The following is a 56,769-nucleotide window of genomic DNA, read 5'->3' as shown; positions in this document are numbered from 1 at the left end:
GGTCCCGTGCGGGTGATCCTGGCCGAGGACTCGACGCTGCTGCGCGAGGGCCTGGTGCGGCTGCTGGCCGAGGAGGGCCACGACGTGGTCGCCGCGGTGGGCGACGCGGCGGCGCTGCTGTCCACCACCGCAGCCCACCTGCCCGACGTGGTGGTGACCGACGTGCGGATGCCGCCCACGCACACCGACGAGGGGCTGCGCGCCGCGCTGGAGATCCGCCGCCGCTTCCCCGGCGTCGGCGTGCTGGTGCTGTCGCAGTACGTCGAGCAGCGCTACGCCGTCGACCTGCTCACCGAGCACGCCGACGGCGTCGGCTACCTGCTCAAGGACCGCGTGGCGCAGGTGGAGGAGTTCCTCGACGCGCTGCGCCGGGTCGGCGCGGGCGGCGCGGCGTTCGACCCCGAGGTGGTGCGCAAGCTGCTGGCCCGCAGCGCGCACCCGCTGGGCGGGCTCACCGACCGCGAGCGGGAGGTGCTGGCGCGCATGGCCGAGGGCCACACGAACAACGCGATCGCGACCCGCCTGCACATCTCGCGCAGCGCGGTGGAGAAGCACGTGAACTCGATCTTCGACAAGCTGGAGTTGTCCGGCGTGGACGGCTACAGCCGCCGGGTGCTGGCGATCCTGCGCTACTTGCGGGCGTGAGAGCGCTTCTTCACCCGCGACACCACGAACCACACCACGGCCAGCGCGGCCACGCCGAGCACCACCTTGGACAGCACGCCCGCGTAGTTCTCGACGACGTGCCAGTTCTCGCCCAGGAAGTAGCCCGCCATGATCAGGGCGGTGTTCCAGATGAGGCTGCCCGCCGCGGTCAGCGCCACGAACAGCGGCACCGGCATCCGCTCCACGCCCGCAGGGATCGAGATGAGGCTGCGGAAGACCGGGATCATCCGCCCGAAGAACACGGTCGACTTGCCGTGCTTGGCGAACCACTCCTCGGACTTGTCCACGTCGGAGACGTCCATCAGCGGCATCCGCTGCACGATCCGGCGCAGCCGGTCGCGACCGAGCAGCGCGCCGAGGTAGTACAGCAGCAGCGCGCCCGCGACCGAGCCCACGGTGGTCCACAGGATCGCCGCGAACAGGCTCATGCCGCCCTTGCTCGCGGTGAACCCGGCCAGCGGCAGGAAGACCTCGCTGGGCAGCGGGGGGAACAGGTTCTCCAGCGCGATCGCCAAGCCCGCGCCCGGTGCCCCGAGCGAGTCCATCAGGTCGGTGATCCAGGTGACGTCCATGATTGCCACGTTACGAACGCGCCGAGGGCACCCGCCATGATGCTCGCCTCACGCCGGGGTGCGGAAAACCACACCCGGTGCTCGACGTCGGGCGGCCAACCCCCTGGCGTGCCTGCGGATCACCCGCTGGAGCGCGGGCGGTGGGACCACCCGGTGGTCGCGGATAGCGAGGCCCGGCAGCAGCACGTGGCTGGCCCTGCGGTTCGGCGCTGGCTCGACCACCTCCTCGCCTCCGGGGTTCCCGCCGACGGCGGTCGGGAAAACCTCCCGATCCCCGCCGACGGCGGCTGGTGGACAATCCGGCCCGTGAAGACGCCGGTGATCGTGGTCGCGGGCTTCCTGGGCTCGGGCAAGACCACGCTGCTCAACCACCTGCTCGCCACCGCCCGCGGCACCCGCGTCGGCGTGGTGGTCAACGACTTCGGCAGCATCGGCATCGACGCGATGAGCGTCGCGGGCCAGGTCGGTTCGACGCTGTCGCTGAGCAACGGCTGCCTGTGCTGCGCGGTCGACGTGAGCGGCCTGGACGAGCTGCTGGGCAAGCTCGTCGGCCAGGTCGACGTGATCGTCATCGAGGCCAGCGGCCTGGCCGAGCCGCAGGCCATGGTCCGGCTGGTGCTGGGCAGCGAGCACCCCGGCGTCGGCTACGGCGGCCTGGTGCTGCTGGTGGACGCCGCCGAACCGCCCGCCGACCTGGCCAGGCACCTGCGCGTGGCGGACCTGGTGGTGGTCAACAAGGTCGACCGGGTGCCCGACGCGAGCGGCCTGCTCGCCGAAGTCGACCGGCTCAAGCCCGGCGTGCCCGTGGTCGCCGCGACGCACGGCCGCGTCGACCCGGCGCTGCTGTTCGACCCGCGCCCCCGGCAGCGCTACGGGCAGCTTTCCTTCGACGACCTGGCGGAGGACGACGAACCGCACGCCCACCAGGCGTACGAGAGCGTGTCGTTCACCTCCGCCCAGCCGCTGAACCCCACCCGGCTGATGGCCTTCCTCGACGACCGGCCCGCCGGGCTGTACCGGATCAAGGGGTTCGCCCACTTCGACGTGCCGGGGCACCGGCAGAAGTTCACCCTGCACACCGTGGGCGCCTACCTGCGGTTCGAGCGCTCCGCGTGGGCCGCCGACGAGCCGCGCCTGACGCAGCTGGTGCTGATCGGGGTAGGCCTGGACGCCGAGGCCGTCACCAAGGCCCTGGAGCACTGCGTGGAGCCCGACCCGGCGTCGGTGGACCCGCAGTCGATGCTGGAGGTCCTGCGCTACCTGTAATACCGCGGTGGTCCGAGCGGACTACTCGAGTAGGAGAGGGGGTGCGCGGTGGTCGACGGGTCCGTCGTGGTGATGATCGCGTTCGCGGTGCTGGCGGTGGCGGCGTTGTTGATCGCGGCCGGTGTCGCCGCGGACCGCAAGTACCGCGCGACCGTCTCGGCGTGGGCCGCCGCCCAGGGGTGGCGCTACCGGGAGGGCGGCGGCGGACCGTGGACCGCCTGCCTGCCACGGGGGGACGCCCGCAAGGTGCGGTTGCAGGTCGAGGGCTTCCGGCACTACCCGGTGACCGTGGCGCACTACCAGTACGACACCACCAGCACGTCCTCCAAGACCGACATGAACGGGCAGAGCACCCGGTCGACCTCCACCACGACCCACCACCTGACGGTGCACGTGGTGCACCTGCCCTTCACCTACCCGCCGATCGCGGTGCGGCGGCGCGGCCTGGGCTCGCGGATCGCCCGCGGCGCGGGCTACCGCGACGGCAAGGCCACCGGTGACGAGGAGTTCGACCGGCGGTTCCGGGTGCGGGTCGACGACCCCGCCCTGGTGCCCGCGCTGATCACCCCGGCGCTGGTGCGGGCGCACCTGGACGGCGTCGTGCCGGAGTGGAGCCTGGCCGGGTCGGACCTGGTGAGCACGACCACGGGGCGGATCAGGGTGGAGTCGGTGTTCAGCGGCCTGGACCCGCTGCTGCGGGTGGCCGACCTGCTCGTGCGGCGGTGAGGGGGAACGGCCCCCTCCACCTGGCGGGCGCATCGGATGAGGCGTATCCTGAATCAAGTCTTATGATCATGATTCAGCCTGTGAGGTGCTGATGGAGCCGCAGGTCGGCGCGCTCATCGAACGCGCCCGCATCGTCGCGGGGTTCAGCCAGCGCGCTCTCGCCGATGCCACCGGCATTTCGCAGTCGACCCTGTCGCGGATCATCTCGGGGGATCGTGCGGCGAAGATGCCCGAGGTGGTGGCGATCGCGTGGGCGACCGGCCACACGGTCGCCCAGCTCACCGGGGTCGGCGCGGTGGCCGATCGGGCGCAGTGCGTGGCGCGGGCTACCCGTGACTCCGGCATGGAGCACATGCGTGAGGCCCTGCTGCACTTCCTGGAGTTGAACGACTACCTGGACGATCAAGCTGTCCCGGCGATCGTCCGGGACGGGCGCGGGGCGCTGAGCGCGGAAACCGAGGGGCGTGCCGCTGCCGAGCGGTTCCGCCAGGAGCACCACCTGGGCACGCAGCCGCTGGGTGATCTCGTGGCGCTCATCGAGCAGACGACCGGCATCGACGTCGCGGTGCTGGACGCGGGACCGGACGAGCACGGCTTGACGATGCGCGACCCGACGCGTGGTGCCGTGTTCATCGGCGTCGCGCGCACTCAGAACCCGATGCGACAGCGCAGCACACTGGCCCACGAGCTCGGCCACGTGCTGTTCCAGGACTGGAGGGACAGCACCGCGGGCAACTGGAGTGAGCGGACCCCAGCCGAGGTCCGAGCCGATGATTTCGCCCGGCACCTGCTCGTGCCGATCGACGGCCTCCGCGAGTTCCTCGGGGCGCGGGAGACCATCACGCGATCCGACTTGTCCGCGATTGTCCAGCGCTTCCTGGTCTCACCGGCCATCGCCGCCATCGCGCTGCACCAAGCCGAGTACATCGACACCGCCACCAAGCAGGAGTGGATGGCCCTGTCCGCGCCTCACCTGGCCATCCGGTTCGGGTGGGGGGACCAGTACCGGGCGCTGCAGGTCGAATCCGATCAGCGCAGAGCGCCGCAACGGCTGCTGGCCCGCGCGATCAGGGGCTATGTGGAGGACGTGCTCCCCGTGCAGGCCATAGCCACCTTGCGTGGTGTCGAATCCGCCGTTGTCGAAGCGGACCTGGGGGAGGCGGGCGTGGTGCCCGTCGAGCGGCCGGTGGTGTGGGCCGATCCGGCGGAACTGCCGGACGTGCACGTGGATCTGGAGGCGTTGGACGAGGCCCTCGACGCGCTGGATGGCGATCCTCCCGACGTTCGGGACGCTGGATGAGCCACCGGCCGATCTCGACGCCGGACCCGGCCTGAATTTCTTCTCCATCAACAAAGAACGCCTTCTCATCGGTGTGCTGGGCAGGCTCAGCGCCCCGGAGACCGTGCAGGAGGAGGTTTTCCGCAAATCCCGGCAGGATGAGAGGTTCCGCCCCGCCGCGGCGGTCTGGCGGAAGCTCACGCCCCATTGGGTGGAGGTCCTCTCCGACGACCAGACACCCCGAACTCGCGGCCGTCGTCCACCGGATCACCCGGCAGTCCTTCGCGCAACGGGTGAGGGATCGCAAAGACCTGGGTGAGACCATGGTCATCGCGCACGCGGTGGTCGCCGCCGAGTCGGGTGACAAGGTCACCGTGCTGATCGATGACGGCGCTGGAGCGCGCATCGCCACCTCGGAGATCAGCAGGCTCGAACGGCTCCGGATGAGCGGTTGTGCTGTGGGATCGATCACCTTGGTGAACACGCTGACAGTTCTGGCGCGTGCGGCGGGTGGGCAGCACATCCCGGACAAAGCCGCGATGCGCGCCGTTTATCAGAAGTTGCGGCACCTCGATGACGGACTGCCGCCCCTTGAAGCGACTCCCCTCCTGTCACCTGCCCTCTGGGCTTGACCCGCGCACCGGGCGGCCCGCTCGTGGCGGGCCGCCCGGTGGGGCGATCTCAGCGGAAGTCCGCCGCGTGGTCGGTGGCCCACTCGCGGAAGGTGCGCGCGGGCACCCCGGTGACCTCCTCCACCGTGGACGTGCGCGGACCCGGTTCGGCCACCAGTCGGGCCTGCGCGCCGAGCATGACGTCGACCACCGCCGCAGGCCACTGGTCGAGCATCCGCTGCCGCGCCGCTTCCGGCGTGATCTCCTCCCAGCGCAGCGGGCGGCCGATCGCCTCGCCGATGACGCGCACCTGCTCGGCCTGCGTCAGCGCCTCCGGGCCGGTGAGCACGTACCGCTTGCCGACGTGACCACCCTCGACCAGGGCGCGCACCGCCACGGCCGCGATGTCCGCCTCGTGCAGCAGGGGCATGGCGGCTGCCCCGTAGACGCCGCGCACCACGTCGCCGTCGCGGATCTGCGGCGCCCAGGCGAGGGTGTTGGTGGCGAAGGCGTGCGGCCTCAGGAACGTCCACTCCAGCCCGGACCGCTCGATCGCCCGCTCCACCTCCGCGTGCCACGCGCCGATCGCGTTCTCCTGCTCCTCCAGGTCGTCGCGGACGGCCCCGGAGGACAGGAAGACGACTCGGCGGACGTGGCGGGCGAGGGCGTCCAGCACCGCGGGGACCACGTCGGTGGTGGGGAAGGGCCACATCAGGAAGGCGACGTCCGCGCCCTCCGCGGCGGCGGCCACCGTCTCCGGTGCGAGGAGGTCGCCGCGCCGGACGTCGACGCCGTCCGGCAGTGCGGCGGAACCGGGGTCGCGGACCAGGGCCCGTACCGGCGTCCCCGAAGCGCGCAGCTGCGCGACCACCTGCCCGCCGACCGCGCCGGTCGCACCGGTCACCAGGACCTGGGGTCGGGACGGGGCGGAGAGGCCGCGCAGCAGGTGGTACCGCCGGAACTCCCGGCGACGCACCGGGAAGTCCAGGACCCGCCGCCACTGCGGCGCGGACCCCACGGTGCCCTGGCCGGACTTGGCCATGGCGTCGCGGTGGGCCCGCGCGTCGGTCCACTCGGCGTAGTTGATCAACCGGGTGCCGTCGGTGCTCAGGTGGAAGTTGGCCGAGATCAGGCCGGCAGGCGGTGCGGCCTCGCTGGTCAGGGCGTCGAAGACGGTGTCGACCCAGCGCCGCTGCCGCTGCTCGTCGGGTCCGTCGAACTCGACGCTGACGACGACGGCGCAGCCGGGAGCCGCCGGGACCTGCCTGCCGGTGCTGCGGTAGAGCCGGTACTCGACCGGTTCGGTGCCGGTGAGCCGCTCGAAGAACGCGGGGTCGGCCGCCCCGGCCGCCCACTGGGTGTAGGTCAGCGCCGTCGCGTCCTCGGCGCCGACGAACGCGTTGACCGAGAGCAGCCCGTCCGGCCACGGGGCGCGCTCCAGCGCGGCGAACACCTCCGCCGCCCCGGCGGGGGTTTCCGCGACCAGGGCGGTGCCGACGTCGGGGCGGGTGATGTCGGGCCACTGACTTGCGGACATGGGTTCTCCCTCGAACTCGATCACCGCTCCGACACCAAGAGCGTCAAACTTGAACAAGGGTTCAAGTCAACTGGGAGTGATCCACATGGCACCGGTGCCCGCGCAGGCCACCGAGATCACCATCGGCGAGCTGTCCGAGCGCAGCGGCGTCCCCGCTTCGGCCCTGCGCTTCTACGAGCGCAAGGGGCTCATCCGCAGCAGGCGCACCGCGGGCAACCAGCGCCGCTACCGCCGGGAGGTGCTCCGGCAGGTGGCCTTCATCCGCGCCTCGCACCACCTGGGCATCCCGCTGTCGGTGATCGGCGACGCCCTCGCCAAGCTGCCCGAGGGCCAAGCGCCCACCCGCGAGTTCTGGGCCAGGGCGTCCGAGTGCTGGAGCGCCGAGCTCAACGCCCGCATCAAGCGGTTGGAGAACATGCGGGACCGGTTCACCGAGTGCATCGGCTGCGGCTGCCTGTCCTTCGAGCAGTGCGGGCTGGTCAACCCCGGCGACCAGCTCGGCGGCAAGCGCTCCGGCCCCTACCGCCTGTTCGACGCCTAGCCCCGGCCGCTCACCTCAGGTGCCGGTTGAAGAACCGGGTCCCGCTGTCACCCTCGAAGCGCGGGACGCCGGTGTGCCCGCCCGTGTTGGCGTGCAGCGTCTTCTCCGCGGAGCCGAAGGCGTCGAACACGTCCAGGGCCAGTCGCCGATCGTTGCCCTCGTCGTCCCACTGCAGCAGGACCAGCAGCGGGGTGGTGACTTGCCGGGCCTGCTCGACCACGGCGCGGGGCACGTAGCTCCCGGCGAACAGCAGGGCGGCCGGGGATCTCGCCGAGGGTGAATCCGCGCTCGACGACACCGTCGTCGAGGCGCTGTTCCGAGCTGAATCGCACGGTCGTGCCTTTCGCGAGTGCTCGCGAACGGCGCTCCCGGACGGCCTATCGCCCGACCGTGACCCCGGAGGGGAGCACCCATGTCGACGTGTTCACGGGTACCACCTCCTCGTCCTCTCGCACGGCCTCCGGAAAAGCAGCAGCGATCACGTGCCCTGCCAACGGGTTTCGGGCACCCGTCCCCGCCGTTGCCGTCACCTCCCCGAGCTTGCCCGCGACTCGGCGGACTTGCCCCGGACGGCGAGCGCCACCCCGGCCGCGGTGACCACCAGGTAGCAGGACAACTGGACCGCGAACCCGCCGGGCACCCAGCCGAGGAGGCCGGCGTTGGCGTGGTCCACCAGCAGGCGTATCGCCCCCTGCGCCCCCAACGCCAGCAGGACCATGCCCAGGACCAGGACCGCTGTGCTCTTCATCGCCCCTCCTTTTTGTGGTTCGACCGCACCATAACAGGTCTTGGTACGGTCGCACCACAGCGTGCTGAGCGGAGGGCGACGTGCCTCGACAGGTGGACCACGAGCTGCGCAGGCGGCAGATCGCGCAGGCGGTCTGGCGGCTGGCCGCCCGAGGCGGGCTGGAGGGCGTCACCCTGCGCCAGGTCGCCGCCGAGGCCGAGGTGTCGGCCCGGCTGCTCCAGTACTACTTCGGCACCCGCGACCAGTTGCTGCTCGGCGCGCTGGAGCTGCTCAACACCGACGCCGAGCGGCGGGCGCGGGAGCGCCTGGAGGCGTTGGGGGAGGAGCCCAGCGCACGCGCCCTCGTGCGCGGCGTGTTGCTGGAGCTGCTGCCGCTGGACGAGGAGCGGCGCAACAGGCACGTGGTGCACGCGGCGTACTTCGTCCGCTTCCTGGTCGAACCCGCGCTCGCCGCGGTGGCCAGGAACTCGCCGCCTGCCCTGGAGAACCTGGTCGCTGGCCTGATCGTCCGCGGGCAGCGGCTGGGCGAGGTGCCCGAGTCGGTCGACGCGCCTGCGGAGGCCGCGTTCCTGGTAGCGGGCGCGGAGGGACTGCAGACCGGCGTCCTGCTCGGACAGCGGGCGCCCGAGCGGGCGGTGGCCCTGCTCGACCGGCAGCTCGACCGCGTCTTCAGCGGCCCAGGACCGCGCGCCTGATCCGTGCCGCGTGGACCGGCGGACCTGGTGGGGGAGTGGGGCCGGAGAGACTCGAACTCTCACTGGCACGGACCTAAACCGTGTGCCTCTGCCAATTGGGCTACGACCCCGTGGTGCCAACCCTATCGGCCCGGCGGGGAGGGTGGTCCCGTGGGACACCACCCTCCCCGGACCGCCGGAAGGCCACGCCGATCACCGCGCGCGGCGGTGGCCGACTACCTTGGTGGCCCTGACCGCTGCTAGGAGGAGATGTGGCTCGCGACCCCGACACCATCCAGCGCGAGATCGAGCAGGCTCGCGACGCGCTGGCCGCGACGCTGGACGAACTGGGCACCAGGGCCAACCCCCAGCGCTTCGTGGAGTCCGGCAAGGCCAGCGTGCGCGCGAAGCTCGACGAACCCAAGATCCGGTACTCGCTGATCGCGGTGGCCGTGATCCTGGGGTTCGCGCTGCTGCGCAAGCTGTTCCGCTGAGCGGAGTGCTACTGCCCCCCGGCCACGAGGGGCAGTAGCACCTGGTCCACCACCCGTTCGACGAACGCCACGTCCAGTGGGTCGCCGGTGAGCATCAGCCGGTAGATCAGCGCCGCGCCCGCCAGTTCCACGGCCAGGCCGCGCGGGGCCTCCGGGCGCAGCTCGCCGCGGTGGTCGGCGCGCTCCAGGATGCGGCGCAGCACGTCCCGCTGGGCGATCAGGAAGGTCTCGCGGAACGCGGTGGCCAGCTCCGGCTCGTGCGGCAGCTCACCGACCAGCGCCTGCGCCGCCTTGCCGACGGGGCCGGACAGGAACGCGGCCAGCGAGCTGAGGAACTCGCGCAGGTCGCCCGCCAGCGACCCGGTGTCGGGCTCGGGCAGGTTCTGCGAGGCGAGCTGGGTGCAGGTGTCGATGACCAGGTCGAGCTTGGACTCCCAGCGCCGGTAGATCGTCGCCTTGCCCGCCCGCGCCCGCGAGGCCACCGCGTCCATGGTCAGCGCGCGGTAGCCGACCTCGGCCATCACCTCCAGCGCCGCCTGGCGCAGGGCGTCGTCCCGGCTCGCGTCCCTGGGTCTGCCTCGCTGCGGAGCTCTCGCGCCCCCGCTGTACACCGGTGTAGCCATGCCTGCGCTCCCGTCGCCGTTGGCCGGACATCCTAGGCGTGCATGATCGCGATCGACGGCGGAACACCTGCTCATGAGGGGTGCTCGGATCGACGCGACGCTCACACAGGGGTTATCGCTCGCGGGCCGCCGGGTTGAACGCCCGCTACGTGGAATCGACCTGGCCGCGTTCGGTTCGTGACCTTCGCGGCGCCCCGTGCGGGTTCCGCGGCGGGTGCGGCATCCTCGGCGCGTGCCGCGCAAGACGCTCATCGCCCTGACCGCGCTCCTGGTGGCCGCGTGCTCCTCGCCCGCGCCGGGGGCCGCCCCGGTGACCACGTCCGCCACCGCCTCGACGTCGTCCTCGTCGGTGGTGGGGGAGCGGCAGGTCGACATCACCGTCCCCTCGGCCGCGCTGGGGCGCGACGCCGAGGTCCGGCTGCTGCTGCCGCGCCGCTGGCACGAGCAGCCGGACCGCACCTGGCCGGTGCTGTACCTGCTGACCGGCTGCTGCGGCAGCCACCTGTCGTGGACCGGCTCCTCGTCCGTGGCCGAGCTGACCGCCGAGGAGGACGTGCTGGTGGTGATGCCCGACGGCGGTCCGGCGGGCTTCTACTCCGACTGGCGCTCCGGGCCGGGCTGGGAGACCTTCCACCTCACCGAGCTGCCCGCGGTGCTGGAGCGCGACTACCGGGCGAGCCGGACCCGCGCCGTGGCCGGGTTCTCCATGGGCGGGTTCGGGGCGCTGTCCTACACCGCCCGCCACCCCGGTTTCTTCCGCGCCGCCGCCTCCTACAGCGGCGTGCTGCACACCACCATGTCGCAGCAGTCCCGCGACCTGGTGGCGCAGATCGTCACCCAGGCCGGGCTGGACCCGAACGCGCTGTGGCAGGACTGGAGCGCGCACAACCCCTACGACCTGGCCGAACGGCTGCGCGGCACGCCGCTGTACATCTCCTCGGGCAACGGCGCGCCCGGCCCGCTGGACGTCGAGGGCAAGCAGCCCGACTGGCTGGAGGAGCTGCTGGGCAGGCAGAGCGCGGCGGTGGTCGCGCGGTTGGGTGAGCTGGGCATCCCGGTCACCGCCGACCTGTACGGGCCGGGCACGCACGTGTGGGAGTACTGGGACCGCGCGCTGCGCCAGTCGATGCCGATGCTGCTCGACGCGCTGCGGGGCTGAGCGGGAGGGCTGAGCGGGCGGCCGGTCAGCCGGGGGCGTCCGCGTCGAGCCGCCGCGCGATGCCGCGCCAGACCACGCCCATGGCGTAGTCGGTGGCCAGCGCGGGCCCCACCTCGGGCCTGCGCTCGCACCACAGCGCCAGCCGCTCGGTCGCGCCGACCACGACCTCGGCGAACACCTCGGCCTCCAGCGGGTCGATCCCCCGCGCGAACCCGGACAGCACCGCGGCGATCAGGTCGGTCTGCTGCGTGCGGATGGACTCGACCTCCGCCACCGCGCCGGGCACGGTCACCGCCGCCTCCTGCCGCAGCATCGTCCACGACCGCTTGTGCTCGGCGATGAACTCGAAGAACGCCAGCAGGCCGCGGCGCAGCACCTCCTCGGGGGTGCCCCCGCCCGCGACGGCCCGCTGCGTCCGGTCCAGCAGTTCGGCGCGGGCGCGGTGGACGCACCCGATGAGCAGGCCCTCCTTCGAGCCGAAGTACTCGTAGAGCATCGGCTTGGACACGCCCACCCGCTCGGCGATCTCGTCCATGGACGCGGCCAGGTAGCCGCGCTCGGCGAAGACCCGCTCGGCCACGTCGAGCATCTGGGCCTTGCGCTGCGCCTTGGGCATCCGCCTGCGCGGCTGCGGGGTGGTCACGGCGAGAGGGTACTACCGCGAGTAACTTACTTCGAGTAACCTACTCGTCGGTATGCAGCCGGACCGGGAGGAAGCGATGCGCCGAGAGGTCGAGGTCCTGGTGGTGGGCACGGGCTTCGCGGGCCTGGGCATGGCCATCGAGCTCAAGCGCGCCGGGCGGCGCGACTTCGCGGTGCTGGAGAAGGCGGACGACCTGGGCGGCACCTGGCGGGACAACTCCTACCCCGGCTGCGCCTGCGACGTGCCCTCGCACATGTACTCGTACTCCTTCGAGCTCAACCCCGGCTGGTCGCGCACGTTCGCGCGGCAGTCCGAGATCCGCGACTACCTGCACCGGGTGGCGGACAAGCACCGGCTGCGCGAGCACATCCGGTTCGGCTGCGCGGTCGAGGGCGCGCGGTGGGACGAGCACGCCAAGGTCTGGCACGTGAGCACGTCGACCGGCGACACCTACACCGCCAAGGCGCTGGTCTCGGGCATCGGCGCGCTGCACGTCCCCAGCGTCCCGGCGCTGCCGGGGATCGAGCGCTTCAAGGGCAGGACGTTCCACTCGGCCCGGTGGGACCACGACTACGACCTCACCGGCAAGCGGGTCGCCGTGGTCGGCACGGGCGCGAGCGCGATCCAGTTCGTGCCGAGGATCGCCGACCGGGTGAGCGCGCTGACGCTGTTCCAGCGCACGCCCCCGTGGGTGCTGCCCAAGTCCGACCGCGAGATCACGCCGTGGGAGCGGCGGCTGTTCCGCGCGCTGCCGTTCACCCAGCGGCTGTACCGGGACTTCGTGTACTGGCTGCGCGAGTTCTCCGTGCTGGGCTTCGCGGTGCACCCCGGCATCATGCGGGGCGCCGAGCACCTCGCCGGGAAGCACCTGCGCGAGCAGGTCCCGGACCCGGAGCTGCGCGCCAAGCTGACGCCCGACTACACCCTGGGCTGCAAGCGGGTGCTGCTGTCCAACGACTACTACCCGGCGCTGACCAAGCCGCACGTGGAGGTGGTCACCGACGGCATCGCCGAGGTCCGCGAGCACAGCGTGGTGGACGCCGCCGGTGTCGAGCACGAGGTCGACGCGATCATCTACGGCACCGGCTTCCGCGTCATCGACTCCTTCGACGAGCTGGACATCACCGGCAAGGGCGGCCGGGACCTGGCGCGGAGCTGGCGCGAGCGGGGCGCGGAGACCCACTACGGCATCACCGTCTCCGGCTTCCCCAACCTGTTCTTCCTGCTGGGCCCGAACACCGGCCTCGGCCACAACTCCGTGGTGTTCATGATCGAGTCGCAGATCCGGTACGTCCGGCAGTGCCTGGAGCTGATGGACCGGCACGGGGCCGACGAGCTGGACGTGCGCCCGGAGGTGCAGGCCCGGTTCAACCGGGAGCTGCAGCGCAAGCTGAGCCGGGGCGTGTGGACCCAGGGCGGCTGCAAGAGCTGGTACCTCGACGCCCAGGGGGTCAACCGGACCGTGTGGCCGGGCTTCACCTGGCGGTACTGGATGCGCACCAGGAAGGTCCGCGCGGCGGACTTCGCGCTGGTCCGCGCCCGCCGCGACAGGGTGTCCGCCTGACGCGCGGCGGCCCCGAACTCCTCGGGGCCGCCGTCGGCGTCACCGGGTGGCGCGGGCCGCCGCGAGGATGATGTCGGCCACGGCATCCGGCCGGGACACCGACACCGCGTGCGAGGCGTCCACCCGCTCCACGTGCGAGGAAGCCCGCTCGGCCATGAACTCCTGAGCCGCGGCCGGGATGGCGTTGTCCCCGGTGGCGACCAGCGCCCACGACGGCAGCCGCCGCCAGGCGGGCTCGCCCTCCAGCGGGGTGGTCAGGGCCCGCTGGACGACCGGCCGCTGGGTGGCCGCCAGCACCGCGGCCTCGGGCACGTCGGCGGCGAAGACCTCGCGGAAGTCCTCCGCCTTGATCGACAGCTCCGGCTCGCCGTCGTGCACCAGCACGTCGGTGGTCTCGGGGCCGAGCTTGCCGCCGGGGAACCGGGTGGACAGCTCCAGGGCGCTCTCCCCGGTCTCGGGTTGGAACGCGGCGATGTAGACCAGGGCTTCGACGTTGGGCGTGCGCCCGGCCGCGCGGGTGATCAGCACGCCGCCGTAGGAGTGGCCCACCAGGACCACGGGGCCGGACACGCTGTTGACCACGTCGGCGACGTAGGCGGCGTCGGACTCCAGGCCGCGCAGCGGGTTGGCCACGGCCAGCACCGGGTGGCCCTGCCGCTGCAGCCGCTCGACCACGCCGCTCCAGCTGGAGGAGTCGGCGAAGGCGCCGTGGACCAGGACGACGGTGGGCTTGGTGTCGGTCATCGGGAGCTCCTCGGTGAGAGAACGATCGGTCTTTCTGAGAGAAAGACTAGTCGTTCTCCCTGGTGGTGCAAGGTGGCTTGGATCACCGTGCAGAACGACTGGTCTTTCTCTAACGTGGGCCCATGAAGACTGCCGCGGACCGCGACCTGCACCCCAAGGACCGGCTGCTGCGCACCGCCTCACGGCTGTTCTACGCCGAGGGCATCCACGCGGTGGGCGTCGACCGGCTGGTCACCGAGGCGTCGGTGACCAGGGCGACCTTCTACCGCCACTTCCCGACCAAGGACCACCTGGTGGCGGCCTACCTGGCGGAGTCGAGCCGGGGCATCCGCGAGGCCGTGCGGGCCACCAGGCGGGAGCGGCCCGCGCGCGAGGCGCTGATGGACGTCATGGCCATCATCGGCGACGCCACGCGGGCGGAGGACTTCCGGGGCTGCCAGTTCCTCAACGCCGCGGCGGAGTACCCGGACCCGGCGCACCCGGTGCGGGTGGTCATCGACGAGCACCGGAAGTGGTTCTTCGAGGTGCTGCGGGAGCAGGCCGAGGCGGTCGGCCACCCCGACCCCGAGCACGCGGCGCGCGTGCTGGTGCTGCTGCGCGACGGGGCGCTGCAAGGAGGGGAGCTGGACGACCCGGAGACGGTCCGGGAAACCCTGCGCCGCGCCGTCGAGGACGTGCTCCCCACCGCGCCCGCAAGTACTACCCGACAGCCCCGCGAGGGCCGGTAACCACTACCCGTGAACGCGAAAACGGGGTGCGGCTCGTGAGGACCTCGACGAGCCGCACCCCGGCGAGCTCAGACCCCGGCGGCCTTGGCGCGCTCGGCGCGCAGCTGCGTCACCGCGGGCAGCTCCAGCGGCGCGGGCTTCTCCCCGGTGGCCCACTCGATCAGCAGGTCGGCGATCTGCGGGTTGCGCGGCAGCACCGGTCCGTGCAGGTAGGTGCACAGGATGCGGCCCTGCACCGCCCCCTCCACCTGCCCGTCGTTGCCCGTGCCGACCTTGACCCGCGCCAGCGGCCGGGCCGACGGCCCCAGCACGGTGCGGCCCTGGTGGTTCTCGAACCCGGTCAGCAGGCCCTGGAACAGCCCGTCCACCGGCTCGGCGATCACCTCGCCGATGGCCCGGCTGCCGCCCGCGTGGCTGGTCGAGTCGATCAGCCCGAGACCGGGGTGGGTGACCTGGTCGGCGCGGGTGAAGTGCTCGCCGAAGATCTGGATGCCCGCGCACACGCCCAGGATCACCGCGCCGCGCGAGGCCGCCCGCTGCATGCCGGGGTGCTCGCGCAGGTGCCGCACCGCCAGCGTCTGCGCGGTGTCCTCACCGCCGCCCACCACGTAGATGTCGCACGAGTCCGGCACCGGCTCGCCGAAGTTCACCGTGACGATCTCGGCCGGGATGCCGCGCCAGGTCAGGCGCTTCTCCAGCACCACCGCGTTGCCGAAGTCGCCGTAGGTGCCCAGCAGGTCGGGCAGCACCAGCGCGATCTGGACCTTGGAGCTACTCACTGGCGGACCTCGCGTTCAGGTCGCGGAAAGCCGTGTAGTTGGCGATGACCTCCACCGGCCCCTGCGGCATGGCGTCGATGGCCAGCAGCGGGTCGGGGACGATGGTGTGCTCGACCTCCGCGTAGGTCAGCCGCACCGCCAGGTCGGTGGCCCGCTCGCCGGAGGCGATCACCTGCCGCCCGCGCAGCTTCTCGAACGGCACGTCCCACAGCCAGGACAGGTCGCGCCCGTCGGCCTCGTGGGCGTTGATCACCAGCACCGCCGGGTGGTCGGCCTCGCGGACCACGGTCAGCGTCTCGCTCCAGCCCGCCGGGTTCTTCGACAGCAGCAGCCGGGCGCGGTGCCCGCTGCGCTGGATGGTCCGGTAGCGGCCCGCCACGTTCGACACCGCGCGCAGCCGCTGCACGGCCTCCTCGACCGGCACGCCCAGCGCCGCCGCGGCCGCCGCCGCCATCACCGCGTTGGCCTGGTTGAACTTGCCGGGCAGGCGCAGCGACAGGTCCACCTTCACGCCCTGCGGGGTGATCAGGAAGCCGTCGCCGGTGATCCAGTCCGGCCTGGGCCTGGCCAGGTCGCAGCCGGTGCAGTGCCAGTGCTCGCCCTGCCAGCGGATCGGGTCGCCGCAGCGCGGGCACGACGCGGAGTCGTTGTGCCAGCCGGTCCCCGTCGCCACCCAGACCACGCGCGCGCTGTCGCGCGCCGCGGAGGTGACCATGATGTCGTCGCAGTTGGCCACGACCGTGCCCTGGACCCCGGCCAGCGCGGTGCGCAGGCTCTTCTCGATCGTGCGGACCTCGCCGACCCGGTCGAGCTGGTCGCGGCTGAGGTTGAGCAGCACCGCCACGGCCGGGTGGGCCGCCCGCGCCACCTCGGGGAAGTACCCCTCGTCGACCTCCAGCACGGCGTAGGGCGCGTCCGGCTGCTTGCTCAGCGCCGTGACGTGCCCGTCGGGCATGTTCGCCCCGCCGTGGTTGGTCGCCACCTCGCCCAGCGCCGAGACCGCCCGGCTGAGCATCATCGTGCTCGTGGTCTTGCCGTTGGTCCCGGTGACCAGGGCGACCCGGCGGCCGGTGGTGAGCCGGGCCAGTGCCTGCGGGTCGAGCTTGAGCGCCACGCGGCCACCGATCATGCCGCCCGCGCCCAGCCCCATCTTCTGCGACAGCTTCGAACTCATGTTGCCCAGTCGCACGGCCGCCGCGGTGCGCAGCGGCAAGCGGGCTGGGTCTGCACCTGGAGTGTTCGGCAACCGACTTCCTGCGTCCGTAGAACGAATGCGCCGCCCGCGATGCTACCGGGGGCGGTTGTCCAGCTCCCGCAGGGTGCGGATCAGCTCGACTGTGCTGAGCTGGCACAACTGGGCCATGTGCTCCAGCGCCGACAGGTCCAGGTGGACGTCGGTGGAGCGGTGCGGCGGCAACTGGGCCAGCCTGCCCCGCGCCCAGCGGCGCAGCGGCGCCAGTTCCGCCCTGCTGTCGGCGACCACGGCGGACAGGTCCACGGTCAGGTGACCGGACGGCGCGTCGCCGAACACCCGTTCGTGGACCCGTGCGAGCACCTGGTGCGCGGGAACACCCAGCGCAACGCAGATCTCCACCAGCCTCACCACCGAGCACTGGCGCGTGCCCAGCTCGTAGGTCGCCAGGGTCTGCAGCGAGATGTCGCTCTGCAGCCTGCTGTTGAGCTGCTTCCTGGTCCATCCGCGCTGCTTGCGCAGGGTGCGGAGTTCGTCCCCCAGGACCCGCTGATAGGTCTCCGTGTCGATGTGCACTGCCTGCCCTCCCCGTCTTCGGTCAACGGAGGTGAAAAGTGCAAATGCACGTGCGCTTACGCGGGTCCGTCTTATATCGCTCGATCGGGCTAGTCCCTGCTACGCAGAGTGTTCACTCAGTCGCGCAGCGCTCGGGTCACGCCGTCCTCCTCCGGCCCCAGGAAGCGCGGGTCCGGCTTGGCCACCAGGCCGTCCCACACGGCCTTGATGCTGGCGACCGCCTCCCGGAAGTGGCCGTAGGCGGTGGTGACCGCCCAGGCGCGCGAGGTCTCGTGGCCGACGCCGAACGCCTCCAGCCCGGCCGACCGGCACAGCGCCACCGCGCGCGGCAGGTGGAACTCCTGGGTCACCACGGTGGCCCGCCGCACGCCGAAGACCCGCTTGGCGCGGGTGCACGAGTCCCACGTGTCCAGCCCGGCGTAGTCGGCGACCACCGCCCGCTCCGGCACGCCCCGGCCGATCAGGTAGGTGCGCATGGCCGTGGGCTCGTCGTAGTCCGGGGTGCTGTTGTCGCCGCTGACCAGCAGCACCTCGACCTTGCCCCGGTGGTAGAGGTCCGCGGCCACGTCCAGCCTGCCCGCCAGGAACGGCGTGGGCCTGCCGTTGCGGATGCCCGCGCCCAGCACCAGCGCCACGGGAGCCTCCGGCACCTCCGCGGCGGTGTGCCGGTACGGCGCGCTGGAGGTCCGCACCCACACCCACGGCACCGACGCCAGCACGGCCAGCAGGCCGACCACGACCAGCACCCGCTTCCAGCGCACCCGCCGGAGAAAAGCCCCCATCGATCCCCCTGCTCGTTCGGCCGACGCGCCTGGGGGCACGCGGCTCTCAGTTGACGCAGCGCACCCCGTCGGCGGTGATCGGCTGCTCGGCGGTCCCGCTCGACGGCGGCTGCTGCCGCCGCGCGCCGTCCAGGCCCACCAGCGGCGAGCCCTTCAGGTTCTGCGCTCCGGGGCCGTCGTAGTCCGGACCCAGCAGGACCCGCACGCTGCCCGCCGCGACGGTGCCGTCCTGCTCGGTCGGCAACCCGTCCAACGCCTCGGCGACCGCTTTCGCTCCCGCCTCGCCGCCCTGGCCGTAGCGCACCACGGAGGCCGCCACGTCCTCGGTGGCGTTGCCCGAGCCGCCGTCGGCGAACTTCTCGGCCACCAGCGCGGCCAGCACCCGCCCGGCCAGGCCGGTCGACCCGGAGCCGTTGAGCACCTGCACGGTGACCGTGGCGGGGTCGACGCCGCTGTCCGGGGCGGTGGAGGCGTTGGGGTCCTTGCCGAGCTGGTCGAAGAACCGCCGGACCTCGCCCTCGACCACCTCGACGGCCTGGCCGTCCTCGGGCGTCTCCAGCTCCGGGTTGCCGGTCGGGATGGTCTTGAACTCCAGGTTCCCGCCGGTCATGTCCTTCATCTGGGCGGCGAACTCGAGCACGTTCCAGCCGGGGTCCAGCACGATGGACTTGGTCAGCGCGTCGATCAGGGCGTTGAGCTTGCGGGGGTCGGACAGCGTGCCCGCGGACAGGATCTTCTTGGCCAGGCCCGCCATGAACACCTGCTGGCGCACCACGCGGTCCAGGTCGCCGCGCAGCAGCCCGTGCCGCTGCCGGACGAACGCCAGCGCGTCGCGGCCCTGCACGGTCTGCGGGCCCGCCTTGAAGTTCGCCCCGGAGAAGTTGTCCTTGGTGGCCTGGGTCAGGCACACGTCCACGCCGCCGACGGCCTTGGTGATCTCGTAGAAGCCGACCAGGTTGATCTCGGCGTAGTGGTCGATGGTGACGTCGGAGAGGTTCTGGATCGTTTCGATCAGCGTCTTCGCGCCCGCCTGCTTGGACTGCTGCTCCAGCTGGGCCTGGTCGGTGAGGCCCTCGGCCTTGAGCTTCTCCAGCGCGGCGGTCTTGCCGTAGCCGTACGCGGAGTTGATCTTGTGCCTGCCGTAGTTGCCCGCGATCTTGACGTAGGAGTCGCGCGGGAACGACACCGCGACGGCCTTGCCGCTGTCGTTCGGGATGTGCATCAGGATCAGCGTGTCGGTGTTGAGCCCGCCCGCCTTCTCGTCGCCCGCCTGCAGCTCGCGCAGGATCTCGGCGGGCAGCGGGTTGCCCTTGGCGTCGGTGCGGCTGTCCATGCCGACCATGAGGATGTCGATCGACCCGTCCGCCGGGCGCTCGCCACCGCCCCCCGCGCCGATCACGTCGGTGGTGGTCAGGTTGTCGTTCAGCGACTGGAAGTTGGCCCAGGCGTAGCCGGTGCCCAGCAGCACCACCACGGACAGGAACGCCACGACCACGCGGCCCGCCGCGATCCCGGCGCGCGCGGTGCCCGCCCGCGGGTGCCTGCGCGGCGCCGGTCGCCTCGCCGGTCGCCTCGCCGGGCGCGCGGCCGAGGGGCGGGGGCGCTCGCCGGAGCGCTCCGCCGCGGGCCTGCGCGGGCGGCGGGCGTCGTCGGAGTCGCCGGGCCGGGCGCGGCCGGGGGCGTCCGCCGAGCGGCGCTCGGCCTGCTCGGCCGCGCGGGCCCGGCGCTCGGCGAGTTCGGCGGCGCGCGCCCGGCGGTCCGGGTCGACCGGGCGGGACCCGCGGTCACCGGACTCCCCACGACCCGCGTCGGCGGGCCGCACCGCGCGCTCAGTGGGCTGCTCCGCCGGTCGGGCCCGCAGATCGGGGGCGCGGTCGGGGGCGCGGTCGGCGCGGCGGGGGATGCCGGGGGGCACCCGCCGCTCGCCGGAATCGCCCCGGCCCGGCTGACCGGTCGGCCTCGGGGCGGGCGGGCGTCCCTCGACCGGGGAACGTCGTTCGGGTGGTGGCTGCCTGCGCGGCGCGGGCGGCTGCCCCCCCTCCGAGGGGCGCGGCCTGCCCGCGGCGGGACCCCGAGGGGGAACGGGTCGCCTGCCGAACCCGTCGGGTTCGCCTGGTCTCGGCGGCCGGTTGTCCACTCCCACTCCCTCCCCTGTCCCGGTGCTCGCTGGTCAGACGCACCGGAAGCCCTCCAGGTTGCGCACAGCGTCGCACAGCGCCCGACGACCACGTCGTGATACCGGACGGGTACCCGTTCTGACCAGGGATGAGGCCCGATTGTGAGGTGCGGCCTCCACCGTTCGTAAACTGCCCCGGTGCTGACCATGCAGGACGCGCTGCTCGCGCTGACCAGGTACTGGACCGACCGGGGCTGCATCGTCGTGCAGCCGTACAACACCGAGGTCGGGGCGGGCACGCTGAACCCCGCGACCGTGCTGCGGGTGCTCGGCCCGGAGCCGTGGCGGGTGTCCTACGTGGAACCCAGCGTGCGGCCCGACGACGCCCGGTACGGCGAGAACCCCAACCGGCTGCAGACCCACACCCAGTTCCAGGTCATCCTCAAGCCCGACCCCGGCGACCCCCAGGAGCTGTACCTGGGCAGCCTGGAGGCGCTGGGCATCGACGTGCGCGCGCACGACGTGCGGTTCGTCGAGGACAACTGGGCCTCGCCCGCGCTGGGCGCCTGGGGCCTGGGCTGGGAGGTGTGGCTGGACGGGCTGGAGATCACCCAGTTCACCTACTTCCAGCAGGCCGGTGGCATGTCGCTGGACCCGGTGTCGGTGGAGATCACCTACGGCATCGAGCGCATCATGATGGCGCTGCAGGGCGTCTCCCACTTCAAGGACATCGCGTACGCGCCGGGCATCTCCTACGGCGAGGCGTTCGGCCAGTCCGAGTACGAGATGAGCCGCTACTACCTCGACGACGCCGACGTGGAGGCCAACAAGCGGCTGTTCGAGGAGTACGCGGCCGAGGCGCGGCGGATGCTGGACGCGCGGCTGCCCGTGCCCGCGCACAACTACGTGCTCAAGTGCTCGCACACCTTCAACGTCCTGGACGCCCGCGGCGCGATCAGCACCACGGAGCGGGCGCGGGCCTTCGCGCGGATGCGCGGCCTGGCCCGCGAGGTCGCCCAGCTGTGGGCGGCCCGCCGCGAGGAGCTGGGCCACCCGCTGGGCCTGGTCGAGCCCGCCGCGCCGGCCACCGCGCCCACCGGCTTCGCCACCGTGGACCAGCCGCGCACGCTGCTGTTCGAGATCGGCACCGAGGAGCTGCCGCCCGCCGAGGTCACCCGCACCGTCGAGGCGGTGCGCGAGGCGGTGGCCGCCAAGCTGGGCGCGACCCGGCTGGCGCACGGCGCGGTCCAGGCGCACGGCACGCCCCGGCGGGTCGTGGTGCTGGTCCCCGACGTGGCCCCGCGCGAGCCCGACGCCGAGCGGACCGTGCGCGGGCCGCGGGTCTCCGCCGCGTTCGGCGCCGACGGCGAGCCGACCAAGGCCGCGCTGGGCTTCGCCCGAGGCCAGGGCGTGGACGTCGCGGCGCTGGGCCGGGTCACCGAGAACGGCGTCGAGCACGTCGCGCTGGTGCGCACCGACGTCGGCCGCGGCGCGGTCGAGGTGCTCAGCGGGCTGCTGGCCGAGGTCGTCGGCGAGCTGCGCGCGGAGAAGAACATGCGGTGGAACGACCCGAAGCTGTCGTTCACCCGGCCGATCCGCTGGCTGCTGGCGCTGCTGGGCGACACGCCGGTGCCGGTCGCGGTGTCCGCGCTGGCCTCCGGCGCGGTCACCCGCGTGCACCGCACGGCCGCCGAGCCGGTCGTCGAGGTGCCCGGCGCGGACGGCTACCTGGACTTCCTGGCCGGTCACGGCATCACCGCCGACGCCGACCGGCGGCGCGCGGAGATCGTGCGGCGGGCCGAGGAGCTGGCCGCGTCGGTGGGCGGCGTGGTCGACTTCGACGGCGTGCTGGACGAGGTCACCAACCTGGTCGAGCGGCCGACCCCGATCCTGGGGTCGTTCTCCGCCGACTACCTGGAGCTGCCCGCCCAGATCCTGACCACGGTGATGCGCAAGCACCAGCGGTACCTGCCGGTGCGCTCCGCCGACGGCGCGCTGCTGCCGCACTTCGTCGCGGTGGCCAACGGCGCGGTGGACGAGGACCTGGTCCGCGCGGGCAACGAGGCGGTGCTGCGCGCCCGCTACGAGGACGCCGCGTTCTTCTGGCGGGCGGACCTGCGCACCCCGCTGGAGCGGATGAAGGCGGGCCTGGAGAAGCTGACCTTCGCCGACAAGCTGGGCTCGATGGCCGACCGGGCCGGGCGCATCGCGGCGCTGGCGGGACGGCTGGCCGAGGTGGTCGGCGCGGCCGACGACACGCTGCGGCGCGCGGGCGAGCTGGCCAAGTTCGACCTGGGCTCGCAGATGGTGATCGAGCTGTCCAGCCTGGCGGGGGTGATGGCGCGGGAGTACGCGCTGCGCGCGGGCGAGATGCCCGAGGTGGCCCAGGCGCTGTACGAGATGGAGCTGCCGCGCTCGGCGGGCGACGCGCTGCCCGGCTCCACGGCGGGCGCGCTGCTGTCCCTGGCCGACCGGTTCGACCTGCTGGCCGGGCTGTTCGGCATCGGGGCCAACCCGACCGGCAGCTCCGACCCGTTCGGGCTGCGCCGGGCCGCGCTGGGCGCGGTGAGCGTGCTGCGGGCGTTCCCGGAGCTGCGCGAGATCACCCTGTCGCGGGCGCTGGAACTGGCCGCGCGGGACCTGGCGGTGCCGCGGGAGGCGCTGGAGGCCGCGCGGGAGTTCGCCGTGCGGCGCTACGAGCAGCAGCTGCTCGACGCGGGCCACGACCACCGGCACGTCAACGCCGTGCTGCCGCTGGCCGACGCGCCCGCGGTGGCCGACGAGACGCTGGCCGAGCTGGTCGCGCTGGCCGACGACGAGGGGTTCACCGCGCTGGTGGCGGCGCTGCAGCGGGTCCGCCGGATCGTGCCGGCGGGCACGGCGGGGGAGTACGACCCCGGCGCGCTGCGCGAGCCCGCCGAGCTGGCGCTGCACGAGGCGTTCGCGGCCGTGCCCAGGGGCACCACCGGCCTGGCCGCGTTCGTCACCGCCGCGAGCGGGCTGACCGGGCCGGTCAACACCTTCTTCGACGAGGTGCTGGTGATGGCCGAGGAGCCGGGGCTGCGGGCCGCCCGGTTGGGCCTGCTCGCCGCGATCCGGGACCTGGCCGCCCCCGTGCTGGCCTGGCAGGAGCTGCCCTCCTGACACCGCGTCCCTGCGGTACCGCGTCGGCAAGTACCACCCGACCCCTGTCGGGTGGTACTTGCCGACGTCGGGGCGTTACAGGAAGCCGCCGCCTCGGGTGACCGCGCCGTAGGCGTCCACGATGCCGTAGCCGTAGAAGCCGTTGAACTTGGTGTCGCCCTCGCAGGTGGCGTCGAACTCCGGGGTGCGGCCGACCGGCACGTAGGACACCGTCCTGGGCACCGGGCAGGCGCGTGGCGAAGCCGTCCTGGTCAGCACCTTGAGCACCTTGTCCGGGTCCAGCGTGAGCGTGCCCTGGTGCGCCTTGTCCTTCTTGCCGTACTGGCTGACCACCAGCGCGGCCACGCCCGCGGCGTGCGGCGCGGCCATCGAGGTGCCCTGCAGGTACTGGTAGTAGCCGCAGGAGTCGGCCCGGCAGTCCTTCTTCACGCCCGCCGCCTCACCGGCCGGGGTGATGTTGCCCGCCTCGTCGATGGCGCCCTCGGCCAGCGCCACGTTGCGCGGGTAGGTCGACAGGATCAGGTTCTCGTTGGTCCGGTACCAGTCGGTGCCCAGGCCGTCGCGGAAGTAGCCGCCGGGCGCGGACAGCGTGGTCTGCTCGGTGCCGTAGTTGGAGTAGTCGGCCTTGCCCAGCGACGGGCCCAGCGCCGAGATCGAGATCACATGGTCGCCCTCGGTGGGCAGGGTCAGGCAGCTGTTGTCCACCGGCCGGGGCCGGTTGTGGCCGGGCGGGTAGTTCGGGCTGGCCGTGTCCGGCCGCGGCTTGCCCAGGTCCTCGTGGTTGTTGCCGCCCGCGCCGATCAGCGTGACGCCCTTGCGGTGGGCGTAGTTCAGCGCGCGCTGGACCGCGGCGATCGTGGTGCGCTGCGCCAGCTGCTCCTCCGGCGTGGCCGTGGGGTCGTTGACGCAGTTCATGTACCAGGGGTCGACGTAGAAGGACATGTTGATCACGTCCAGGCCCGCGTCGGCGCCGTAGGTGATCGCGTCCACCACCGGCTGGAGGAAGAACGAACCCGAGTCCTGACCGGCGCGGATGTTGACCAGCGACACGTTGGGCGCGACCCCGGACAGGCCGGAGCCGTTGGCCGCCGCGCCGATGGTGCCCGCGACGTGCGTGCCGTGCCCGTTGTCGTCGTGGTCGGCCGGGTCGACGCAGCCGCGGAACTCGCACGGCCCGTCGAACGCGCCGCCGTCGGGGTCGGTGGGCATGTCGATGGTGAAGTTGCGGGACAGCCCGCGGTCGAAGTTCGGCGCGATGTCCGGGTGGGTGCCGTCCACGCCGGTGTCGATGATGCCGACGTGGACGCGCTTGTCACCGGCCTGCTTGGCGCGGGCGATGTCCGAGCGCACCGTCCGCAGGCCCCAGAGGTAGCTGTCGAGCGGGTCGCTGCCCGCCGTGCTCGCCGGGGCGGACTTGCGGGCGGCAGCGGCGGCACCAGCGGTCGCGGCGTTCTCCTGCTCGACCTCCCGCCAGTCCCGGTTGCCCGGCCCGCTGGCGGTCGGGGCGTGCCCGACCGGGCGCACCGCCGCCGCGCCGAGCACCGCCTCGGAAGCGGAGACCCGCTGCGCGAAGCCCGACACCGGGGCCTGCACGGTCAGCAGGCCGACCGCGGTGTTCTCCTTGGTCACGCGTCCACCCGCGGCGCGGACCGCGGCCAGCGCGGCGTCCCGGCCCGCGCCGTCCTCCACCAGCACCGTGTACTCGGTGGTCTCCTGCGCCGCGCCCGCGGGCTGCGCCAGGGCGCCCGCCAGCGCGACCGCGCCCGCCAGCGCCAGCGCGGGACGGACCGTTCTGCGTCTTCTCACCGGTGTTCTTCTCCCTCACCCGCGATGATCAGTCGGCGACACACTGACACAGGAAACCGTGCTCGCGGCAGGCGTCATTAGTTGGATGATGCTGAGTAGTTGAATGTGGACTGAGAGTGAGTCGGTTGCCCTGAGTGACGCCGTGACCAGCGCTTCGTCGCCAAAAAATGATCAATAATCGCGGCTCGGACACCATTCGGCCGCTACCGGGCCGCGCGGCTTGACGAACCACCCCTGGAAGGGTTGAACTTTCGCGTCCCGTTTTGCGACCGCGGTTCCCCGGAGGACCGCCTGAAGGACTGAGCGATGCGACGCTTTCAAAAAGCCGTGTCCGGCGTTGTGCTGCTCGGACTGCTGACTTCCTGCGGGGGAGGGGGCGGCGCGGAGACCGCGGTCAGCACCGCCAAGGAGCGGCCGCTGGTCGGTGTGATCCTGCCCGACCGCAAGAGCTCGGCCCGCTGGGAGGAGCAGGACCGGCCCCGGCTCAACCAGGCCCTGGGCTTCGCGGGCATCGAGGCGATGATCGACAACGCGGACGGTGACGAGGCGAAGTTCGCCAGCATCGCCGACAGCATGATCCAGCGCGGTGTCAAGGTGCTGATGACCACGCCGCTGAGCCCCGAGGGCGGCGCCGCGGTCGAGCGCAAGGCCAAGCAGGCGGGCATCCCGGTGATCAACTACGACCGGATCACCATCGGCGGCCAAGCCGACTACTACGTCTCGTTCGACAACATCAACGTGGGCGAGCTGCAGGCCGAGGGCCTGATCGGCTGCCTGGGCGACCGGCCGGGCGCGGACATCATCGAGATCGAGGGCGCGCCCACCGACAACAACGCCACCCAGTTCGCCGACGGGCACCGCCGCAAGCTCGCCGCCAAGTACGACAGCGGCGCCTACGACCTGGTCGCCACCCAGGCGATCGAGCAGTGGGACCCGGTGCGCGGCAAGGCCGTGTTCGAGCAGCTGCTCAACGGCAACGGCGGCCGGGTCGACGGCGTGGTCGCGGCCAACGACGGGCTGGCCGCGTCGGTGATCGAGGTGCTGCGCGCCAAGGGCCTGGCGGGCCGGGTTCCGGTGACCGGCCAGGACGCCACCCTGGAAGGGCTGCGCGCGATCCTGCGCGGCGAGCAGTGCATGACCGTGTACAAGCCCATCCGCGACGAGGCCGAGGCCGCCGCCTGGCTGGCGGTGTCCCTGGCGCGCGGCGACATCAGCGGCGCCGACGACCTGGCCACCGGCAACACCCGCGACCCGGTCTCCCGGCGGGACGTGAAGTCGGTGCTGCTGGGCGCCGACCTGATCACCAGGAACAACCTGCGCACCCTGGTGGACGACGGCATCGTCAGGCCCGCCGACCTGTGCGCGGGCGACGTCGCCGCCGACTGCGCCGAACTGGGCATCAGGGTCGGGTAGCGCGCCTCCGCCGCGGCCTCGCGGGTGCCCACCGGCACCCGCGAGTCGCGCGTTCGGACACCGCGAACTGAGCCTTCGGGACGCGAGTCCCGGGTGTCGGGTAGTAGTCAGCCGCCCCGATGGGGGTGTCGGGTAGTACTTGCCGGTGCGGTCAGCCTTCGAGGTCGTGGCGGCCGGAGATGAACTCCTGGACCCGGATCTTGGCGCGGATCAGGGGCTGGCGGATGCGCGCTTCCCGGCGGTAGGCGCGGCGCAGCTTGCGCGAGCCCTCCGGGTAGCGCCAGCGCGCCCACGGTGAGCCCGGCCGGGCCAGGCGCACCGCCCCGATCTGCGGCAGCCCCAGCACCAGCAGCCCCAGCAGCCCGGTCCACACCTTGCCCTTGAGCAGCGCGACGATCGCGAAGCCCAGGTTGACCAGCACCGCCAGCACGCGCAGCAGCATCCCCTCGCCGAAGAACCCCTCGTAGCCCAGCGGCCGGGCACCCAGCAGGAGCAGGCCGGTCATCCCCACGGCGAGGAACACCGCGTCCACCGACAGCCGCCCGTCCTTGGTCCAGTACACGTCGCGCAGGTGCAGGATCAGCGCGAACTCGTCGAGCACCAGCGCCGCGCCCACGCCGAGCAGCGCCGCCGCGGCCACCCGGAGGCCGTGCTGGTCGTCCGGCACCGCCAACCCGGTCACCCCGCCCAGCAGCATGAACACCGAACCGGGCACGACGTGGTGGATGTGCGTGCCGCCGGGGGTGATGTTGCCCGGCCACCAGCGCACCTTCGCCCGGATCAGCCGCACGCTGATGCGGATGAACACGAAGGTCAGCACCAGGCCGAGGAAGAAGAACTGCAGCCGGGTCTGGGGCAGGTCGAGCGTCGACACCACGCCATCTTCACCCTTGCGGGCTATCGGAAGGTCACACCGCCCTGGATGTCGCCCGCCTGCACGACGGTGCCGTGGACCGGGGCGGTGACCTGGTTGACCACCCCTCCGGTGCCGGTCGCCGAGGCCCGCTCCCACTCCCGGCGCAGCTCCCGGCCGAACGCCGGGTCCTGCCGCTCGGTGTTCTCCAGCACCTCGCCCAGCGCCGCCACGGCGGGCGAGCCCGCGTCCGCGCCCCGCGCCGCGGCCAGCGCGGCACTCGCTTCGGGATCGCCCGCCAATCGGGCTCTGACCAGGTCGTGCAGCCTCGCGAACGCCCTCGTGGCCAGCGCCGAGGCGATGCTCACCAGCACCGGTTCCGCCATGTCGGACTCCTTGTGATCGTGGTCACCCACGGTAGCAGCGAGACTCACCCCCGTCTGTTGCTCGACGGCCGGCCCACTGTCGTGGTTGACTGTTCTCGGTCGTACCTTTCTGTGTTCGTGTTCCACCACGCTCGCGGAACGGAGTGGCGGGCGTGGCTTTCCTCGCGGTACCGGCGTCGAAGTCCCGCCCTAGCTGACCCGGTGGTCGCAAGCGCGATCCGGCACCCGTTAGAGGAGAAGTAGCAAGATGGCAGTTCAAGGCACCGTCAAGTGGTTCAACGCGGAGAAGGGCTTCGGCTTCATCTCCCCGGACAACGGTGGCGCCGACGTGTTCGTGCACTACTCGGAGATCCAGTCCAACGGTTACCGCACCCTGGAAGAGAACCAGCGGGTGGAGTTCGAGATCGGCCAGGGCCAGAAGGGCCCGCAGGCGCAGGCGGTCCGACCGCTCTGATCTTGATGTGAGTCGAACCTGACTCGTCCGGGCCGTCACCCCCCTCGGGGGTGGCGGCCCGGTTCGCTGTCCAGATCCGCTGGTCAGGGCGGGTTCACCCGGCGTGCGTCGGGTGACCGCCGTAGACCCGCTTGCCGACCAGGCTGGCCCCGTCGAAGACGAAGAACGCGCTCATCCGGGTCCGCACCGGGCGCCCGCTGTCCGGGTGCGTCCCCGCGACGTCCACCTCCACGATCACCGCCTCGTCGGCGTGGTGCAGCCGGACCAGCCGGGAGCGCTGGTCGGGCCAGGTGAAGCGGGCGTAGTACGCGGAGAGCCCGTCCGGGCCCTCGAAGACCTCCCCGGTGGCCGCGACCTCGTAGCGCGGGCGGTCGAAGGCGCCCACCGTGGTGGCGAAGTCGCCCTCGTTCTCCGACTCCAGGTGCTCCAGCACGAGGGCTTCACGCAGGGCCCGCAGTGCTCCGGACGCGGTCATGCGGCGGCTTCTCCTCGCTCCAGGGGCGCGTCGGTGATGATCGACCCAACACCGCTGCGTGACCGCCAGTCAAGACGCTTCACCCGACTGACCGGTGGCGGACCGCGGTCCGCCACCGGTCGATGACCTGCTGTGCGCTCAGTCGCAGGTGATCGAGGCGTCCGCCCAGTCGGCGTGGTCGCTGTTGACGCCGTTGCCACCGTCGGTGACCACCAGCCGCACGGTGGTGGCCCCGGTGATGTCGGCCGCCAGCTCCTCGGCCGGGTCGGCGGTGGTGAGCACGCCGCTGTCGGCGGCCTTGCGGCCGTCCGCCCACACCTCGAACGACACGGACCCGTCGGTGGCCTTCTCGTCGTCCACGCCCACCTCCGCGCGGAACGCGGAGCACCGGCCGCCGGTGAAGTACTCGACCCGGCTGTGCGCGTGCACGCCCAGCCCCTTGGCGTAGGTCACACCGCCGATGGTGATCGGCCCGCCGTCACCCGCGGCCTGCTCGCCGTTGCTGCGGTCCAGCTCCACCGGACCCCAGCCGTTGCTCGCGCGCAGCCAGGGCAGGTCGCTGACCTGCCTAGCGCCCGACGGCGGCGAGGTGGGCAGGTAGGCCTCCGCGGTGAACGACCAGCGGCCCGCCGCCGAGCCGACCGCCGCGGTCACCGGGTAGCGGCCGGGCGGGTCGTCGAGCGGCGGGGTGACCTCCCACGTCGTGGTGAACCGCTGCCCGCCCGGCAGCACCGCCTTGACCGGCGGCGAGGTGGGGCGGGCCCGCCAGCCCTCCGGCAGGCGCAGCTCGACGTGCACGGCGAGGACCGGAACCCGGCCCGCGTTGCCGACGCTGGTGGTGAACTTCGCCTGCTTGCCCGGCGTGACCAGCGGCAGCGCGCCGGGGTAGGCGGGCTCGGGGGTCACGATCGCGTCCACCGCGGGCGGGTGGCGGAACCAGTGGTGGTCGGGGCTGACCCGGTACACCGCGGTGCCGTGCGGCGGCACGGCAGCGTCGATCGCACCCGCCGTGTGGGTGTCGGTGTGCGCCCACAGATCCCGCAGCCGGTACCCGCTCGCGGCGGGCAGCCCGATCTCGCGGGCGGTCGTGCCGATGCGGGCGGGCAGGTCGGTCTCGTTGAACAGCGCCACCGCCCGGTCGCCGTTCTCCAGCGGCTTGACCAGCACGTGCAGGCCGTTCTCCGCGCGCAGCAGCCGGGCCTGCGCGCCCAGCCGGTCCTGGTCCAGCGCGATGATCTCGCGGTTGGTGAGGATGTCGAAGGTGTCCTCGCCGACCTCGCGCAGGTCCGCGCCGATCAGCAGGGGAGCGGCCATCATCGCCCAGAGGCTGAAGTGCGTGCGGTACTCGGTGTCGGTCATGCCGCCGTTGCCGACCTCCAGCATGTCCGGGTCGTTCCAGTGCGCCGGTCCGGCGTGCTCGGCCAGCGTCATGTTGAACTTGGCGATGCCGACCATGCTGTCCCAGTTGTCGCTGATGTCACCGGTGGTGCGCCACAGGTGGCCGACGCCCTTGGCCCACTCCCACGGCCGGTTCTCGCCCCACTCGCAGATGGAGAAGACGATCGGCCTGCCGGTGCGGTTCAGCGCGTCGCGCATGGTCGTGTAGCGCAGCCTGGCGTCCACGCCCTGGTTGTTGCAGTTGTCGTACTTGAGGTAGTCCACGCCCCAGGAGGCGAACAGGTCGGCGTCCTGCTGCTCGTGGCCGAGGCTGCCGGGGAAGCCGATGGTGCTGCACGTCATGGTGCCCGCGCTGGTGTAGATGCCGAACTTCAGGCCCTTGGCGTGCACGTAGTCGGCCAGCGCCTTGATGCCGTTGGGGAAGCGCACCGGGTCGGGCACCAGGTTGCCGTCCTGGCCGCGCTGGGGCAGCGCCCAGCAGTCGTCGATGTTGACGAACTCGTAGCCCGCGTCCTTGAGCCCGCGGGAGACGAAGATGTCCGCGATGCCCTTGATCATGTCCTCGTTGAACTCGGCGTCGCAGTGCGTGGTGTTCCAGTTGTTGAAGCCCATGGGCGGGGTCAGGGCGAGCCCGTCCGCCAGCGGGCGGACGACCGGCTGGGCGGCGGCCGCCGGGGTCGGACCGGTCACGGCCAGACCCGCGGCGGCCAGCGGCACGACCAGGGCGACCGCCCACCCGCGTCGCGGTGATCTGCGTTGATGCACGCGCACTCCTCGTCCGGATGGGCAGCGTCGCCCCATCTCCGGTGGACGTCATGTCCACCGAGCGAACCCGGTGAAAATGGCACCAGTCAAGAGTGCGGATGGGTGCTCACCAACGAGTTCCCCCGGTGGTGTCAGTGGTTCATCTCGTAGGCGCCGGACAGCGCGGCCACCCGCTCCCACACGCGGGCGGACCGCTCGCCGTCCACCACCGGCTTGCGCACCCGCGCCAGCGCCCACCGCTGCTGCGCCTCGGTGGAGGAGGACTTGCCGTGCAGCGCCACCGCGTACTCGGAGAAGTCCCGCACGAGCACGTCGAAGACCTGGTCCAGCACGTCGCGGTCGAACCCGGTCAGCTCGGCCTGCTCCAGCACCAGCTGGCCGTAGACGACCAGGGTGAACAGCTGGCCGAGGGTGAGCAGGAAGTCCAGGTCCTCCTGCTGGCCCTCCTCGACGCGCAGCTCGCGCAGCGCCCGCGCCTGCTCGTGGAACAGCGCCGCGTTGGGCACGTCGGCGAACTTGGCGTAGGCGGTCTCCCAGTCGTGGAACCGGATCGCGCCCAGGCCGCGGGCCGGGCCCTGCCGCCAGAAGAACTCGTCGTCGGCCGGGTCGTGCCGGGTCGGCACCTCGGCGTACTCGGCCGGGTGGAACAGGTAGTTGGGCAGGAACTTCAGCACCAGCGCCAGGTTCACGTGCACCGTGCCCTCCAGCTTGGGCAGGGCGCGGATGTCGCGGGCGGCCATCGAGAAGTAGGTGTCCTTCTCGAAACCCTTGGCCGCGATCACGTCCCACAGCAGGTCGATGACCCGTTCACCCTCGCTGGTGACCTTCATCTTGGTGATCGGGTTGAACAGCAGGTAGCGGCGGTCGTCGGGGGAGGCGCTGCGGAAGTAGTCCACCGCGCGGTCGGCGAACAGCTTCATGGCCGCCAGGCGCGCGTAGGCGTCCACGAAGTTCTGCCGCACGTGCGGGAAGTCGGTGACCCGCTTGCCGTACAGGACCCGGTTGTGGGCGTGCGTGATGGCCTCGTAGAACGCGTGCTCGTTGATGCCGATGGACGCCGTGCAGAGGTTGAACTTGCCGACGTTGACGGTGTTGAGCGCGGCGCTGAACGCCTCGGGGCCGGTGTGCAGCAGGTCCTCGGCGCGGACCGGGTAGTCCTCCAGGCGGAACTCGCTGACGAACATCTGCGAGTTCACCACGTTCTTGACCAGCTTGAAGTTCGGGTGCTGCGAGTCGACGGCGAAGAAGACGTAGCCGTCGGGGCCCTCGACGTCGGCGCGGCGGCCGAACACCGAGACCATGCCCGCGACGTTGCCGTTGCCGATGTAGTACTTGCCGCCGTTGGCCCGGAACCCGTCGCCGTCGGGGGTGAGGACCATGTCGGTGGAGTAGACGTCGGCGCCGTGCTCCTTCTCCGACAGCCCGAACGCGAACACCGCGCCGTCGTCGAGCAGGTCGGCGGCGCGCTCGCGGGCGGCGGCGTTGCCGCTCATCCAGATCGGGCCGAGCCCCAGCACGGTGACCTGCCAGGCGTACCAGTACTGCAGGCCGTAGAAGCCCAGGACTTCGCTCAGCGCGGCGTTGCGGGCGGCGTCCCAGCGCTTGTCCGGGTGGCCCTTGGCCTGCGCGGCGGGCGTGCAGAAGGTGGCGAACAGCTTCTCGCGGGCGACGAAGTCGAGGAACTCGGAGTACCAGACCCTGGCCTGGTCGTCGGCGATCAGCCTGCGCTTGCCGCGCTCCTCGAACCAGTCGATGGTCGCGCGCAGCAGGCGGCGGCTCTCGGCGTCCAGGTGCGCGGGGTCGTAGCTGGTGGGGTGGAACAGCACCGGGTGGCTCCCTTCGTCGTCCACCGCACGTTACCAGTGGGTAACTTAGCTACCCTCCGCGATGGCCCGGTAGAGCGGGCGCAGCAGCTCCGGCACCGACCGCCCGGCCGCGGTCAGCGGCCCCAGCTCGTCCAGCACCGCCTCCGGGTGCCGCTCGGCGACCTGCCCCAAATCGGGTTGCCCCAGATCGGATTGCCCGAAATCGGACACCGCCGCGACCTGCGGGCGCTGCCAGAACGACTCGAGGCAGTCCTCCAGCGGGAACTCCCGCCGCGGCTCGGGCTCCTCCGCCCGCATCGGGTCGCGCAACGCGCGCAGCCGGTCCAGCAGCTCCTCCCGCGACCGACCACGCCAGGCGAAGATCTCGAACGGGTCGGTGTCGAAGGACTCGGCGAGCAGGTAGCAGGTGGCGGCCAGGTGCTTGCACGGCACCTCCCAGTCCGGGCAGGTGCAGTCCATGCTCAACTCGCGGGTGGTGTCTGGGAACAGCGACAGGCCCAGGTCGGCGAAGACCTCCTCGACCTCCTCGGGCATCTCGCCCGCGAGCAGCCGCGCGGCGAACACCGCCCGGTCGGCCAGCGCGTGCTCGACGCGCCGCCACTGCTCGTCGGTGAACTTGCGCACCGCCACCCGCGCCCGGTACGGCCTCGGCTGCGACCCCATGACCAGCGCGACCACCAGGCTGCTCGACAGCGACAGGCTCATCACCTGCCCGGAGCGCGCGTAGGCCCGGCCCCTGGTCAGCCGCCCGCCCATGCCGAAGGACTCCAGCACCTCCAGGAACCGCCGCGACCACCACGTCCGGGCGACGTCGCCGCGCTTGCTGCGCAGCGTCAACCCGCCCTCGACCCGGATCGGCCGCGACGGCGGCCGGGACCGGTACCAGCGGTCACTCACCGACGGCCTCCCCGGACAGCGCGAGCAGGTCGCGCAACTCGGCGGTGGACAGCTCGGTGAGCCAGTCCTCACCCGCCCCCACCACCAGCTGCGCCAACCCGCGCTTCTCCTCGATCATCCGGTCCACGCGCTCCTCCACCGTGCCGACGCAGGCGAACTTGTGCACCTGCACGTGCTTGCGCTGCCCGATCCGGAACGCCCGGTCGGTGGCCTGGTCCTCCACCGCCGGGTTCCACCAGCGGTCGAGGTGGACGACGTGGTTGGCGGCGGTCAGGTTCAACCCGGTGCCGCCCGCCTTGAGCGAGAGCACGAACAGCTTCGGCCCGTCGGACCGCTGGAACCGCTCCACCATCGCGTCGCGCGCCTTCTTCGGCGTGCCGCCGTGCAGGAACAGCACGTCGGTGTCGAAGCGCGCGGCCAGGTGCGGCACCACCAGCGAGCCGAACTCGGTGAACTGGGTGAAGCACAGCGCCTTGTCCCCGTCGGCCAGCGCCTCGTCGAGGATCTCCTCCAAGCGGGCCAGCTTGCCCGACCGCCCCGCCACCCGCGACCCGTCGCCGAGCAGCTGGGCCGGGTGGTTGCACACCTGCTTGAGCTTGGACATCGTGGCCAGCACCAGCCCCCGGCGCGCCATGCCCTCGGACTCAGCGATGCGCTGCAGCATGTCATCCAGCACGGCCTGGTACAGCGAGGCCTGCTCGACGGTGAGCGTGCACAGCTGCTTGACCTCGATCTTGTCCGGCAGGTCGGAGATGATCCGGGGATCGGTCTTGATCCTGCGCAGCACGAACGGCCCGGTAACCCGCCGCAGCCGCACCGCCGCGTCCTCGTCGTGGTGCCGCTCGATGGGGACGGCGAACCGCGCGCGGAAGGTGTTGACCGAGCCCAGCACGCCGGGGTTGATGAAGTCCATGACCGACCACAGCTCGGCCAGCCGGTTCTCCACCGGCGTGCCGGTGAGCGCGACCCGGTGCCGCGCGGGCAGGGAGCGCACCGCCTGGGACTGCCGCGTGGCGCTGTTCTTGACGTTCTGCGCCTCGTCCAGCACCACCCGGTCCCAGGTGACCTCGCGCAGCAGCGCCGCGTCCCTGGTCGCCACCGCGTAGGTGGTGATCACCAGGTCGTGGCCCGACCGCAGCGCCTCGGCGTCCCGCGCGGCCCCGTGGTGGACGTGCACCCGCAGGCCCGGCGTGAACCGCGCGGCCTCCCGCTGCCAGTTGCCCACCACCGACATCGGGCACACCAGCAGCGTGGGCGGCCGCGTGCGGTCCTGGCGGCACAGCGCCTCCAGCGCCAGCAGCTGGACCGTCTTGCCCAGCCCCATGTCGTCGGCCAGGCAGGCGCCCAGCCCCAACCGGTCCAGGAACGCCAGCCAGGACAGCCCGCGCAGCTGGTAGGGGCGCAGCACCGCGGTCAGCCCGCGCGGCGGCTCCACCGGCTCCAGCTGGTGCTCCACCTGCCCGGACAGCAGGTCGCCCAGCCACCCGACGCCGCTGACCGCCGTCACCGGCAACGGCAGTGCGGCGTCGTCCGGGCGCAGGCCGGAGTGCAGCAGCACGTCGGCCACGGCCATCCGCCCGCCGCCCCCGCGCTTGAGGAACGCCAGCCCCGCCGCGAGCTGCTTCTGGTTGACGTGCACCCACTGCCCGCGCACCCGCACCAGCGGCACCTTGGTCCTGGCCAACGCCGCCAGCTCGGGCTCGGTCAGCTCCTCCTCGCCCACCGCCAAGTCCCACCGGTAGTCGACCAGGACCTTCAGGCCGAGCTCGCTCTCCTTGGCCACGGCGCCCGCCGTGCCCGGCGCGGACGCGGTCAGCTTCAGCCCGAGCTGCCGGGGCGCCCGCCACCACGACGGCAGCAGCACCCCGAAACCCGCCTGGGTCAGCAGGGACGACCGGGTCAGGAACTCGTAGGCGCCCTCGACGTCCAGCTCCAGCTCGGCGGGCCGCCGCTGGGCCAGCGCGCGGTCCAGCGCGGGGTAGAGCCTGCTCGCCCGCCCCAGGTCGGCCAGCAACACCTCCTCCGGTCGCGGCACCCACCGCCGCAACACCTCGTCGCGACCCCACAGGTCGCGCGCCGGGACCAGCACGCTCGGCTCGTCCACCGCCTGCAGCAGGAACTCCAGCCGCCACCCCTCGCGGGGGCCGCCACCGGAGGCGCCGCTGACGTCACCGCCCGGCTCGTCCTGCTCGGGCGAGCTGAGCCGGAAGCAGGTGCGCACCGGGCTCTGCCGCAGCAGGCTCGCGTGCCACCCCGCCAGGGCGCGGCGAAGCCCGTCGACCTCCTCGGCGGCGGCGTCGAACCGCGGGTCGCCCACCAGCGCGCGCACCCAGGCCCCGACCACCGACCGGTCGGCACGAGGCGCCCGCGCCACCCTGGCCCGGACCTCCCGGTCCACCAACCCGTCCAGCGCCAGCCGCAGCAGCTCCTCCGGCTGGTCCCGCACGTCAGCGGCGCGGAACGCGGGCGGCATCCCGTCCCGCAGCGCGGCGAACCGCAGCGAGTCCACCCCGGACAGGGCCGCCCGCCACCGCGCCTCGGCGACCTCGTCCGCGACGGAGGCCAGCACCCGCCCCCGGCTCACCAGGTCCTCGGCGAACCGCACCAGGTCGACCAGGTACCGGGCCGACGCCCCGAGCCGCGCTTCGGGCAGGTCCTCGGGCACCTCCTCGCCCAGCCACCCGACCGGGACCAGCCACTCCCGCAGCCGCAGCGCCCCGCGGGGCCTGGGCCCGACAGCGGCAGGGTCCCGCACCAGCTCCGGCGACGCCGAGGGCGCGGACGCGAAGGACGGCAACCTCAGGCCGAGCACGCCGACCTTGCCGCCGAGCAGGTCGCCCAACCCGTCCTCACCCACCGCGAACGGGTGCGCCACGGCCGCCCGCCCGAGCCGCTTCCCCGTTCGCGCGGGCAACCGGGAGTCCTCGGCCCACCACCCCAGTCGACCGTCGGTCGCGCACACACCGTGCAGCACCAGCACGGGAGGACTCTATGTGCCCCCGCAGCCCGAGGTGTCCAGGGGCGCGGCACGCCCGAGCCGGACCCGAAGCGCCCCCGCCGCAGTGGCCAGTCCAGCGGTGGCCAGTCCAGCGGTGGCCAGTCCAGCGGTGGTCAGCCCAAGTCGATCAGCTCAGCTGGCGGCTCCTCCGCTTGGCCAGCGCGGTCACGCCGACACCCGCCAGCCCCACCTGCAGGGCCAGCTCGATCCAGTCGATGCCGTCGGTCTCCGCCACGCCGATGACCGACGCGCCGAAGGTGCCCACCAGCGCCGCCGCGATGCCGACCAGCACGGTCAGCAGCACCGAGATCCGCTGCTTGCCTGGCACGACCAGGCGCCCCAACCCGCCGATGAGCAACCCGATGAACAGGGCCGAGATGATGCCGGTGATCTCCACGGGAGGTCCTTCCCCTCAACGCCAACCGTCCACCGCGAGCATCACCCCTCCTCCCACCTCGGCGGATCGGGTTTGTCCCCGAGCCCACCCTGATCCCGACCCCGAACTCCCAGCACCGCCGCCGCCTCGGAGGACAGGGGCCGCCCCGGCACGTCCGGGTCGCAGCCGACGCGCGCCAGCCGGGAGCGGATCGAGGTCGGGGAGCGCTCCATGCGCAGGGCGATGCCGCGGATGAGGTCCGCGGTGGGCGCGTCCGGCTCGGCCGCCAGCCACGCGGTGCGCAGGTCATCGTCGAGGTCGGCGGTCCACGGCTGGTTGGCGTTGGCGGGCCGGGAGCGGGCGGCCGGGCGCGGCGCGCCCAGCTTCGCCATGGCGTCCAGGACCTGGCCGAGCACCTTGCCGACGGCGCTGCCCGCCTCGGCGGGCAGCCGGAGCTCGCCCTCGGCGACCAGCGCCCCGGAGAGGTCGCTGCCGGAGAGCCGCACCACCAGGTCGGGGTCCGCGGTGGCCAGCAGGCGGTACTCGGTGGAACCGATCCGGACCGCGCTTTCGTACGTGGCTGTCGTCATGGCGATGACGCTACGGACGAGGTCCGACAATTCCGGGCCCGCTAGCGGCACAGCGGGCAGTGATCACCTGAAGGAGTGGCGCCGGTGAGGTAGGGCTGGAGGTGCCGGGCCACCGCCATGGCCAGCAGGGGCGGCACGGCGTTGCCGATCTGCCTGGCCACCTCGGTCTTCGTGCCGCACCACTCGAACTCGTCCGGGAAGCTCTGCAGGCGCGCGGCCTCCAGGTGCGTGATCGGGCGGTCCACCCGGTGGCCGTCTTCGCCCGGCTCCCACTGCGGGTGCAGGTACTGGCCCTTCTCGGGCTTGTAGAACTCGGTGCGGATGGTCAGCGACGGCTGGTCCCACCGCATCCGGCCCATCACGTCCGTGGTGCCGGTCTTCTTCTCCCGCCAGCAGCGCGGCAGCAGCTCGTCCGGCAGGTCGAACCGCCCGCCACCGGGCGGGATGTGCCGGTAGCGCCGCACCGACAGCGGCGTCGGGTTGCGGCCGACGTGCAGGTCCAGGCTCTTGAAGCGGCCGGGCAGCTCGGTGCCGAAGAACCGCGCCGTCGACTTGGGCAGCGCCGTCGTGGCCGGCCGCTCGGGCAGACCGGCCAGCACGTCGCGGACGGTGTGCCAGCTCCCGCGCGGGTGGGTCGGCTCGGGCAGCGGGATCGGGCCGATCCGCGAACCGATCACGATCGCCCGGCGCCTGCGCTGCGGCACGCCGAAGTCCGCCGCCATCAGCAGCCCGGAGCTGAGCTGGTAGCCCTCGGTCTCGGCGCGCAGCAGGGAGAACTCGGCGGAGCTGAGGAACCGGTCCACGTTCTCGATCACGAACACCGCGGGCCGCGCCACGCGCACGAACCGCAGGTACTCCCGCCACAGGCCGTTGCGCGGGTCGTTGACGTCGCGCGAGCCCAGGTTGGAGAACCCCTGGCAGGGCGGACCGCCGATGATCAGGTCGGCGCGCGGGATCTCCCGGTCGGGGACGGCGGCGATGTCCGACCAGCGCATGTGGTCCTCGCCGAAGTTGGCCGCGTACGTCGCGGCCGCGTGCCGGTCCCACTCGACCGCCATGACCGGCCGGTAACCGCCCGCCGCGACGAAGCCGGAGGTCATGCCGCCGCACCCGGCGAACAGGTCGATCATGGACAGCACCCGCCCAGGCTACCGATCGCGCCGCGCCCGCACCGCCTCCCGCACCCGGTCCGCCGCCGCGGCCGGGTCCTCGTGCTCCCACACCCGCACCGCGAGCCAGCCCGCGTCGGCCAGCACCCGGTCGGTGTCGGCGTCGCGCGCCTGGTTGGTCTCGATCTTGGCGCGCCAGAACTCGCCGTTGCGCTTGGGCCACGTGCCGTGCTCCGGACAGCCGTGCCAGAAGCAGCCGTCGACGAACACGGCGACCTTGGCGGGGCCGAACACCACGTCGGCCTCGCGGCGCACGGTCCGCACGGGGCGCTGGTGCACCCGGTAGCGCAGGCCCAGCCGGTGCAGCTCGCGGCGCAGCGCCACCTCGATGCCCGTGTCGCGGGAGCGCTGCTTGCTCATCCTGGCCCGGACGTCGTCGGTCGTGTCCAGCTTCCGCACCGCGCCATGATGGCCTACGCGGGGTGCGGGACGCCGTGCGACCTGGTCGCGGTCAGCGGTCGACGCTCAGATCCGCCCGGTCCGCGGCGGCCCGGCCCGCGTCCCAGCCCGCCGCGCTGCGCACGCGCGTGGACTTCGAGGTGGTGCTGGCGAACAGGGTGCCGAACAGCTCGTCCACCGCCTTCTTCCGCTGCGCCAGCACGGGCAGCAAGCGGTCGTCGTCCACCTGGTTCACCGCCCGCAGGCGCTCGCCGACCCGGTGGGCATAGGACAGCAGGAAGGACTTCCGGTAGCCCAGCGACCGCGTCTCGTCGCCCTTCGGCGCGCCGTCGCCCGCCGCCACCATCGCCCGCGTCGCCTGGACCAGCAGGGAGGTGGACAGCAGCTCGACGATCTCCAGGTCCAGCTCCTCGCCGACCAGCGCCACGAACCCCAGGTCGTCGTACACGACCGCGCGGGCGCGGTTGGCCTCGGCGACGACGTGGACGATGTGCGCCTTGCCGTCGAAGTACCGCTTGTCCAGCCACATCCGGCGCGACGTCGCGGCGGGCGCCTCGGTCGGCATCCGCTGCAGCGCGTGCCGGTTCACCAGCTCCTGGGCCTTGGCCGACAGCGCCTCGGCCTCCTCGGGGAACGGCGTGGACTCCGCCTTGGCCAACAACCCCCGGACCCGGTTGAGGACCTTGCGGTCCACACCGTGGTGGTCGACCTCGGCCAGCGGGCTGCCCGGTTCGGGGATGATCCGCGGCAAGGCGGGCAACGTCATCAGCCGGGCCAGCAGCGCCACGACCACGGCCACGGCGTCGTCGCGCCGCTCGATGTGCCTGGTGGCCCACTGGTCCAGGTGCGGCTGGTCGCGGTCCCACCAGACCTCGGCGCCGACCTCCGCCAGCTGCTCGCGCCACCGGGGGTGCAGCACCGGGAACCGCTCGGCGTCCGCCGCCAGCGAGTCCACCAGGAACGACAGCACCCGGTCGTCCTCGTTGCGCCGCACCACCTCGTGCACGTCGTAGGGCAGCCAGCCGTTGCCCCACAGGTGGTCGAACGCGCGGCGCAGCACGGCCCGGGCAGCATCGTCCACTTCGGTCGCGGACAGCTCCGACGTGCGCGGCAGCGGGGCCCGGCGGTTGGCCGCGGCCCGCCACATCGCCTGGCGCAATGACTCCACGACACGGCATTGTCCTCTTTCGGGTGTGGTGACGCGGAACCCAGCCCCGGCCGTGCCAGCCTCGACCCGGTGAGCCGGAAGACGCACTGCCCGAAGCGGTGGCCGATCGCGCCGGTAGGCCGTCCACACGGGACGCCGCTGACCCTCGCTCAGCGGGAGGTCGTCCGGCGCTGCCGGGCGCTGCCGCAGCTGACCGACCCCCTGGAGATCGAGCTGGTGGTCAGCCACGCGGTGTCGGACGTGCCCGTGGACGAGGAGTTCTGGGCGGGCGTGATCGAGCACGCGGTGTCGTTGCCCACCAGGCGCAACGAGGCGCTGCTGCGCGCGCTGGCGGCCCTGCTCACCGGGCGTCCGCGCGAGTGGGCCGCCCGCGCGGCGCCCCCACTCCCGCCCGAGCTGGTGGTGGGTGAGGCGTGGATCTGCGACCGGTCCATCGACGCGGGATACCTGGCCCTGATCTGCTCCTACTCGTACGGGGTGCGGGAGCACGCCATGGTGTTCCTGGTCGACGAGCTGGCGGGCGGGATGGTGCGCAAGGCGTTCGTGACGCGGGACGTGGCGGTGGCGCTCGTCCGGTTGAGCGAGCAGGGGCCGCTGGAGCAGGTGGCGCCCGCGGCGGCGCACTGGCTGTTGTCCAAGTCCTACGACCGGCTGGACCGGCAGGCCGACCTGGCGGTGGACGTCGAGGTGTGGCGCACGCGCCTGCTGGCGGGCAGGCGGATAGCGCTGGCCTTCGGCTGAGCGCGGCGAAGCATAGTAACTAGCATCGGAACAAGGGCTAGTTACTATGGTTGTTACTATGCTATGAAGTGGCCGTGCTGGACAGCGAACTCGCCGAAATCGTCGAGAACCTCCGGGTTCTCGGCGCCGATGTCGCGGACATCGAGGTCAAGCGAGCTGAGCGGAAGCTCCCGGCGTCGGTGCGGGAGACGCTGTCGGCCTTCGCCAACACCAGGGGTGGCGTCCTCATCCTCGGGCTCGACGAAGCGACGGGCTTCGCCGCGACCGGTGTCCAAGAGGCGGCGAAGGTGGCCGCTGATCTTGCGTCGTGGTGCTCGACGGAGATGGAGCCGCCGCTGCGTCCGCTGATCAACGTGCACTCGTTCGAGGGGGTGGATCTCGTCGTCGCCGAGATCGCGGAGCTGGAAGCCGCGATCAAACCGTGCTTCTACCGCGGTGCCGGAATCACCCAGGGAAGCTACGTGCGCGTGGGCGACGGTGATCGCAAGCTCAGCAGCTACGAGGTGCAGATGCTGCTGACCAAACGAGGCCAGCCGCGTGACGACTTGGAGCCCGTTCCGGGTACGAGCGTGCAAGACCTCGACCGCAGGTTGGTGGCTGAACTGCTCGCGCGTCTGCGGGTGAGCAGGCCGTACGCCTTCTCGGAGCTGGACGAGACGACGGCGCTCCGGCGTGCTCGCGTGCTGGTCCAGGACGGCTCGGGGGAGCTGGTGGTGTCGTTGGGAGGGCTGCTCGCATTGGGGACATATCCCCAGGAGCACTTTCCGCAGCTGATGTTGTCCTTTGTGCACTACCCGACGGTTGACGGGGCCGATGTGGTGTCAGGACAGCGGTTCCTCGACAACGTCATGCTCGAAGGACCGATTCCGGTCATCGTCCGCGACACTCTGGCCGCGTTGCGGCGCAACATGAGTAGACGTGCTGTCGTCATCGGTGCGGGACGGCAGGACGTGTGGGAGTACCCGGAGACGGCCCTGCGCGAGGCGATCGTGAACGCCTTGGTGCACCGAGACCTTTCAAGCGCATCCCGCGGTGCTCAGGTTCAGGTCGAGATGTATCCTGATCGACTGGTGGTGCGAAACCCCGGCGGGCTCTACGGGCCGGTGACCGTGGATCAGCTCGGTGATGAGGCCGTATCGTCGGCGCGCAACTCGATGCTCATCCAGGTGCTGGAGGACGTTCCGGTCCCCGGCGGCACCAGAACGGTGTGCGAGAACCGCGGTTCTGGCATCCGCACCATGGTGAAGGCGTTGCGGGAAGCGCGAATGAGCGCCCCGGAATTCGTGGACCGGATCAGTTACTTCAGCGTGACGTTCCCGAACCACACGCTGCTGGGTGATGAGGTTGTGGCCTGGATCAACTCGTTGGGGGAACACGGGTTGTCGGACAGCCAGTGCGTCGCGCTGGCGTTGTTGCGGGATGGCAAGCTGCTGGACAACCAGACCTACCGGGCCGCTGCGGGGCTCGACTCCCAAGTCGCCCGCGCTGAACTCCGCGATCTCGTCGCCAGAGAACTCGTGGTGCAGCACGGTGGCCGCCGCTGGACGCGCTACGCACTGGCGCCGGCTCTTGTCGCGAACACCAGAACCGCCGGGCTGGGCGCTCGTCGGGCGGACCGCCGCGAGCAGTTGCTCGACATCCTCGGTGACGGGCAGCTGTCCCGCGCGGAGTTGGTCGAGCGAAGCGGATTGACCGCTCCTGCCGTCACCCGGTGGTTGCGCCTCATGCGCAAGGAAGGGCTGGTGGAGGTGACTGAAGAGTCGATCAGGAGCCCGCACCTGCGATATCGACGATCCCGGCAAGCCTTCATGGAAGAAAGGGAAGGGCCTGTGTAGGTGCGCCAGCCGGAGCCGGGAGCGTTCGGACGCTCCGGTGAGCGAGCTGCGCGTCCTATCGACTCGAGCGGGCGTCAGGTCCACGTGGTTGGTGAAGGAGTGCCAGTGGGGCAGCTTCAAGGGCGACTCGGCCGTGCTTATAGAAGTACTTCAACACGTTTCTCCGCACGACGAACCGGGGCATCAACCAGCCGGTGTTCCGCCTGCTCGCTGCCGCGCTGGATCCGCGGATCGCTCCGCGTACTGCGATAGCGAGATCGCTGTGGTGCGCGCCGCCGGTAATCGCGTCATCCTTGGGCTGCCTTTCGAGAACGAGGCGCTGGGCAAGGAGTACAGCGGACCTGCACGTTGTCCTCCAACAGCACCACGTGGGCGGAGTTGACGGCGGGGGACCACCGCCTGCTGTACTTCGCGCGACTGATGGGTATCCGATGGGCGTTAGAGGAGGACGAGTGGGGTGACGAGGTGGAGCCGCTCGTGCCGCAGGGCTCGGCGCGCTGCACAGCGTCGTGAAATTCTCGCAGGGCGCTGCAGACCTGCTCGCCGTGGCGGTTGGGGACGGTTCTGCTCTGCTGGTGCGCGACCTGTTCACCTCGGCTGCGGCGCGGCGGTGACGCTTTCGTTAAGATCTCTCGTCGACTTGATTCTGGCGCATGGCCGAGCGTGGCTGGGCAGTCGACCCCAGCCACGCTGGCGACCTCGACGTTATGGCGCCTGGTTCGATTCCGGACAGGGTGTGTCGTGCTGGATCGCGCTGCGGCATCTAGTCGCCGTTAAACGCTTGATGCATAATCTTAACATTGGTCGATCCCTCCGAGTTGAACCGAGGTTCAGCGCTTGTTGGCGATGACCGTGGACGTCTTGTCCGGGTTGACGTCGTTGATGATTCCGGTCCAAGCCAGGGCGGCCGCTGGGGTGGACACCAGGAAGCCGATGGCCATCACGGTGGCAACGACCGCTTTCCGCCCGCCCGTCAGGGGGTTGTGATCAAACACGGTGTCATTCCATCACACCCTGGAAAGCTCACACTGACGGGGGTCCTCCGGTTGGGCGTAGGGGCGAGCGCGCTAAGCGAACGCTTAGCGGGTTACCCGGTGTTCAACCGCCGTTTCGACACTTCTGGGAGCGCTCCCGTGAAGGGAGTGAAAGGTCTAGACCGCAGAAGTGTGCCTTCGCTTCAGTGAAATAACGACCGACAATGTCCACCGGTGTCACCTGAAGGGCATCCTCCGTGCTGCTCTCAGTGGTTGTGCTTGGTCGACTCGGCGGCTGGGCGTTCCGGAGTTCCGTCAGTAGCGATCCGTGAATTGGGAATGGCGAGTTGGGCTCGCAGGGCGGTCAGGTGGTTGTGCACCACGTCCGCTTCTGGCGTGGTCGAACTGCTCTGGAAAATCTTATAAGCTTCCGACCAGCAGCGCTCGGCGTCTTCCAGCAGCTCTAGTTTCAGTAGGGCGTGACCCAGTACGTGCAAGGCGCGTGCCTGCTGGTCGCGTGCGCCGATGTCGGATGACAGGGAGGCGGCCTGTTGCGCGTGCGCGACTGCCTCTTCGAATTCGCCGAAGTCGAAGTTTATCTCGGCGATGGCTACCAGCGCTTCAATGGTGCGCGGTCGGTCGCCAGTGCTCTGGTTGATATCGACCGCCAATGACAGGCGCTTCAACGCCTCGATGTGCTCGCCGCGTTCGAAGAGGAGTCGGCCTAGTTCTGTCAGTGTGGTCCCCTGCCCTCTTCGGTGGCCTATTTCTTCTCGTATGTGCAATGCCTTGAAGTAATATTCAAGGGCGATGTCGTCATTTCCTAGGCGGTGGTACGCAGTACCCAGTTGGTCCAGCGTCGACGCCTCGATACCTCGGTCGCCGAGTTTCCTGGTCAACTCTAGGGCTTGTCGGTACCTGGCTATCGCACCGCTGGTCTCACCTTGTTCCAGTAGTATGCTGGCCAGGTTGTGAATGCAGATCACTTCAAGTTCGCGGAGACCTAGGCGGCGCACAATGTCCAGAGATTCCATCATGTATTGCGTTGCCTGCTGGTACTGGCGCAACCTGAAGTGCGTCATACCTAGATTGCTCAGCGTTCCGCCGTGCGCTTCGGCATGACCGAGCACGCGAGCGGATTTCAACGCTGCTCGGTGGCTCAACAGTAGGTCGTCGTAGTACCCCAAGCGGTCGAACGCTTCGTGCATGTTGGCGGACAGACGCCAGGCGTGTTCGTGAAGAGTGTGGCGAACGGCGTGCGGAACTGTCATGACGAGGTTCATGCGCTCACGGGTGAACCACGCCAGACCGTCGTGCTCGTCGTGGAGGTCGGGCTCCGGTGAAACCGACATGCCCACCAGTGGGGGCACCGGGGACCGATGGGGGTTCAAGGAGCGTGCGGCCGCGCTTGTCCAGTTCAGATACCAGTCGAGCAGGCGGGTCAGCGCAGACTTCTGTGATTGCGGCGACTCCTCGTGCCGCACCAGGTCAACGGCGTAGCCGTGCAGCAGGTCGTGCAGTCGGAACCGCCGCGATGTTCCGTACTGCAGCAGGTTGACCTTCGTCAGAGTTCGCAGGTGCCGGTTCGTGGCGGCATCGTGCTCCCCGAGCAAGGCACTCGCCGCAGCGGTGCTGAACTCGGCTGTGGGGTGCAGGCCGAGGAGCCGGAACAGCCTCGCGGTTTCCGGCGACAGCGCGCGGTAGGACCAGGAGAAGGCGACGGGCAAGGTGGCGTTTTCGTCGTCGCTGTCGTCCACAGAACCCAGGATGCCGAGCCCTTCCTGTTCCTTGAACTCGTTCACCAAGTCGGCCACGGGTGTCTCGGGCCGATGGGCGACGTGCTGGGCAATGATGCGCAATCCCAAGGGGAGGCCGTCCAACCTGCTGGCAAAATCCCGCAGAGCTGCGGGGTCCTCATCTGCGCGTTGATCGCCGATTTCGTTCCGCAGCAACAAGATCGACTCGTCGTGGGACAGCGGTGGAACGAGGATCACGTCGACGTTGTCCCGAACTGGCAATCCCCAGGGGCGGGTTCGGCTGGTGACGATGGTGAAGCAGCTGGGAGTGGCGGCGAGTATCGGGCGCACTTGGTTGCTGCTCTGCGCATCGTCGAGCAGGACGAGCATCCTCCGGTTCGCCATGAGCCGGTGCAGCTCGACCCGGCGCTCATCTCCCGTGGCGGGTATCCGATCCGCCCCCAACGACCTGAGCAGGATGGCGAGAGCGTCATCGGGGGTCATGGGTGTTCCGGGGCTGAATCCGCGGAGTTCGAGGTGGAGGTGGCCGTCCGGGAACCGGTCCGCGCGGAGGTTGGCCCAGTGGGCGGCCAAGCGGCTCTTGCCCACGCCCGGCATCCCGTGCAGTGCCACGACGTGGCCACGCTCTCCGCCGGTGGCGTCGTGCAAGGCGTCAAGCTTGGCCAGGAGATCCTGGCGACCCGCGAAGTTTTTGGCTGGTAAGGGAAGTTGGCGCGGTGGCGCGAGTTGCGGCGGAGCGGTGGATGTGCCGGTGCCCGACTGCTTGCGCAGGATGCTCTGGTAGAGCGTCCGTAGGACCGGACCCGGTTCGGAGCCGACGTGGTCGAACAAGTTCTGACAGAAGCGCCCGTAGAAGTCGAGTGCAGTGGAGTACTTTCCCAAGCCGTCCAAGGCCCGCAGGTAGAGGCTCGCCGTTGCTTCCTCGGGGATCTGGTCCTCGGTGAGACGGCCCGCCACCGCCATCACCTCGGCATGCTCGCCGAGGTGCAGTTGGCTGTCCAGCAGCATGTGCAGAGCGGGGAGCCGGTCATACGTCTCCATCTGGTCCCGGAGCCGTTCCGCCCACATCCCTTCCAACTCCTGCAGCGGGCGGCCGCTCCACAACGACAAGGCTTCACGCAGCAGTGATTTCGCCACGCGGTGATCACCGCGAGCGGCAGCGGCCCGCCCCTCGGTCGCTAACTTGTGGAATTGATGGAAGTCAATCCGCACAATTTCGGGCAGGAGCAGCCGATAGGCGTTGCCCTCCTTGAGGATCGAGCCACCCGACTGGGACTCCCGCAGGACCGCGCGCAACTTGCTGATGATCGGTTGCAGCGACTTCCTGACGTCGTTCGCCACACTGGCCGGCCACAGCACCTGGGCCATCGTGTCCACCTGCACCGGACGTGGGAAGTAGTACAGCAGCATGGTCAACACGCCGCGTTGCCTGGCCGGACCTAGATCGAAGTCATTCCCATCGATGCGTAATCGGGTCTTGCCTAGGATCTTGAACTCCACCAGCGCCGCCCCTTTCGCTGGTCCAGCGTATTCGGTGGATACAGTGTGCTTCACTGCGGCGACTTCCCGTAGGTGAGCCGCGCACATCGGTCGGATATTGGTCCGAAGCGACGACCGTCCCACCCGACGATTGGCCGTGTGCAAGCGGACTGCAAGTTCACGGCAAACCCCGCCGTCACTCTCTTGGCACGGGAGAGAGTACGAGGGGGATTGCATGACACGTCCTGAGTGGCTTCACGTGCCCATCGGCATCGACGCGCACCGGTGGGTCAGCCGCGACGAGTGCAGGTCGGTGCTCGCCGTGGTGCACACGATCGTCAGCGGGCAGCGGTTGCTGGAGGCGATCGAGCTGATCGAATCGGACCCCAGGGTCCAGGTGGTGTTCAGCCAGGCGCCGGACACCTTCAGCAACGGCGTGGCGGACTTCCTGCGCGCCACCCGCGGCGTCGTGCTGCCCTGGGAGCAGGCGGTCAGGGAGGAGTTCGACCTCGCGGTGGCCGCGTCCTACGGGAGCCTGCACCAGGTTCACGCGCCCCTGCTGGTGATGCCGCACGGGGCGGGCTACGGCAAGTCCTTCCCAGCGGGCGGTTCGCCGGTGGTCTACGGATTGGACGCCCAGCGGTTGCTGCACAACGGCAAGCTGCTGGCCAAGGCGCTGGTGCTGGCCCACGATGAGGAGCGCGAAGTGCTGCGCAGGCAGTGCCCGGAGGCGCTGGAGGCCTCCGTGGTCGTGGGGGACCCCTGTTACGACCGGATGATGGCGAGCCTCCCGCAGCGCGACGCATACCGGACCGCGCTGGGAGTCCGGCCGGACGAACGCGTTCTGGTGGTCAGTTCCACGTGGGGCCTCGATTCGTTGTTCGCCCGGTTCGAGGATCTACTGCCGAGGCTGCTGGAGGAGTTGACGCCGATCGGTTACCGCGTGGTGGCGCTCGTGCACCCCGCGGCGTGGTTCGGCCACGGGCGGCGCCAGGTGGAAGCGTGGCTGGCGGACTGCCGTGACGCCGGGCTCGTCGTGGTTGACCCTCACGTCGACTGGCGCGCGGTCATCGTGGCCGCCGACTACGTGGTCGCGGACCACGGCTCGGTCGGGGTCTACGCGGCCGCGGCGGGACGACCGGTGGTGCTGGCGGATCCGCCGGTGAGCATCGCCACCAGCACTGGTTCGGCGCAGGACTTACTGCGGCGCATGGCTCCACGACTGGTCATGGGGGAGCCACTGGAGCAGCAGCTGGTACGCGCCGCGACCGTGGCGCCGCACATCCGCGACCAGGTGCGGAAGCGGTTGACCTCACATCCGGGGCGGTCCGCTGCCGAACTGCGCAAGGCCATGTACCGGCTGCTGGGGCTCGTCGAGCCCGGCAGGCATCGGCAGGTCGCGCCGGTGCCGCCGCCCACCGAGAGCGGGCGATGGCCTTGACCGGTCCCCTCGTGTGGTGGAGGGCAGCGGACCACACCGGTGACGGCCTCGCGGACGTCGTCCTCTGTGCCGCGCCCGAGAAAGCGGAGATGGACTTGCTGTGCTCTTTGGCACGCCGCAACCCCTTCGCCGCGTTGATCGTCGTGGTGTCGGAGGGGCGGTTGGTCGTGAGGAGCGGGCAGCAGGTGATGGAACTGGACCGGGTCACCACTTCGTCGTGCCTGTCGTGGGGTGACGCGGTCGGCTCCGCCATCGAGTCGCTCTACGCCTGGTGGACGGCGCGGCTCGACCTCGCACTGCTGCGGCGGCATGGGTTGCCGCTGTGGTGCCCGACGCACCGGACCGCGAGTTCACCCGCCTGTGGGTGGTTCCAGCGCGCGCAGCCGCTGCTCGACGTGGGCGGCGCGTGACGAGCCGATCTTGGTGAGGAGCCGCAGGGCCTGTTGCCAGTGCTCTGCGGCTCCGTCGGCCGAGCCGGACCGGTGAGCGGCCTCTGCCAGCACCTCGTGCGCCTGCGCCATGCCGTGGTCGGAACCCAGCTGCCGCATGGCTTGCAACGCCCGGTGCCCCACCTCGGCCGCCAACCTCACCTCGTCCGCGCCGAGGTGTACCTCGGCTTGGGCGACGGTCACTCGCGCCGAGTTGTACGGGTCCGGTTCGGGGAGCGCGGCCATCAGCTCGTCCGCCTCGCGCAGGGCCGCCAAAGCTTCCGCCGCACGGCCCACCTTGGCGAGGGTGCGGCCGAACGTGATCAGGGTGAGCGCCAAGGCGCGGTCGGCGCCGAGTTCGCGGTTGTCGCGCACCAGTTCCCCGAATCGGGCGACCGCGTCGGCGAGCTGACCGCGGTCCAGCCTCAGCAGCGCGATGCCCTCGCGCGCGTCGATGGCGCCGCGCCGGTCGCCGATGGCGTTCGCGCACGCCTCCGAGGCCAGGAAGTGCTCCTCAGCCTCTTCGAAGCGGCGCAGCGTGCTGCACGCCAAGCCCAAGCGCTTGAGCATGTCCGCCTCGGCGAACCGGTCGCCCCACCGACGAGCGGCCTCGACACCGCACTCGTAGATCCCCAAGCGGTCGCGGTAGTGCTTGTGGTGCAGCAGGAGGGGCCACAGCACGTCGCAGAGCTGCCAAGCCAGTCGCGGCCACCCGTGTGCCAGTGCTTCGCGGCCCGTCGCGATCAGGTTCGCCCGCTCGGTCTCCAGCCAGGCCAACGCCGCTTCGGATCCAGTGAAGGAGGGGACGTCAACCGGCGGCGGGTCGGCGAACTCGTAGGGCAGCCGCCGCCGATGCGGCGTGACCACGCGGTCCGCGGCCTGCGCTCCGGCCAGGTACCACTCGGCGATCCGCCGCACGGTTCGGGCGCGCTCGTCGTCGCCGTCCTCCGCGGTGGCCTTCTCCCGCGCGTGCAACCGCAGCAGGTCGTGGAAGCGGTAGCGGTCCTCCTTGATCTCCTCCACGAGGCTTCCCTCCACCAGTTCCTCCAGCGCGGCCCCCGCACCGTCGTCGAGCACCGACAGCGCTATCGAGGAGCCGAAATCGTGTCCTGGGTGCAGCGCCAAGCGGCGGTACAGCGCCGCGGCGGATGGGTGCAGCGCGCGGTAGGACAGGTCGAACGTGGTTTGCACGGACAGCTCGTGCGACGGGGATAGCACCGAGAGCCGACCGCGTTCGTCGCTCAGCTCGGCGACCACCCGCTTGACCGACCACCGGGGCCTGGCCGCCAGCCTGGCCGCGGCCACGCGGACCGCGATCGGCAGACCGCCGCACATGACGACGAGCGCCCGTGCGCGGTCCTGCTCCTCGCTGACTCTCGTGCCGCCCACCGCTCTGTCCAGCAGTCGCACCGATGAAGAGGCCGTCAACGGCCCTATGTCGACCAAGCGGGCACCGTCGGCCACCAACCCGGTCAGCCTGCTGCGGCTGGTCACCACCACCGCGCTGGTCGCGGAGCCGGGTATCAGCGGCCGCACCTGAGCCGCGGAGAACGCGTTGTCGAGCAGAACGAGCAGGGCCTTGTCCGCGGTCAACGACCGGTAGAGCGCGGCCTGCTCGACGAGTTCCACCGGGACGCGGCCGGGTGGGACACCCAGGCTGCGCAGGAACAGGCCTAGCGCCTCGTCGGGCGGCACGGGCTGGTCGCCGCTGAAGCCCGCGAGGTCGACGTACAGCTGGCCGTCGTGGAACCGGTCCCGCGTCCTGTGCGCCCAGTGCAGGGCCAGCGCGGTCTTGCCGACGCCGCCCGGCCCGCTCAGCACGGTCACCATGCGTTCTCCACCATGCAGCGACCGTGCCAGGGCATCGTCGAGCTCGGCCGCTTCCCCATCCCGGTTGGTGAAATGAGCGGGTGCCGCGAGCAATTGCCGGGGAACGACCGGAGACGGGGGTGGATCGTGGTGGAAGTGCACGCCTCCGTGCACGACGCCGGCTTGGAGCGCGGCACCGGCTGTCCCCGACAAGGTGTTCGTCACATTCGGTGGTGGTGTCCACCGCTTGCCGCCCGCCTCGGCCATGGCACCCCCCGCGCGACGCCAGTAGGACGGAGACGACCGTACGGCGGGGAGAGCGCCGTCACGGCGGTGTGGCCGGAGAACCACACCAACCGCACCGGAATTCGATCGATCAGTGCATCGGAACCGCGCCTCGGCACCTGCGATCGGCTGAGCCTGCTCGGGTCGGTTCGGACCAATCGGACTCGAGCGCCCATGGGCGACAAAAGTGCCAGTAAAAGCGATGAGGCGGTCACCGGAATGGTGACCGCCTCATCGTGGAGTGCGCCGCCAGGGACTCGAACCCCGAACCCGCTGATTAAGAGTCAGCTGCTCTGCCAGTTGAGCTAGCGGCGCTTGGACTGTCTTGCTCCGTCCGACGTGGAGAACATTAGCACAGCGTCCTCCGCAGCTCCCAATCGCCTGGTCAGGGCGGGTGCGACCACCCGAACCGGGGGGAACTTCGCGGGATAACGATCCAGCATCCCGAGCAACGTCGTCAACCCTTGGGGCGTCCCCTAGACGGGGGACGCTGAACCGATGGTGTGCAGGTGCTCCTAGTAGTCGGGGACGTGGAGTGGACGGAACGGGGATGAACATGTTGGGCAACAGGGGGGCGCTGCGGATCGCCGCGCTGGGAATTGTTGCGACGTTGGTCACAGCGTGCTCTTCCGGCGGAGCAGGCGGGTCCGACGGGGCGGGGCCCGTCGAGACCTCGTCCGCCCCACCGGCCAAGCCGGTGTCGCTCAGCCTGGGCGTCACCGACCAGGCCGTGGACGTGGCGCCGGGCCTGCCCGTGGTGGCCACCGCCGCCGACGGCAAGCTGACCGAGGTCTCGCTCACCAACGCCGAGGGCAAGGCGGTCTCCGGGCAGCTCAGCCCGGACGGTCTGCAGTGGACCAACACCGAGTCGCTCGGCTACGAGAAGCGGTACACCCTCTCAGTGACCGGCCAGGGCTCCGACGGCAAGCCCGTCACCAAGACCTCGACCTTCACCACGGTCAAGCCGCGCACGCTGACCTTCCTGTCGATCAACCCGCTCGACGGCACCACGGTCGGCGTCGGCCAGCCGCTCGGGTTCTACTTCGACGAGCCGATCGCGGACAAGGCCGCCGTCGAGTCCATGATCTCCATCACCACCGAGCCCAAGGTCGAGGGCGCCTTCTACTGGTTCAACGAGAAGGAGGTGCACTGGCGGCCGCAGAACTTCTGGACGCCGGGCACCAAGGTGACCATCGACGCCCGCATCTACGGCAAGCACGTGGGCAACGGCATCTACGGCCAGGAGGACCGGCACGTCACCACCACGATCGGCGACGCGGTGATCCACGAGGCCGACGGGCAGACCCACCAGGTCGTCACCAAGGTCAACGGCCAGGTCGTGCGCACCATGCCGACCTCCATGGGCGATGCGCAGAACCCCACCCCGGTGGGCACCTACGTGCTCACCGAGAAGCACTCCAACATGGTCATGGACTCGCGCACCTACGGCCTGTCGCTGGAAGCGGGCGGCTACGTCACCCCGGTGGACTGGGCGGTGCGCATGTCCAACAGCGGCATCTTCTTCCACAGCGCGCCGTGGTCGGTGGGCGACCAGGGCCACCGCAACGTCAGCCACGGCTGCCTGAACCTGTCCCCGGAGAACGCCAAGTGGGTCTTCGACAACGCCAAGCAGGGCGACGTCGTCGTGGTGACCAACTCCGGCGGCCCCCGGCTGGAGGCGTGGGACGGCTTCGGCGACTGGCAGGTCCCGTGGGACCAGTGGGTCAAGGGCAACCGCTGACAGCGCGGGGGATCACCGGTCCGTGACGCGACCCGCCGCCACCTCCAGGCGGCGGGTCGTGCGCACCGCGTCGAGCATCCGCCGGTCGTGGGTGACCAGCAGCAGCGTGCCGGTGTAGGACTCCAGGGCCGATTCCAGCTGCTCGATCGCGGGCAGGTCCAGGTGGTTGGTCGGCTCGTCGAGCACCAGCAGGTTCACCCCGCGCGCCTGGAGCAGCGCCAGCGCCGCGCGGGTGCGCTCGCCCGGCGACAGGGACGCGGCGGGGCGCAGCACGTGGGCCGCCTTCAGGCCGAACTTCGCCAGCAGGGTCCGCACGTCGGCGGGCGCCATGTCCGGCACCGCCGCGCCGAAGGCGTCCACCAGCGGCTCCCCGCCCAGGAACAGGCCGCGCGCCTGGTCGATCTCGCCGACCACCACGCCTGGGCCCAGCGACGCGGTGCCCGAGGTCAGCGGCACCCGCCCCAGCAGCGCGCCCAGCAGGGTGGACTTGCCCGCGCCGTTCGCGCCGGTGATGGCGATCCGGTCGGCCCAGTCGACCTGGAGATCCACCGGGCCGAGGGTGAACGAGCCGCGGGTGACCACGGCCCCGCGCAGCACCGCCACGACCGCGCCGGAGCGGGGCGCGGCGGCGATCTCCATCCGCAGCTCCCACTCCTTGCGCGGCTCCTCCACCTCGTCCAGCCGTTCGATGAGGCGCTCGGTCTGCCGCGCCTTGGCGGCCTGCTTCTCGGTGGCCTCGGTGCGGAACTTGCGGCCGATCTTGTCGTTGTCCGACGCCTTGCGGCGGGCGTTCTTGACGCCCTTCTCCATCCACGCGCGCTGGGCGCGGGCGCGCTGCTCCAGGGCCGCCCGCGTGGTGGCGTACTCCTCGTAGTCCTCGCGCGCGTGCCGCCGGGCGATCTCGCGCTCCTCCAAGTACGACTCGTAGCCGCCGCCGTAGGTGCGCACCTGCTGCTGCGCCAGGTCCAGCTCGACGACGCGGGTGACGGTGCGGGACAGGAACTCCCGGTCGTGCGAAACCAGCACGGTGCCCGCGCGCAGGCCGGTGACGAACGCCTCCAGCCGCGCCAGGCCGTCCAGGTCCAGGTCGTTGGTCGGCTCGTCGAGCAGGAAGACGTCGTAGCGGCTGAGCAGCAGCGAGGCCATGCCCGCGCGGGCGGCCTGGCCGCCGGACAGCGAGGTCATCGGCTGGTCGAGGTCCACGGTCAGGCCCAGGTCGGCGGCGACCTCCTCGGCGCGCTCGGCCAGGTCGGCCCCGCCCAGCGCCAGCCACCGCTCCAGCGCCTCGGAGTAGCCCTCGTCCACGCCCGCGGTCAGCGCCTCGGTGGCCCGGTCCAGCTCCGCCTGCGCGGCGGCCACGCCGGTGCGGCGAGCCAGGAACTGCCGCACCGTCTCGCCGGGCCGCCGGTCCGGTTCCTGCGGCAGGTGCCCCACGGTCGCCGTCGTGGGAGAGAGGCGAATCACACCTCGCTCCACGGGGAGCAGCCCGGCGAGGGTGCGCAGGAGGGTGGACTTGCCCGCGCCGTTGACGCCGACCAGCCCCACCACGTCGCCGGGGGCGACCACCAGGTCCAGCCCGGAGAACAGCACCCGGTCGCCGTGCCCGGCGGCCAGGTCCTTCGCGACCAGCGTGGCGCTCACCTGGAAAACCCCCTCCGACGTGACAAAACGCCCCCCGGCCACGAGGGCCGAGGGGCGTTCGCCTGGGGTGAGTGACGGGACTTGAACCCGCGACACCTGGGATCACAACCCAGTGCTCTACCGGCTGAGCTACACCCACCATCACCGGCTGACCCGGCGGCAGAAGCATACAGTGCCACCCCGCCGGGACTGAAATCGACCCTATTCCGGCCGGTCGGCGGCGAGCAGTTCGGCGGCCACGGCCTGCGCCTGCTCCGAGGTCGGCCCCGGCTGGGGCACGAACGCGGTGCGCCGGTAGTAGGCCAGCTCGCGGATCGACTCGCGCACGTCGGCCAGCGCGCGGTGGGCCAGGCCCTTGCCCGGCTGGGCGTAGTAGATCCGCGGGTACCAGCGCCTGCACAGCTCCTTGATCGACGACACGTCGACCATCCGGTAGTGCAGGTGCGCGTCCAGCTCCGGCATGTCCCGCGCGATGAACCCGCGGTCGGTGGCGATGGAGTTGCCCGCCAGCGGCGCGGTGCGCGGGTCGGGCACCCACTGCTTGATGTAGGCCAGCACCATCGCCTCGGCCTCGGCCAGGGTCGTGGTGGACCGGCGCACCTCCTCGGTGAGGCCGGACTTGGCGTGCATCTGGACCACGACCTCGGGCATCGCGTCCAGCGCTGTGTCATCGGCGTGGATCACCACGTCGACCCCCTCGCCGAGCACGTTGAGCTCCGCGTCGGTCACCAGCGCCGCGATCTCGATCAGGGCGTCCTTGCCCAGGTCGAGCCCGGTCATCTCGCAGTCGATCCACACCAAGCGATCCATCACCGTTGCGAGCCTAGTCGCCGGGTCCATCGTGGACGCCGTCGCTTCGGGTGGTGCCGGTTACCGATCCGGTCACGCCCGCGCCACCGCGACCGGCTCGACCACCGGTGAGGGCCTGCGCACCCGCGCCGACAGCAGCGCCGCGCCGATGCTGAGCACCCCCGCGGCGTACCAGGCCGGGGCGTAGTCGCCGAGGTGGTCGCGGACCAGGCCCGCGCCGGTCGCCGCGATGGCCGCGCCGACCTGGTGCGAGGCGAAGACCCAGCCGAACACGATGGCGCCGGAGGCGCCGAACACCTCCCGGCACAGCGCCACGGTCGGCGGCACGGTGGCCACCCAGTCCAGGCCGTAGAAGATGATGAACACCAGCATGCTCGGCTGCACGTGGTCGCCGAACAGCTGCGGCAGCACCAGCAGCGACGCGCCCCGCAGGGCGTAGTAGACGGCCAGCAGCAGGCGCGGATCCACGCGGTCGGTGAGCCAGCCGGACAGCACGGTGCCCACGATGTCGAAGACGCCCACCAGCGCGAGCAGGCCCGCCGCGGTGGTGGTGGGCATCCCGTGGTCGTGCGCCGCCGGGATGAAGTGGGTGCCGACCAGGCCGTTGGTGGTGGCGCCGCAGATGGCGAAACCGGCGGCCAGGAACCAGAACGGGCCGGTGCGGGCCGCGGTGGTCAGCGCGGTGACGGCGCGCCGGGCGGCGCCGGTGCCCACGGGCGGCACGGGGACCACCTCGTCGCCGCCGTAGGGCGGGATGCCCAGGTCGGCGGGGTGCTCGCGGAGCAGCAGCAGTGCCAGCGGGACCACGGCGAGGGCGGCGCAGGACACCACCAGCGACGCGGTGCGCCAGCCGGAGGACTCGGCCATCGAGGCGACCAGCGGCAGGAACACCAGCTGGCCGGTGGCCCCGCCCGCGGTGAGCACGCCGGTGACCAGGCCGCGGTGCTTGACGAACCAGCGGCCGGTGATGGTGGCGACGAACGCCAGCGCCATCGACCCGGTGCCCAGGCCGACCAGCACGCCCCAGCACAGCACCAGCTGCCAGCTGCTGGTCATGAACACCGTCAGCCCGCTGCCGACCGCGACCAGGGTCAGCGCGCAGGCGACGACCACGCGCACGCCGAAGCGCTCCATGAGGGCGGCGGCGAACGGCGCGGTCAGGCCGAACAGCAGCAGGTTGGTCGAGACGGCCAGGCCGATGGTGCTGGTGGACCAGCCGAACTCGCGCTGCAGCGGTTCGATCAACGCGCCGGGGGCGGCCCGGAAGCCCGCCGCGCCCACCAGGGCGACGAACGCCACGCCCGCGACCACCCACGCCCAGTTCTGCTTGCTCCTCGTCACGACCGAAGCGTGCGCGATGGGCCCGCGTTCGGGGAAGTGGCCCGTTGGCCATTATGTGAAAGTATCCGGCCATGAGACCGCACCAGGTGGCCGTCCTCGCGCTGGACCAGGTCGTCGGCTTCGACCTCGGCACGCCGCCGCAGATCTTCAACGCGGCGCGGGACGACCGGGATCGGCGGCTGTACCGGGTGCGGGTGTGCACGCCGGGGGCGAGGCCGGTGCGCAGCTCATCGGGGTTCACGGTCACCCCCGACCACGGGCTGGAACTGCTGGCCGAGGCCGACACGGTGGTCGTGGCGGGCATCAGCTACGGCGCGCGGGTGCTGGCCGACGGCACCGTCGAGGACGAG

The 56,769-nt window shown here is 71.4% G+C and carries 50 protein-coding genes, 3 tRNA genes and 2 pseudogenes (1 of these 55 cut by a window edge); 21 read left to right on the top strand and 34 right to left on the bottom strand.

Features of this window, described 5'->3' with window-relative positions:
• A protein-coding gene (locus tag IEZ00_RS07405; RefSeq protein ID WP_189222298.1) for a sensor histidine kinase crosses the window boundary here: on the top strand, window positions 1–16 show its 3' end. Its footprint begins 1,043 nt before the window's first position; only the last 16 of its 1,059 coding nucleotides appear in the window; the start codon falls outside the window, past its left edge; the stop codon is at window positions 14–16.
• Complete coding sequence (locus IEZ00_RS07400) at window positions 7–645, top strand: response regulator transcription factor (protein WP_189222297.1); 639 nt, start codon at window positions 7–9, stop codon at window positions 643–645. Before IEZ00_RS07405 ends, IEZ00_RS07400 begins: the two co-directional genes overlap by 10 nt.
• On the opposite strand, the gene IEZ00_RS07395 is transcribed toward IEZ00_RS07400, so the two are convergent.
• Entirely contained in the window at window positions 630–1,238 is a 609-nt protein-coding gene (locus tag IEZ00_RS07395; RefSeq protein WP_189222295.1) for a DedA family protein, read from the bottom strand. The genes IEZ00_RS07400 and IEZ00_RS07395 overlap by 16 nt on opposite strands.
• 297 nt (window positions 1,239–1,535) lie before the next feature.
• Between IEZ00_RS07395 and IEZ00_RS07390 the strand changes: the two genes are divergently transcribed.
• The 4 genes from IEZ00_RS07390 to IEZ00_RS36345 all read left to right on the top strand — a co-directional run bounded on the left by IEZ00_RS07390 (window position 1,536) and on the right by IEZ00_RS36345 (window position 5,141).
• Window positions 1,536–2,504, top strand: coding sequence for a CobW family GTP-binding protein (locus IEZ00_RS07390; RefSeq protein ID WP_229795294.1), 969 nt, complete (start codon window positions 1,536–1,538; stop codon window positions 2,502–2,504).
• 48 nt (window positions 2,505–2,552) lie between these two features.
• On the top strand, window positions 2,553–3,230 hold the full coding sequence (locus IEZ00_RS07385; protein WP_189222293.1) for a hypothetical protein: 678 nt from the start codon (window positions 2,553–2,555) through the stop codon (window positions 3,228–3,230).
• Between the two features lie 91 nt (window positions 3,231–3,321).
• Window positions 3,322–4,530 (top strand): helix-turn-helix domain-containing protein, encoded by a 1,209-nt coding sequence (locus IEZ00_RS07375; protein WP_229795209.1) that lies wholly within the window; start codon window positions 3,322–3,324, stop codon window positions 4,528–4,530.
• A 302-nt stretch (window positions 4,531–4,832) separates the two neighbouring features.
• Window positions 4,833–5,141, top strand: coding sequence for a PIN domain-containing protein (locus IEZ00_RS36345; protein ID WP_229795207.1), 309 nt, complete (start codon window positions 4,833–4,835; stop codon window positions 5,139–5,141).
• Window positions 5,142–5,190: 49 nt separating this feature from the next.
• Here IEZ00_RS36345 and IEZ00_RS37985 read toward each other — a convergent pair whose 3' ends face one another.
• The gene (locus tag IEZ00_RS37985) at window positions 5,191–6,657 is read right to left on the bottom strand and encodes an NAD(P)H-binding protein (protein WP_306344658.1); all 1,467 of its coding nucleotides are present in this window, start codon (window positions 6,655–6,657) and stop codon (window positions 5,191–5,193) included.
• 85 nt (window positions 6,658–6,742) lie between these two features.
• On the opposite strand from IEZ00_RS37985, the gene soxR reads away from it, so the two are divergent.
• Window positions 6,743–7,198, top strand: a complete 456-nt coding sequence (soxR, locus tag IEZ00_RS07360) for a redox-sensitive transcriptional activator SoxR (RefSeq protein WP_189222290.1) — start codon at window positions 6,743–6,745, stop codon at window positions 7,196–7,198.
• 10 nt (window positions 7,199–7,208) lie between these two features.
• On the opposite strand, the pseudogene IEZ00_RS07355 reads toward soxR, so the two are convergent.
• Together IEZ00_RS07355 and IEZ00_RS07350 are read right to left on the bottom strand one after the other, a co-directional pair.
• Window positions 7,209–7,466, bottom strand: a pseudogene (locus IEZ00_RS07355) (alpha/beta hydrolase); the annotation flags it as partial.
• A 258-nt stretch (window positions 7,467–7,724) separates the two neighbouring features.
• Window positions 7,725–7,946, bottom strand: coding sequence for a hypothetical protein (locus tag IEZ00_RS07350; RefSeq protein WP_189222289.1), 222 nt, complete (start codon window positions 7,944–7,946; stop codon window positions 7,725–7,727).
• 80 nt (window positions 7,947–8,026) lie between these two features.
• Here IEZ00_RS07350 and IEZ00_RS07345 point away from each other — a divergent pair, with 80 nt between their 5' ends.
• A complete protein-coding gene (locus IEZ00_RS07345; RefSeq protein ID WP_189222288.1) occupies window positions 8,027–8,641 on the top strand; it encodes a TetR/AcrR family transcriptional regulator in 615 nt (204 codons plus the stop codon).
• 36 nt (window positions 8,642–8,677) lie between these two features.
• On the opposite strand, the gene IEZ00_RS07340 is transcribed toward IEZ00_RS07345, so the two are convergent.
• Window positions 8,678–8,751 (bottom strand) — tRNA-Leu (locus IEZ00_RS07340).
• Between the two features lie 141 nt (window positions 8,752–8,892).
• Between IEZ00_RS07340 and IEZ00_RS07335 the strand changes: the two genes are divergently transcribed.
• Window positions 8,893–9,114, top strand: coding sequence for a DUF3618 domain-containing protein (locus IEZ00_RS07335; RefSeq protein ID WP_189222286.1), 222 nt, complete (start codon window positions 8,893–8,895; stop codon window positions 9,112–9,114).
• A gap of 8 nt (window positions 9,115–9,122) precedes the next feature.
• On the opposite strand, the gene IEZ00_RS07330 is transcribed toward IEZ00_RS07335, so the two are convergent.
• A complete protein-coding gene (locus IEZ00_RS07330; protein ID WP_189222284.1) occupies window positions 9,123–9,737 on the bottom strand; it encodes a TetR/AcrR family transcriptional regulator in 615 nt (204 codons plus the stop codon).
• Window positions 9,738–9,969: 232 nt separating this feature from the next.
• Here IEZ00_RS07330 and IEZ00_RS07325 point away from each other — a divergent pair, with 232 nt between their 5' ends.
• Window positions 9,970–10,896 carry an alpha/beta hydrolase gene (locus tag IEZ00_RS07325; RefSeq protein WP_189222282.1) on the top strand — a complete coding sequence of 309 codons (927 nt, stop codon included), beginning with the start codon at window positions 9,970–9,972 and terminating at the stop codon, window positions 10,894–10,896.
• Between the two features lie 25 nt (window positions 10,897–10,921).
• On the opposite strand, the gene IEZ00_RS07320 is transcribed toward IEZ00_RS07325, so the two are convergent.
• A complete protein-coding gene (locus IEZ00_RS07320) occupies window positions 10,922–11,539 on the bottom strand; it encodes a TetR/AcrR family transcriptional regulator (protein ID WP_372448459.1) in 618 nt (205 codons plus the stop codon).
• 76 nt (window positions 11,540–11,615) lie between these two features.
• On the opposite strand from IEZ00_RS07320, the gene IEZ00_RS07315 reads away from it, so the two are divergent.
• A complete protein-coding gene (locus IEZ00_RS07315; RefSeq protein ID WP_189222280.1) occupies window positions 11,616–13,103 on the top strand; it encodes a flavin-containing monooxygenase in 1,488 nt (495 codons plus the stop codon).
• A gap of 39 nt (window positions 13,104–13,142) precedes the next feature.
• On the opposite strand, the gene IEZ00_RS07310 is transcribed toward IEZ00_RS07315, so the two are convergent.
• Entirely contained in the window at window positions 13,143–13,847 is a 705-nt protein-coding gene (locus tag IEZ00_RS07310; protein WP_189222278.1) for an alpha/beta fold hydrolase, read from the bottom strand.
• A 122-nt stretch (window positions 13,848–13,969) separates the two neighbouring features.
• Between IEZ00_RS07310 and IEZ00_RS07305 the strand changes: the two genes are divergently transcribed.
• Window positions 13,970–14,575, top strand: coding sequence for a TetR/AcrR family transcriptional regulator (locus IEZ00_RS07305; RefSeq protein WP_189222276.1), 606 nt, complete (start codon window positions 13,970–13,972; stop codon window positions 14,573–14,575).
• A 68-nt stretch (window positions 14,576–14,643) separates the two neighbouring features.
• On the opposite strand, the gene IEZ00_RS07300 is transcribed toward IEZ00_RS07305, so the two are convergent.
• The 5 genes from IEZ00_RS07300 to IEZ00_RS07280 all read right to left on the bottom strand — a co-directional run bounded on the left by IEZ00_RS07300 (window position 14,644) and on the right by IEZ00_RS07280 (window position 19,819).
• Window positions 14,644–15,354: a type 1 glutamine amidotransferase gene (locus IEZ00_RS07300; protein WP_189222274.1), complete on the bottom strand. Its 711-nt coding sequence runs from the start codon at window positions 15,352–15,354 to the stop codon at window positions 14,644–14,646.
• Window positions 15,347–16,567, bottom strand: coding sequence for a Mur ligase family protein (locus tag IEZ00_RS07295; protein ID WP_306344657.1), 1,221 nt, complete (start codon window positions 16,565–16,567; stop codon window positions 15,347–15,349). Before IEZ00_RS07295 ends, IEZ00_RS07300 begins: the two co-directional genes overlap by 8 nt.
• Window positions 16,568–16,642: 75 nt before the next feature.
• Window positions 16,643–17,122 (bottom strand): helix-turn-helix domain-containing protein, encoded by a 480-nt coding sequence (locus tag IEZ00_RS07290; RefSeq protein ID WP_189222271.1) that lies wholly within the window; start codon window positions 17,120–17,122, stop codon window positions 16,643–16,645.
• Between the two features lie 116 nt (window positions 17,123–17,238).
• Window positions 17,239–17,904, bottom strand: coding sequence for a SanA/YdcF family protein (locus IEZ00_RS07285; protein ID WP_189222269.1), 666 nt, complete (start codon window positions 17,902–17,904; stop codon window positions 17,239–17,241).
• A gap of 46 nt (window positions 17,905–17,950) precedes the next feature.
• Window positions 17,951–19,819, bottom strand: coding sequence for an LCP family protein (locus IEZ00_RS07280; protein WP_229795202.1), 1,869 nt, complete (start codon window positions 19,817–19,819; stop codon window positions 17,951–17,953).
• Between the two features lie 408 nt (window positions 19,820–20,227).
• Between IEZ00_RS07280 and IEZ00_RS07275 the strand changes: the two genes are divergently transcribed.
• Window positions 20,228–23,164 (top strand): glycine--tRNA ligase, encoded by a 2,937-nt coding sequence (locus tag IEZ00_RS07275; RefSeq protein WP_189222597.1) that lies wholly within the window; start codon window positions 20,228–20,230, stop codon window positions 23,162–23,164.
• A gap of 75 nt (window positions 23,165–23,239) precedes the next feature.
• Here the strand turns inward: IEZ00_RS07275 and IEZ00_RS07270 are convergent, their stop codons facing one another.
• Window positions 23,240–24,970 carry a S8 family serine peptidase gene (locus IEZ00_RS07270; protein ID WP_189222267.1) on the bottom strand — a complete coding sequence of 577 codons (1,731 nt, stop codon included), beginning with the start codon at window positions 24,968–24,970 and terminating at the stop codon, window positions 23,240–23,242.
• 306 nt (window positions 24,971–25,276) lie between these two features.
• Between IEZ00_RS07270 and IEZ00_RS07265 the strand changes: the two genes are divergently transcribed.
• The gene (locus tag IEZ00_RS07265) at window positions 25,277–26,383 is read left to right on the top strand and encodes a sugar ABC transporter substrate-binding protein (protein ID WP_189222265.1); all 1,107 of its coding nucleotides are present in this window, start codon (window positions 25,277–25,279) and stop codon (window positions 26,381–26,383) included.
• A gap of 151 nt (window positions 26,384–26,534) precedes the next feature.
• On the opposite strand, the gene IEZ00_RS07260 is transcribed toward IEZ00_RS07265, so the two are convergent.
• On the bottom strand, window positions 26,535–27,257 hold the full coding sequence (locus tag IEZ00_RS07260; RefSeq protein ID WP_229795199.1) for a hypothetical protein: 723 nt from the start codon (window positions 27,255–27,257) through the stop codon (window positions 26,535–26,537).
• Between the two features lie 23 nt (window positions 27,258–27,280).
• Window positions 27,281–27,622 carry a hypothetical protein gene (locus IEZ00_RS07255; RefSeq protein WP_189222261.1) on the bottom strand — a complete coding sequence of 114 codons (342 nt, stop codon included), beginning with the start codon at window positions 27,620–27,622 and terminating at the stop codon, window positions 27,281–27,283.
• Between the two features lie 247 nt (window positions 27,623–27,869).
• Here IEZ00_RS07255 and cspE point away from each other — a divergent pair, with 247 nt between their 5' ends.
• The gene (gene cspE / locus IEZ00_RS07250; RefSeq protein WP_015098655.1) at window positions 27,870–28,076 is read left to right on the top strand and encodes a transcription antiterminator/RNA stability regulator CspE; all 207 of its coding nucleotides are present in this window, start codon (window positions 27,870–27,872) and stop codon (window positions 28,074–28,076) included.
• Window positions 28,077–28,170: 94 nt separating this feature from the next.
• Here the strand turns inward: cspE and IEZ00_RS07245 are convergent, their stop codons facing one another.
• The 10 genes from IEZ00_RS07245 to IEZ00_RS07195 form a co-directional block, all read right to left on the bottom strand.
• Window positions 28,171–28,551 (bottom strand): nuclear transport factor 2 family protein, encoded by a 381-nt coding sequence (locus IEZ00_RS07245; RefSeq protein WP_189222259.1) that lies wholly within the window; start codon window positions 28,549–28,551, stop codon window positions 28,171–28,173.
• Between the two features lie 138 nt (window positions 28,552–28,689).
• Complete coding sequence (locus IEZ00_RS07240; protein ID WP_229795197.1) at window positions 28,690–30,714, bottom strand: NPCBM/NEW2 domain-containing protein; 2,025 nt, start codon at window positions 30,712–30,714, stop codon at window positions 28,690–28,692.
• 131 nt (window positions 30,715–30,845) lie between these two features.
• Window positions 30,846–32,564, bottom strand: coding sequence for an acyl-CoA dehydrogenase family protein (locus IEZ00_RS07235; protein WP_373293075.1), 1,719 nt, complete (start codon window positions 32,562–32,564; stop codon window positions 30,846–30,848).
• A gap of 21 nt (window positions 32,565–32,585) precedes the next feature.
• On the bottom strand, window positions 32,586–33,437 hold the full coding sequence (locus IEZ00_RS07230) for an SWIM zinc finger family protein (RefSeq protein ID WP_189222256.1): 852 nt from the start codon (window positions 33,435–33,437) through the stop codon (window positions 32,586–32,588).
• On the bottom strand, window positions 33,430–36,417 hold the full coding sequence (locus tag IEZ00_RS07225; protein ID WP_189222255.1) for a DEAD/DEAH box helicase: 2,988 nt from the start codon (window positions 36,415–36,417) through the stop codon (window positions 33,430–33,432). Before IEZ00_RS07225 ends, IEZ00_RS07230 begins: the two co-directional genes overlap by 8 nt.
• Before the next feature lie 145 nt (window positions 36,418–36,562).
• Window positions 36,563–36,832: a GlsB/YeaQ/YmgE family stress response membrane protein gene (locus IEZ00_RS07215; protein ID WP_189222253.1), complete on the bottom strand. Its 270-nt coding sequence runs from the start codon at window positions 36,830–36,832 to the stop codon at window positions 36,563–36,565.
• Window positions 36,833–36,873: 41 nt separating this feature from the next.
• On the bottom strand, window positions 36,874–37,401 hold the full coding sequence (locus IEZ00_RS07210) for a hypothetical protein (RefSeq protein WP_189222252.1): 528 nt from the start codon (window positions 37,399–37,401) through the stop codon (window positions 36,874–36,876).
• Between the two features lie 41 nt (window positions 37,402–37,442).
• Entirely contained in the window at window positions 37,443–38,531 is a 1,089-nt protein-coding gene (locus IEZ00_RS07205) for a DNA cytosine methyltransferase (RefSeq protein ID WP_189222594.1), read from the bottom strand.
• 18 nt (window positions 38,532–38,549) lie between these two features.
• Window positions 38,550–38,930, bottom strand: coding sequence for a very short patch repair endonuclease (locus IEZ00_RS07200; protein WP_189222593.1), 381 nt, complete (start codon window positions 38,928–38,930; stop codon window positions 38,550–38,552).
• A 91-nt stretch (window positions 38,931–39,021) separates the two neighbouring features.
• Window positions 39,022–40,137, bottom strand: coding sequence for a DUF2786 domain-containing protein (locus tag IEZ00_RS07195; protein ID WP_189222250.1), 1,116 nt, complete (start codon window positions 40,135–40,137; stop codon window positions 39,022–39,024).
• A gap of 69 nt (window positions 40,138–40,206) precedes the next feature.
• Between IEZ00_RS07195 and IEZ00_RS07190 the strand changes: the two genes are divergently transcribed.
• Both IEZ00_RS07190 and IEZ00_RS07185 read left to right on the top strand, forming a co-directional pair.
• Window positions 40,207–40,878: a hypothetical protein gene (locus IEZ00_RS07190; RefSeq protein ID WP_189222248.1), complete on the top strand. Its 672-nt coding sequence runs from the start codon at window positions 40,207–40,209 to the stop codon at window positions 40,876–40,878.
• A gap of 68 nt (window positions 40,879–40,946) precedes the next feature.
• On the top strand, window positions 40,947–42,713 hold the full coding sequence (locus IEZ00_RS07185; protein WP_229795196.1) for an ATP-binding protein: 1,767 nt from the start codon (window positions 40,947–40,949) through the stop codon (window positions 42,711–42,713).
• A gap of 830 nt (window positions 42,714–43,543) precedes the next feature.
• Here the strand turns inward: IEZ00_RS07185 and IEZ00_RS07180 are convergent.
• Together IEZ00_RS07180 and IEZ00_RS07175 are read right to left on the bottom strand one after the other, a co-directional pair.
• On the bottom strand, window positions 43,544–43,708 hold the full coding sequence (locus IEZ00_RS07180) for a hypothetical protein (RefSeq protein ID WP_189222246.1): 165 nt from the start codon (window positions 43,706–43,708) through the stop codon (window positions 43,544–43,546).
• A gap of 245 nt (window positions 43,709–43,953) precedes the next feature.
• Entirely contained in the window at window positions 43,954–46,944 is a 2,991-nt protein-coding gene (locus tag IEZ00_RS07175) for an ATP-binding protein (RefSeq protein WP_189222244.1), read from the bottom strand.
• 214 nt (window positions 46,945–47,158) lie between these two features.
• Here IEZ00_RS07175 and IEZ00_RS07170 point away from each other — a divergent pair, with 214 nt between their 5' ends.
• Entirely contained in the window at window positions 47,159–48,364 is a 1,206-nt protein-coding gene (locus IEZ00_RS07170; RefSeq protein WP_189222243.1) for a CDP-glycerol glycerophosphotransferase family protein, read from the top strand.
• 89 nt (window positions 48,365–48,453) lie between these two features.
• Window positions 48,454–48,774, top strand: coding sequence for a hypothetical protein (locus tag IEZ00_RS07165; RefSeq protein WP_189222242.1), 321 nt, complete (start codon window positions 48,454–48,456; stop codon window positions 48,772–48,774).
• Here the strand turns inward: IEZ00_RS07165 and IEZ00_RS07160 are convergent.
• On the bottom strand, window positions 48,715–50,622 hold the full coding sequence (locus IEZ00_RS07160) for a P-loop NTPase family protein (RefSeq protein ID WP_189222241.1): 1,908 nt from the start codon (window positions 50,620–50,622) through the stop codon (window positions 48,715–48,717). The two genes, IEZ00_RS07165 and IEZ00_RS07160, sit on opposite strands and share 60 nt — an antisense overlap.
• A gap of 506 nt (window positions 50,623–51,128) precedes the next feature.
• A tRNA-Lys gene (locus IEZ00_RS07155) sits at window positions 51,129–51,201 on the bottom strand.
• Window positions 51,202–51,442: 241 nt separating this feature from the next.
• Here IEZ00_RS07155 and IEZ00_RS07150 point away from each other — a divergent pair.
• Window positions 51,443–52,627, top strand: coding sequence for a L,D-transpeptidase (locus tag IEZ00_RS07150; protein WP_306344656.1), 1,185 nt, complete (start codon window positions 51,443–51,445; stop codon window positions 52,625–52,627).
• 12 nt (window positions 52,628–52,639) lie between these two features.
• Here IEZ00_RS07150 and IEZ00_RS07145 read toward each other — a convergent pair whose 3' ends face one another.
• The 4 genes from IEZ00_RS07145 to IEZ00_RS07130 all read right to left on the bottom strand — a co-directional run bounded on the left by IEZ00_RS07145 (window position 52,640) and on the right by IEZ00_RS07130 (window position 56,419).
• Complete coding sequence (locus IEZ00_RS07145) at window positions 52,640–54,268, bottom strand: ABC-F family ATP-binding cassette domain-containing protein (RefSeq protein ID WP_189222239.1); 1,629 nt, start codon at window positions 54,266–54,268, stop codon at window positions 52,640–52,642.
• Window positions 54,269–54,331: 63 nt separating this feature from the next.
• A tRNA-His gene (locus IEZ00_RS07140) sits at window positions 54,332–54,407 on the bottom strand.
• Between the two features lie 62 nt (window positions 54,408–54,469).
• Window positions 54,470–55,081, bottom strand: coding sequence for an oligoribonuclease (gene orn, locus IEZ00_RS07135; protein ID WP_209615440.1), 612 nt, complete (start codon window positions 55,079–55,081; stop codon window positions 54,470–54,472).
• 69 nt (window positions 55,082–55,150) lie between these two features.
• Entirely contained in the window at window positions 55,151–56,419 is a 1,269-nt protein-coding gene (locus tag IEZ00_RS07130; protein WP_189222237.1) for an MFS transporter, read from the bottom strand.
• A gap of 71 nt (window positions 56,420–56,490) precedes the next feature.
• Here IEZ00_RS07130 and IEZ00_RS36335 point away from each other — a divergent pair.
• Window positions 56,491–56,769 (top strand): annotated as a pseudogene (locus IEZ00_RS36335) (AraC family transcriptional regulator); the annotation flags it as partial.

It is taken from the genome of Saccharothrix coeruleofusca (genome assembly GCF_014648515.1).
In the GTDB taxonomy this organism is placed as follows: domain Bacteria; phylum Actinomycetota; class Actinomycetes; order Mycobacteriales; family Pseudonocardiaceae; genus Actinosynnema; species Actinosynnema coeruleofuscum.
This window is presented reverse-complemented; position numbering and strand designations above follow the sequence as displayed.

Excerpts from the sequence above, each read along its gene's own strand:
- IEZ00_RS07375 (WP_229795209.1), top strand. The coding sequence starts at position 3,322 with ATGGAGCCGCAGGTCGGCGCGCTCATCGAACGCGCCCGCATCGTCGCG.
- IEZ00_RS07305 (WP_189222276.1), top strand. The coding sequence starts at position 13,970 with ATGAAGACTGCCGCGGACCGCGACCTGCACCCCAAGGACCGGCTGCTG.
- cspE (WP_015098655.1), top strand. The coding sequence starts at position 27,870 with ATGGCAGTTCAAGGCACCGTCAAGTGGTTCAACGCGGAGAAGGGCTTC.
- IEZ00_RS36345 (WP_229795207.1), top strand. The coding sequence starts at position 4,833 with ATGGTCATCGCGCACGCGGTGGTCGCCGCCGAGTCGGGTGACAAGGTC.
- IEZ00_RS07210 (WP_189222252.1), bottom strand. The coding sequence starts at position 37,401 with ATGACGACAGCCACGTACGAAAGCGCGGTCCGGATCGGTTCCACCGAG.
- IEZ00_RS07315 (WP_189222280.1), top strand. The coding sequence starts at position 11,616 with ATGCGCCGAGAGGTCGAGGTCCTGGTGGTGGGCACGGGCTTCGCGGGC.
- IEZ00_RS07150 (WP_306344656.1), top strand. The coding sequence starts at position 51,443 with ATGTTGGGCAACAGGGGGGCGCTGCGGATCGCCGCGCTGGGAATTGTT.
- IEZ00_RS07170 (WP_189222243.1), top strand. The coding sequence starts at position 47,159 with ATGACACGTCCTGAGTGGCTTCACGTGCCCATCGGCATCGACGCGCAC.
- IEZ00_RS07395 (WP_189222295.1), bottom strand. The coding sequence starts at position 1,238 with ATGGACGTCACCTGGATCACCGACCTGATGGACTCGCTCGGGGCACCG.
- IEZ00_RS07330 (WP_189222284.1), bottom strand. The coding sequence starts at position 9,737 with ATGGCTACACCGGTGTACAGCGGGGGCGCGAGAGCTCCGCAGCGAGGC.
- IEZ00_RS07265 (WP_189222265.1), top strand. The coding sequence starts at position 25,277 with ATGCGACGCTTTCAAAAAGCCGTGTCCGGCGTTGTGCTGCTCGGACTG.
- IEZ00_RS07205 (WP_189222594.1), bottom strand. The coding sequence starts at position 38,531 with ATGATCGACCTGTTCGCCGGGTGCGGCGGCATGACCTCCGGCTTCGTC.
- IEZ00_RS07160 (WP_189222241.1), bottom strand. The coding sequence starts at position 50,622 with ATGGTGACCGTGCTGAGCGGGCCGGGCGGCGTCGGCAAGACCGCGCTG.
- IEZ00_RS07165 (WP_189222242.1), top strand. The coding sequence starts at position 48,454 with ATGGACTTGCTGTGCTCTTTGGCACGCCGCAACCCCTTCGCCGCGTTG.
- IEZ00_RS37985 (WP_306344658.1), bottom strand. The coding sequence starts at position 6,657 with ATGTCCGCAAGTCAGTGGCCCGACATCACCCGCCCCGACGTCGGCACC.
- IEZ00_RS07285 (WP_189222269.1), bottom strand. The coding sequence starts at position 17,904 with ATGGGGGCTTTTCTCCGGCGGGTGCGCTGGAAGCGGGTGCTGGTCGTG.
- IEZ00_RS07255 (WP_189222261.1), bottom strand. The coding sequence starts at position 27,622 with ATGGCGGAACCGGTGCTGGTGAGCATCGCCTCGGCGCTGGCCACGAGG.
- IEZ00_RS07245 (WP_189222259.1), bottom strand. The coding sequence starts at position 28,551 with ATGACCGCGTCCGGAGCACTGCGGGCCCTGCGTGAAGCCCTCGTGCTG.
- soxR (WP_189222290.1), top strand. The coding sequence starts at position 6,743 with ATGGCACCGGTGCCCGCGCAGGCCACCGAGATCACCATCGGCGAGCTG.
- IEZ00_RS07275 (WP_189222597.1), top strand. The coding sequence starts at position 20,228 with ATGCAGGACGCGCTGCTCGCGCTGACCAGGTACTGGACCGACCGGGGC.
- IEZ00_RS07350 (WP_189222289.1), bottom strand. The coding sequence starts at position 7,946 with ATGAAGAGCACAGCGGTCCTGGTCCTGGGCATGGTCCTGCTGGCGTTG.
- IEZ00_RS07200 (WP_189222593.1), bottom strand. The coding sequence starts at position 38,930 with ATGAGCAAGCAGCGCTCCCGCGACACGGGCATCGAGGTGGCGCTGCGC.
- IEZ00_RS07310 (WP_189222278.1), bottom strand. The coding sequence starts at position 13,847 with ATGACCGACACCAAGCCCACCGTCGTCCTGGTCCACGGCGCCTTCGCC.